The organism is Pseudoroseicyclus sp. CXY001 (assembly GCF_041714655.1).
Taxonomy (GTDB): domain Bacteria; phylum Pseudomonadota; class Alphaproteobacteria; order Rhodobacterales; family Rhodobacteraceae; genus Pseudoroseicyclus_A.
The window spans coordinates 2,364,670-2,418,643 of the sequence record NZ_CP168219.1; the positions used below are offsets into that span (position 1 = coordinate 2,364,670).

Sequence of the window (53,974 nt, forward strand, 5' to 3'; positions counted from 1 at the left end):
AGTGATGGTCCGTCGAGGGGAGCATGCCGATGAGCCCCGCGACCAGCACCCAGAGGCAGTCGGCGGCGAGGATCCAGCTCACCGCAGGAGCTCCGGCGGGATCTCCGGCCGCTCGCCCCGGGCCCGCGCCCAGAGGTAGCGCAAGGCGTTGCGCATCATCGAGGCGAAGGCGGCCAGGCCCGCCGCCAGCCAGATCCAGCCGTGGTCATGGGCGAGCCAGACGAGCAGAACGGGCGCGGAGAGGAGGAGGAGGCTCCCCGGCACCATCTGCCGGCGCATCGGCAGAAGCGCCGTGACGGTGCCGGCGAGGACCCAGAGTATGGCGGCGAGGATCGAGGACATGGGCGCTCCCTTCACCCCCGGGAGATAGCCCCCCGAGGCGGCAGCAATATGGCCCTAGGAGGACAGGTGCCCGGGCAGATTGTGCGCCCAGGTGCTGATCGTCCCCGCGCCGAGGCAGACGACGATGTCGCCGGGGCCCGCCTGCTCGCGCACCAGCCGCGTCAGATCCTCTTCCGAGGTCACGGCGCGGGCGTGGCGATGGCCGTGGCGGATGAGCCCCGCGACGAGGCTGTCGCGGTCGGCCCCCTCGATGGGCGCCTCGCCGGCCGCATAGACCTCGGCGATGCCCACCACATCCGCCTCGTTGAAGCAGGTGCAGAACTCCTCGAACAGGCTCGAGAGCCGTGAGTAGCGATGCGGCTGGTGGACGGCGATGACGCGGCCCTCGGAGGCCTGGCGGGCCGCCTTCAGGACCGCGGCGATCTCCACCGGGTGGTGGCCGTAATCGTCGATGATGGTGACGCCATTCACCTCGCCGACCTTGGTGAAGCGCCGGTTGACCCCACCGAACTTGGCGAGCGCGGCGCGGATCTCGTCGGGCTCCATGCCGAGGTGCCGGGCGACGGCCACGGCGGCGAGCGCGTTGGAGACGTTGTGATCCCCCGGCATCGGCAGGGTGCAGCCCTCGATCACCTCGCCCTCGGCCTGGAGCGCCACGTCGAAATGCGCGATGCCGCCCTTGTAGCGCAGGTTCACCGCGCGGACATCGGCCTGGGAGTTGAAGCCGAAGGTCACGACCTTGCGGTCGGTGATACGGCCGACGAGCGCCTGCACCTCGGGATGGTCGGTGCAGAGCACCGCCACGCCGTAGAAGGGGATGTTCGAGACGAAATCGTAGAAGCCCTGGCGGAGGTTCTCGATCGAGCCCCAGTGCTCCATATGCTCGGGGTCGATGTTGGTGACGATGGCGATCGTGGCGGGCAGCCGGTTGAAGGTGCCGTCGCTCTCGTCGGCCTCCACCACCATCCACTCGCCCTGCCCCATCCGGGCGTTGGAGCCATAGGCATGGATGATGCCGCCGTTGACCACGGTCGGGTCGATGTCGCCGGCATCGAGCAGCGTCGCCACCAGCGTCGTCGTCGTCGTCTTGCCGTGGGTCCCGGCAACGGCGACGTTGCTCTTCATGCGCATGAGCTCCGCCAGCATCTCGGCGCGGCGGACGACGGGCAGGCCCCGGCGGCGGGCACCGTCGAGCTCGGGATTGCCCGGCTTGATGGCGGAAGAGATGACGACGACCTCGGCGGCGGCGAGGTTTTCCTCCGCCTGGCCGATGAAGATGCGGGCGCCGAGCGTCTGAAGCCGCTCGGTGATCGGGCTCGCTTTCGCGTCGGAGCCCTGGACGGTGTAGCCGAGGGTCAGGAGCACCTCGGCGATGCCTGACATGCCGATGCCGCCGATGCCGACGAAGTGGATCGGCCCGATGTCGAGCGGCAGTTTGGTGGCAGCGGCCATGAGCGTTCCGTCCATCTTTCAGGTCCCTTCCATCTGGCCCGCGGCGAGCCGTTCCACAAGGTCGGCCAGCGCCTCGGTGGCATCCGGCTTGCCCAGAGTCAGCGCCGCCCGCGCCATGGTCGAGGCCGGCTCGGGCCCGGCCAGAAAGTCCGATACGCGGGAGGCGACCGCCTCGGGCGTGAAATCGGGCTCCGCCAGAAGATTGGCGGCGCCGGCGCGGACCAGCCCGCGGGCATTGGCCGTCTGCTCGTCGCGGATGGCGCTGGCGAGCGGCACAAGCAGCGAGGGGCGGCCGATAACGGTGAGGTCGGCGATTGTCGAGGCGCCGGAGCGGGCGATCACCCCCTGGGCGGCGGACATCCGCTCGGGCACGTCGTCGAAGAAGCTGCGGACGGTGGCGCGGATCCCGGCGGCCGCATAGGCCTCGGTCACGCGGTCGATATCCTCGGGCCGGGCCTGATGCGAGACCTCGAGCCGGGCGCGCAGCTCCGGCGAGAGGCTGGCGAGCGCGGGTGGCACGACATCGGAGAGGATGCGCGCCCCCTGGCTGCCGCCGAGGACGAGAAGCCGCGCCGCCTCCGGCGGCGGCGTGTAATCGGCCCCGGCCTTCTTGCGGATCGCGGCGCGGACGGGGTTGCCGATATGGATGGCGTGAACGCCCTCGGGCAGCTCCGTCGGCCAGGTGCCGCAGGCCACGGCGTTGGCGCGGCGCGCGAAGAGCTGGTTGACCCGGCCCAGGACGCCGTTCTGCTCGTGGATCAGCCGGGGGAGGCCGAGCATCACGGCGGCGGTCATGGCGGGGATCGCCGGATAGCCGCCGAAGCCCGCGACCAGCGCCGGCGGATCGGCCCGCATGGCGCGGATCGTGCTGATCGTGCCGCCGGCTATGCGGAAGGGCACGGCGAGTTTCGCGAGCGGCCCGCCCCGCGCGAAGGTGGCCGAGGCGGCGACCTGCCGCTCGACGGCCTCGGGGAAGCCGCCGGCATAGCGCGCGCCCCGCGCATCGGTGGACAGGCGCACCCGCCAGCCGCGTGCCAGCATCTCCTCCGCCAGGGCCTGGGCCGGGAACATGTGCCCGCCGGTGCCGCCGGCCGCGATGACGAGCAGCGGCCGGGCGCCCGGGGCGCGCAGGGGCTCGGTGACCGCGTCGCTCACCGGCCCCGCCCGAGGAAGATGTCGGCGATGCCGCCCTGCGGCCGCGTGCGGGTGAAGGCGAGGAGCATCCCCACCGCCAGCCCGGCCGCCAGCACGGAAGAGCCGCCGTTCGACACGAAGGGCAGCGTCATCCCCTTGGCGGGCAGAAGCCGCACGGCGACGCCCATGTTGATCATCGCCTGCACGCCGAAGGCACAGGCGAGGCCGGTGCCGGCGAGGCGGATGAAGGGGTCACGCTCCTTCGTCAGGCGGAAGAGTGAGCGCAGCGTGATGAAGAGAAAGAGCGCGATGACGAGAAGGACGAGCACCAGCCCGTATTCCTCCGCCGCGACGGCGATGATGAAATCGGTATGCGCATCGGGGAGCGACCATTTCACCTGACCCTCGCCGACGCCGACGCCGAAGAAGCCGCCCTCGCGGATGGCGTTGGTGGCGTAGCCGATCTGGGTGGTCGGATCGACCTCGGCGCTGAGGAAGCCGTCGATCCGCCGGGCGAAGTGCTCCGAGGAGTTATAGGCGATGAGCCCGGCGCCGCCGACGAGGGCGACGATCGAGAAGATCAGCAGCATCGGCGCGCCGGAGACGAAATACATCACGCCCCAGGAGAAGAGCACCAGGCAGGCCTGGCCGAAATCCGGCTGCATGACGAGAAGCCCGGCGACGGTCACGGCGACCCCGAAGGACCACAGGCGCCCCGGCGGGCCGCCGATCTCCTGCCCCGCCGCCATGAGCCAGGCGCAGAGGACGACGAAGACGGGCTTGAGGAATTCCGACGGCTGGAAGCTGGCGAAGCCGAGCGAATACCAGCGGACGGCGCCCTTGCCGAAATCGGTGCCGAAGAACGGCAGGAGCGCCAGCGCCACGAAGGAGGCGAGGAAGGCGAGAACGGCGAGGCGGCGGATGAGCAGCGGCGACATCATGGAGGTGACGAGCATCACCACCATGGCCATCCCGCCGAAGAAGGCCTGGCGGGTGACGTAGTAGAACGGGTCGAGCCCGTTACGCTCGGCGAGCGGCGGCGAGGCGGCCAGCCCGAGCAGCAGCCCCAGGCCGCACAGCCCGAAGATCGCCGCCATCGTGAACTTGTCGACCGTCCGCCACCAGCGCGGGAGAACGGGATCGCCGGCCCGCACGGGGGCCGCACCGTAGACCATCTCTGTCATGATGCACTGCTGCCTCGTACATCGCCCGGATTGGCCCGGGTCGTTGAGGAGAGTGTAGCGCCGATGATTCGCGCTGGCCAGCCCCTTGCGAATCGCAGCGGCCGGTGTGGCCGGGTGGAGAGGGGGTCCCGGGGGGCTGTCTGCCCCCCGTCGCCTTTGGAGACTCCCCCCGAGGATTTTTCGGGAGCAAAGACATGGGGGCGGCGGGGGAAGGTCGGAGCGGGGAGCAATGATTGGCGCGCCGACTTCGGGAGCGCCGGGGCGAGGGCCTCCGCCGTCCAGGCGCCCGGGCGGAGTGGAGCGGGGCGCCGCGTCTTGCGCTCCGCTCCCGGCGGCGGCCCTTCCACCCGACGAGCCCCGGGAGGTCGACGGAGCATGGCGCGAGGCGCCAGCCCCAAGCCCCCGGCGGGTGAGGTGCCGCGATTAACGGGCAGTTGCGGAGGCGCGCGAGGCCCGCTTATCTGCCGGTCATGTCCGACGATCCGCGCCTGGCCCCGCTTGCCGCCGCCCTGCCCTCCTCCGTGCCCTTCGTCGGGCCGGAGGCGCTCGAGAGGGCGCGCGGGCGGCCGTTCCGGGCGCGGCTCGGCGCAAACGAGAACGTCTTCGGGCCGTCTCCCCGGGCCGTGGAGGCCATGGCGGCCGAGGCGGCGGAGAGCTGGAAATACGGCGACAGCGCCGGGCACGAGCTCCGCCGGGCGCTCGCCGCCCATCACGGGGTGGCGATGGAGAACATCGTCCTCGGCGCGGGGATCGACGGGCTCCTCGGCTCTACCGTCCGGCTCTTCCTCGCGCCGGGCGAAGTGGCGGTGTCGTCGCTCGGCTCCTATCCGACCTTCGACTATCACGTCGCGGGCTACGGCGGGCGCGCCGAGAAGGTGCCCTTCCGGAGCGATCACGAGGACCCGGGCGCGCTGATCGGCCGGGCGCGGGAGGCGGGGGCAAAGCTCCTCTACCTCTCCAACCCCGACAACCCGATGGGCAGCTGGCACTCGGGCGCGGCCCTGGCGGAGATGGTGGCGGAGGTGCCGGAGGGGGCGCTTTTGATCCTCGACGAGGCCTATGTCGAATTCGCGCCGGAGGGCACGGCGGCCGAGGTGGATGTGGAGGACCCGCGAGTCCTGCGGTTCCGCACCTTTTCAAAGGCCTACGGGCTGGCGGGGGCGCGGGTGGGCTATGCGCTCGGGCCGGCCGAGGTGATCCGCGCCTTCGAGAAGGTGCGCAACCATTTCGGCATGTCGCGGATGAGCCAGGCCGGGGCGCTGGCGGCGCTGGGGGACCAGGGCTGGCTGGCGGAGGTGCGGGGGCGCGTCGCGGCGGCGCGGGAGCGGATCACCGGGATCGCGGCGGCCTCGGGGCTTGCTGCCCTGCCCTCGGCCACGAATTTCGTGGCGGTGGATTGCGGCGGCGACGGCGCGCTGGCGCGGGCGGTGCTGGAGGAGCTGGCGGCGCGGGACGTCTTCGTCCGCATGCCCTTCGCGGCGCCGGGCAACCGCTGCATCCGCATCTCCGCCGGGCTGCCGGAGGAGCTCGACCTGCTGGAGGAAGTGCTGCCGGAGGCCCTGGCGGCGGCGCTGGCGCGGGGGGTGGCGGGCTGAAGCCCGCCCTACAGGGGGAGCGGGGTGCGGTGGGCCAGCGGCCCTTTCAACCGGGCCCGACATTGCCGCATTGCCGCGCAGCGCTGGCGCCGGCCCGGGGGGTGGCGCACCTCCCGTTCATCGGCGCGCTTTATGGAGCAACCCCGCCCTCGCTCAGGGGCCGGGCCCGGACCCAACCAAAGCGCCAGCCCGCGGGACGGGCCGGCGCTCGCCCTGCGCCGTGCCGGCCCGTCCCGGGCGGGGCAATGTGCGAGCGTGGCGACAATGGTGGGTTGCAAACCCACCCTACGCCAGACCCAGGGCGCAGCGCGCGGAAGCAGGCGTAGGGTGGGTTTGTAACCCACCGGGTGCCGGGCGGTGTCACGCGGCCCCAAGCGTCCCGGGACCGGGGCAAACCTCAGGCGTACCGCAGGCGGTGGGCTACAAACCCACCCGAGGCGCCCCCTACTCCGCGATCACCGCCATGGCCGCGTCGAGCCCGCCGGACCCGTGCGGGATGTCCAGCGCCTTCAGGCCGGCGCCGATGCAGGCGAGCACCCCGAGCACCATATGGGCATTCACATGCCCCATGTGGCCGATGCGGAAGAAGGCCTCCGGCCGCTCGGCGCCGAGGCCGATGCCGAGCGTGACGCCCGTCTTCTCCTCGACGAAGCGGCGGAGCCGCGCGCCGTTGTCCGCACCGGCCTCCACCGTCGTCACCGACCAGGCGCGGCTCGCGCGTTCGGGCACCGTCGGGCGGAAGGCGCCGCCGATGTCCCAGGCCTCGAGCGCCGCCCAGACGGCGCGGGAGAGGCGGGCGTGGCGGGCCCAGACCTCCTCCAGCCCCTCCTCGAAGATCATGTCGAGCGCGGCGCGGAGGCCATAGAGGTGATGCGTCGGCGCCGTGCCGCCGAAGTTCTGGAAGAACACCTCCGGCCGGGCGCGGGGGCGCCAGTCCCAGTACTGGCTGACGGCATCGCCCCGCTCCGCCGCCGCCGCCCGGGGGCCAAAGAAGACGAAGGCGAGGCCCGGCGGCGTCATCAGCCCCTTCTGGCAGCCGGCGGTCACCACATCGGCGCCCACCCCGTCCATCTCGAAGCGGTCGCAGCCGAGCGAGGCCATGCAGTCGACCATGAGGAGCGCCTCCGACCCCGCCGCATCCATGGCGGCGCGGATCGGGGCGATCTCGGTCTTGACGGAGGTCGCCGTGTCCACCTGGCAGACGAGGATCGCCTTGTAGGCGGCGTTCGCCCGCAGATGTTCCTCCACCTGCCCCGGATCGACCGGCTGGCCCCAGGGGAAACGCATGTGCTCGACGACCGCGCCCACCCGCGCCGCCGCCTCGCCCCAGCCGATGCCGAAGCGGCCGGTCGCCAGCACCAGCACCCGGTCGCCGGGGGAGATGACATTGGCCAGCGACGCCTCCCAGGCGGCATGGCCGTTGCCGGTGTAGATGGCGACGTCATGGGCCGTGCCCGCGACCCTCGCGAGGTCGGGCTTCAGCCGCGCCACCATGTGGTGGAGCTCACCCTCGTAGATGTTGGGCGCGGCCATGTGCATGGCGCGGAGCACCCGGTCGGGCATCACGGAGGGGCCGGGGATGGCGAGGTAGCTGCGGCCGGTGTCGGGCATGGGAGGATTCCGGGGGATTGTCGCGTCCGGCCCCGCCTAGCCCCGCCTCGCGGGGCGGTCAATCGCCGGCGCCCCGCTTGCCCCGGCGGCGGGCAGCGGCTACGCCGCGAAAGCGATGGAAAAGCCGGCGATCTCCTTCACCGACGTGGCGCCAGAGGTGGCCGAGGCCTACCGCCCGACCCTCGGCGCGCGGTGGAGCTACGCCATGAAGGATCACGCCATCCTCCGACGGCACTGGCACAATTTCGCCGAGGTCGCGCCCGGCGTCTTCCGCTCGAACCACCCGACGGTCGGGAGGCTCAGGACCTACCGGCAGGAAGGGATGCGGGCGATCCTGTCGCTCCGGGGTGCGCCGCCCTCGGCCGCCTTCCGCATCGAGGCCGCCGCCTGCCGCGAACTGGGGCTGGCGCTCTGGGCGACGCCGCTGCAGGCGCGGGCCGCCGCGCCGCGGGAGGCGTATCTGCGGCTCTTCGAGATCTTCCGGCGGATCGAGCGGCCCTTCCTGATGCATTGCAAGAGCGGCGCCGACCGGACGGGCATCGCCGCCACGCTCTACCTTGCCTCCACAGGAGTGCCCCTCGCAGAGGCGCGCGCCCAGCTCGGCTGGCATCACCTGCACCGGCGGAAGGGCAAAACGGCGATCCTCGACGACATTCTCGACCTCTATGCCGAGGACGCGCCCCGGATGGGGCCGGAGGAATGGTTCGCCACCCGCTACGATCCCGCCGCCATCCAGGCCGCCTTCGACGCCGGCGAGCTGGGGCCGAAATGAGGGGCGGGCAAAAAGCCGAGGGCCATCTGCGCTGGCTCTGGCGCGGGTATCTCCGCGCCCATCGGGGCCGCATCGGCCTCGCCCTCGCCGCCATGGCGGTGGAGGGCGCGGCGGTCGGCGCGCTCGCCAAGCTCATCGAGCCGATGTTCGACCAGGTGCTGGTCGGCGGCAATGTCGCGGCGCTGAAGGTGGTGGCCCTCGCCGTCTTCGGCATCTTCCTCCTCCGCGCGCTCACCTCGATGACCCAGCGGATCCTCATGACCTCCGTCACCGAGCGGAGCTCCGCCGCGCTCCGCGAGGGGCTCTTCGCGCATCTGATGAGCCTCGGCATGGGCTTTCACCACACGCATCCGCCGGGCGAGCTGATCGAGCGCGTGCAGGGCGACGTGACGCAGCTCGGCAAGTCGCTGATCCAGCTCACGACCGGCGTCGGGCGCGATGCCGTCTCGGTCATCGTGCTCTTCGGGGTCGCGCTCTCGGTCGACTGGCGGTGGACGGCGGTGGCGCTGGCCGGGATCCCGCTTCTCGTCCTGCCCTCCCTCCTCGCGCAGCGCTACGTGCGCCGGCGGGCGAAGGCGGCGCGGGTGGCGGCCTCGGCCATGTCCACAAGGCTAGACGAGGTGCTGCACGGCATCGCGCAGGTGAAGCTCGCGGGGCTCGAGGCCTATCAGGCCGCCCGCTTCGGCCGCGCGACGCAGGAGAAGGTGCGGGCCGAGGTGCGCGCCGCCTCTGGTCAGGCGGCGATCCCGGGGCTCATCGACCTGATGAGCGGCATCGGCTTCTTCCTCGTCTTCTGGCTGGGGGGCCTGCAGATCATCAACGGCGAGCGGACGGTCGGCGAGTTCATGGCGTTCTTTGCGGCGATCAGCCTCGCTTTCGAGCCGCTCCGCCGGCTCGGCAATCTCTCGGGCCTCTGGCAGGCGGCCTCCGCCTCCGTCGAGCGGCTGCGGGAGCTCTTCGCGGCCCGCCCCGCCATCACCGCCCCCGCCCGCCCCGCCGAGGCCCCGCAGGGCGCGCCGGAGATACGCTTCGAGGCCCTCTCCCTCGCCTATGGCGACATGCCGGCGCTGACGGGGCTGAGCTTCACGGCGGAGGCGGGCAAGACGACGGCGCTCGTCGGCGCATCCGGGGCGGGCAAGAGCACCGTCTTCAACGTGCTGACCCGGCTCGCCGAGCCGCAGGGCGGGCGGGTGACCATCGGCGGCACCGACATCACCGCCCTGCCCCTCACGGCGCTTCGCCGGCTCTTCGCCGTCGTCACGCAGGAGGCGCTGCTCTTCGACGAGACCATCCGCGAGAACATCGTCCTCGGCCGCGACGTGCCGGAGGCCGAGCTCCGCGAGGTTCTGGAGGCGGCGCATGTCGCCGAGTTCCTGCCCCGCCTCGCCGCGGGGCTGGAGACGCCCGCCGGCCCCCGTGGCTCGGCGCTCTCCGGCGGGCAGCGGCAGCGCATCGCCATCGCCCGGGCGCTCCTCCGCGCCGCGCCGATCCTCCTCCTCGACGAGGCGACGAGCGCGCTCGACACCGGCACCGAGGCCGGCGTACAGGCGGCGGTGGAGCGGCTTTCGGAGGGGCGGACGGTGCTCGTCATCGCCCACCGGCTCTCCACCGTGCGCGGCGCCGACAAGATCGTCGTCCTCGATGGCGGCCGGGTCGTGGACGAGGGCTCCCATGCCGCGCTCCTTGAAAGAGGCGGCCTCTATGCCGACCTCCATGCCATGCAATTCGCGGACGAGACCTCATGAGAACCCTTCTCAGCCTCACAGGCGCCGACCCGGCGGACTTCCTGCAGGGGCTCGTCACCAACGACCTCGACAAGCTCGCGGGCGACGGCATCCTCTACGCCGCGCTCCTGACGCCGCAGGGCAAGCTGGTGGCCGATTTCTTCCTGGTGGCGCGGGGGGAGGAGCTGCTGATCGACGTGGACGAGAGCCTCGCCCCGGCGCTCTTCCAGCGGCTCACCATGTACAAGCTCCGCCGCAAGATCACGATCGCGGAAAGCCCGCTCAAGGTCTTTTGCGGCACCGGCACGCCGCCCGAGGGCGCCCTGCCCGACCCGCGGCATCCGGCGCTCGGCTGGCGGCTCTACGGCGACAAGGCGGGCGACGACGGCACCGACTGGGCCGCGCTCCGCGTCGCGCATCTGGTGCCGGAGACGGGGGTCGAGCTGACGCCCGAGACCTATATCCTCGAGGCCGGCTTCGAGCGGCTCCATGGCGTCGACTTCCGCAAAGGCTGCTATGTCGGCCAGGAGGTCACGGCGCGGATGAAGCACAAGACCGAGCTCAGGAAGGGCCTCGCCCGGGTGGCGGTCGAGGGCGACGCCGCGCCCGGCACCGAGATCACCTCGGACGGCCGCCCCGTCGGCCAGCTCCACACGGTCGCCGGGGGCGAGGGCATCGCCTATCTGCGCTTCGACCGGGCGGAGGGCGGGATGCAGGCCGGCGAGGCGCGCCTCCGGCTCATCCCAGGAAGCTGAACCGCTCCGCCACCTTCTGCCACGCCACCTCGTTGCCGGCGGAGAGGAGCACGCCCTTGCGCCGCCCCGTCTCGTAGGCGCCGCCGTCGAGGAACCGCACGACCCCGCCCGCCCCGGTGACCGCGAGCGCGCCGGCCGCATGGTCCCACGGATGGGGGACCGGGCCGGTGAGAACGAATTCCACATGCCCCTGCGCCAGCATCCGGTATTCATGCGCCGAGCATCTGAGCGACTGGATGCGGTTGAAGGTGGCGCTTTCCTGCGCGATCCGCGCGCGGAGCGGCCGGGGATAGAGCCCCATCGGCACATAGCCGGCCATCCGGCTCTTGCGCTCCTCCTGCGAGGTCGCGAGCCGCCGCCGCGTGCCGGCGGAAACGAATTCGGTGACCCCGCCCTCGGCCGCCTCGATCCAGTCGTCCATCACCGGGTCGTAGATCATCCCCCAGACGGGCTGGCCCCCGACCGCCACGGCGACGATGACGCCGAACATCGCCAGACCCTTGGCGAAGTTCCAGGTGCCGTCGACCGGGTCGACGATCACCACCGGCCCCGGCCCGGCCATCTCGTCGCGGAGCGCCTTGTCGGCCGCCACCGCCTCTTCGCCGATGACGCGCGCCTCGGGCCAGGCGGCGGTGATCGCGGCGCCGATCGCGGCCTCGGCCTCGGTATCGGCGAGCGTCACGAGGTCCGTCGGGCCGGATTTGGTGGACACGTCACCCGCGCCCAGCGCGCGAAACCGGGGCAGGATCTCGGCCCGCGCGGCATCGCGGACGGCGGCGATCACCAGCGCCTTTTGTGTTTCCGTTACCACGATCTTGCCAGTTCACGTCGCTTTGAGCAGAGTTTTTTAACCGAAAATTCAGACACGAGGCGCAAGTCTTCCCTCAGGACCAACAGCTTAGAAGCCGTCTACTAGGAGGCGCGGCTCTGTTGCGGCCATACCTTGTCGAAAGCTGGGCTGACCCTATATGTCGCGTTGGTCCCGGTGCAACCCTCACAGATGCGGGAGCCTGGCGGCCCAAGCCATGCGCTGAGCGCATAACTGACATTCCGAATTTGGCAAACCCGAATCGCCAAAACAATGCGCATAAACGCCGGCACGCCGACAGCAAGAGCAAAAAGACCAAAGGACGTAAGATGAGAGACTTCGTGGACGGCACCGCCTACAACAATGAGCAGGGCAACCGCGCGCGCAAGCTCTTTGCCGCCGTTGTCCTGGCCGCCTTGGACGATGCCATCGCCGATGACAAGAAATACGGCAATGGTCCGGAACAGATTGCCCGTTGGGCCCGCTCCCGCGATGGGCGCGAGGTTCTCACCTGCGCCGGCATCGACCCGAACGAGCGCGTCGTTGAAGGCCTGATGGAATTCGTCGGCAAGGGGGTTCGCACCTCCGTCGCCCTCTCCCGCGAGGAGAGCGAGCGTCGTCAGGCCGCCGAGCTCGAGGCCCAGCGCGCCGCCTGAGCCCTGCGCCCTTATTCGGGCCTCACCGGATCGGGGTTGTGAAGAAAAGACCTGCCGTGCTGCCACGGCAGGTCTTTTCTGTTGCCGGCGGGCGCAAGCGGCGCTCCCGCCGGAACCATAGGCCCGCGCCTGTCATTGGCCCCCAAAGGCCCGACGGGAGACGCAGGATGACGTACGGTAGGTTCTTCGCGATGATCGCCACCTCGACGGTGGTCATGTTCGCGCTCATGTACCTCAACACCTACGCCGCCGAGCATCTGTTCTTCTCCGAGACCCGCGCCTGGATGGCGCTGCTCATGGGCGCCGCAATGGCCATCGTCATGCTGGCCTTCATGGCCGCGATGTATCCCAGCCGCCTCGTCAATCTCGCCATCTTCGCCGGCGCCGCGCTGGTCTTTGCTCTGTCGCTCTGGCTGGTGCGCAGCCAGGTGACCGTCTCCGGCACCTCCTACATGCGCGCCATGATCCCGCATCACTCGATCGCCATCATGACCTCCGAGCGCGCCGGCATCGAGGATCCGCGGGTCCGCAAGCTGGCGGACGAGATCATCGCCGCCCAGCGCCGCGAGATCTCCGAGATGCGCTACCTGATCGCCCATGCCGGCGAGGCGGCGGAGGTGATGGAGCCGCCGATGCCGCTCCCCGGCAGCGTGGATGAGGCTTTGGCCGCGCCGCAGGTCGCCGCGCTCGACCCCGCCCCCCTCGCCCCCGGCGAGGCCGACACGGTGATCGGCGGGCCGGGGACTTGCGTCTTCCACCAGAGCCGCGAGACAGGCCCGGTGCTCGCCGTCTCCTCCACCGGCAGCGCCGCGATGAAGCTGAACGACACGCTCGTGACGCTCGAGGGCCCGGCCCCCGGCCCGGCGGGCGGCCTCTGGGAGGCGGCGGGCGCCTCGATGGAGGTCACGCCCCTCGGCGATGCGGCGGGCTGGCGCGGCGATGCCGATCTGGTCTTCCGCATGGATCAGGGGCTCACCGTCGGCTACCGCGGCTTCTGGGCCTGCGGCTGAGCCCTTCCCCCCGCCGCGCCCCGCCGCTAATCGGGGCGGCATGAAGGCCATCATGATCCAGGGTGCCGGCTCCAATGTCGGCAAGTCGCTGATCGTCGCGGGGCTCGCCCGGGCGGCGCTTCGGCGCGGCCTGAAGGTCGCGCCCTTCAAGCCGCAGAACATGAGCAACAACGCTGCCGTCACCGCCGACGGGGGAGAGATCGGCCGGGCGCAGGCCCTGCAGGCCCGCGCGGCGGGGCTCGAGCCGGTGACGGCGATGAACCCCGTCCTCCTCAAGCCCGAAAGCGAGACGGGCGCGCAGGTCGTCGTCCGCGGCCGCCGCCGCGCCACGCTGAAGGCGCGCGACTACGGGGCCATGAAGGGCGAGCTCCTGCCCGAGGTGCTCGCCGCCTTCCGCGAGATCGGCGCGGGCCGCGATCTTGTCATCGTCGAGGGCGCGGGCAGCCCGGCGGAGGTGAACCTCCGCGCCGGCGACATCGCCAACATGGGCTTCGCCGAGGCGGCGGGCGTGCCCGTGGTGCTGGTCGGCGACATCGAGCGCGGCGGCGTCATCGCCCAGCTCGTCGGCACCCATGCGGTTCTGCCCGAGGGCGACCGCGCGCTCATCAAGGGCTTTGCGATCAACAAGTTCCGGGGCGATCCGGGGCTTTTTGCCGAGGGCATGCGCATCATCGCCGCCCGCACCGGCTGGGCGCCCCTGGGCATCCTCCCCCATCTGCCGGAGGCCGCGCGCCTGCCGGCGGAGGATGTGATGGACCTCGCCCGCCCCCTCGCCCGCGGCGGCGCCCTGAAGATCGCCGTGCCCCGCCTGCCCCGCATCGCCAATTTCGACGATCTCGACCCCCTCGCCGCCGAGCCGGGCGTCGAGCTCACGCTCGTCCCCCCGGGCGAGCCCCTGCCGGGCGATGCCGCGCTCGTCCTCATCCCCGGGAGCAAGTCGACGCTCGCCGACCTCGCCGCCCTCCGCGCCGAGGGCTGGGACATCGACCTCGCGGCCCATGTCCGCCGGGGCGGCCATGTCCTCGGCCTCTGCGGCGGCTACCAGATGCTGGGGAAGGTGATCGCCGACCCGGAGGGCATCGAGGGCCCGCCAGGCAGCCAGCCCGGCCTCGGCCTCCTCGACGTGGCGACGAGGATGCAGCCCGAGAAGCGCCTGACCTCCGTCGCCGGCCGCGACCTTGCCTCGGGCGCGCCGCTTACCGGCTACGAGATCCACATCGGGGTAACCGAAGGGCCCGACGCCGCCCGGCCCTGGCTGGAGGTAGAGGGCGCCCCCGAGGGCGCGGCCTCCCCCGACGGGCGCATCCGCGGCTCTTATCTCCACGGGCTCTTCTCCTCCGACGCCTTCCGCGCCGCCTATCTCGCCGGGCTCGGCGCCCCCTCGCTGCCCGGCTACGAGGACGGCGTCGATTCCGCGCTCGACGCCCTCGCCGCCCATCTCGAGACCCATCTCGATCTCGACACGCTCTTCAGCCTCGCCGCCCCTCCTCGCTGAGGCCCCCCAGTCTTTGCTCCCGGAAAATCCTCCGGGGGTCCGGGGGTGGAAAACCCCCGGCCTCTCCACCCTTGCCCCCGCCCGCCACTCCGCCCAGTCTCCCCCCAAAGGAGACTCCCGACATGAGCGACGACGACAACGCCCGCCACGCCCAGAAGATGGCCAAGAAGAAGGCCGCCCGCGACAAGATCATGGCCACCAAGACCGGCGAGAAGGGGCTGATCGTCGTCCATACCGGCAAGGGCAAGGGCAAGAGCACCGCCGCCTTCGGCATGATCTTCCGATGCATCGCGCATGAGATGCCCTCCGCCGTCGTCCAGTTCATCAAGGGCGGGATGGAGACGGGCGAGCGCAGCCTGATCGAGGGGCGCTTCAGCGACCTCTGCCAGTTCCACACCATGGGCGAGGGTTTCACGTGGGAGACGCAGGACAAGGCCCGCGACATCGAGATGGCCCAGGCCGCCTGGGGCAAGGCGAAGGAGCTGATCGCCTCGGGCGACTTCGCCATGGTGCTTCTTGACGAGATCAACATCGCCATCCGCTACGGCTATGTCGATGCCGCCGAGGTGGTGGCCTTCCTGGCCGAGGAGAAGCCGCCCATGACGCATGTCGTCCTCACCGGCCGCAATGCGGCGGAAGAGCTGATCGAGGCCGCCGATCTGGTGACGGAGATGGAGCTGGTGAAGCACCCCTTCCGCTCCGGCGTGAAGGCGCAGCGGGGCGTCGAGTTCTGATGCGCATCGCCGAGGCGAGCTGGGGCGATGTCGAGGCGTATCTCGAGGGCGACGACCGCTGCATCCTGCCGCTCGGCTGCACCGAGCAGCATGCACATCTGAGCCTGGCCACGGATTCCCTCTTGGCGGAGCGGGTGGCGGCCGAGGCGGCCGAGCCGCTGGGTGTCCCGGTCTTCCCCGCCCTCACCTATGGCATCACGCCCTATTTCATGGCCTTTCCCGGCACGGTGACGCTCAGCCTCGCCACCTATGCGGCTGTGGTGCGCGAGATCCTCGACAGCCTCTACGCCACCGGCTTCCGCCGCGTGCTGATCGTCAACGGCCATGGCGGCAACACGCCCGTCCAGCCGGTCACCGCCGAATGGATGGCCGCGCATCCTGGCGCCCGCTGCCGCTTCCACGACTGGTGGCGCGCCCCGAAGGTCTGGGAGGCGGTGCAGGCGATCGACCCGGTGGCGAGCCATGCGAGCTGGATGGAGAACTTCCCCTTCACGCGCCTGCCCGGCCATCCCGAGCCGGAGGAGCAAAAGCCCTATGTCCCCTTCGACCGGCTGAAAGACAGGGATGCCGCCGGCGTCCGCGCCCTCATCGGCGACGGTAATTACGGCGGGCATTACCGCAAGCCCGATGCCGACATGGCCCGCCTCTGGGAGGTGGCCGTGGCCGAGACGCGGGCGCTTCTGGAGGGCGATTGGGAGTAGGCCCATGATCTTCTCGAGAAAGGGCGCCGACATCGCCCATTGGGAGAGGGCCGCGCCCGGGTGGATCCGCTGGGCCCGCGCCCCGGGCCACGATGCCTACTGGGCCTATGAGGCGACCTTGCGCAGCTTCATCGGCCCGGGTTCGGGCGCCGCGCTCGACATCGGCTGCGGCGAGGGGCGGGTCTCGGCGCTGCTCAAGACGCTCGGCTACCATGTGACCGCGGTGGACCCGGTGGAGGAGATGGTGAGTGCCGCCCGCGACAAGGGCTCGGCCGATGCCTATGCCGTGGCGCCGGCGGCGAAGATCCCCTACGCCAGTGCCGCCTTCGACCTCGCGCTCCTCTGCAACGTGCTGGCGGATATCGAGAAGGTGCCGCCGGCCCTCACCGAGATCCGCCGGCTCCTGCGCGAGGACGGGCGGCTGGTGATCTCGCTCCCCCATCCCTTCACGTGCCGGGCCGAGGTCGAAGGCGAGGCGGGCGCCAGCGTCCTCGCCTGGGAGGCGGGCTATTTCAGCACCGAGCGTTTCGAGACCCGCGAGGAGCGCGACGGGCTCGCCCTGGATGTCGCCGGCTGGTCGCGGCCGGCGACCTTCTACACCGAGGCGCTGTGGAAGGCCGGCTTCCTCCTCACCCGCATGATCGAGCCGCAGCCGGCGCCGAAGAGCGCCTGGACCGGCCGGGAGCGCTGGACGAAGTTCCCGCTGTTCCTCTGGATCGAGGCGCGGCCGGTGGTGGCGTAGGGCCCGGCGGGCAGGCGGCGCGCCCGGCTGCATGGGCAGACGGTTTTTGAAGAAATGCGAGCCCATGATGCGCCGCCGCGGGATCAGGCGTAGGGTGGGTGTCCAACCACCGAGGCAGCGATGATCTTCACCGAACCGCGCGACCCGCGTTTCATGCGCCGCCACCGGGGCGGCAGCCTCACCGAGGCAGACCACCGGCTCCTCGCGCTCTGGGCGGCGGCCTGCGCGGAGCATGTTCTGCCGCTCTATGAGGCGGAGCATCCGGGCGACCGCCGGCCGCGCGAAGCCGTCGCCCTCGCCCGCGCCTGGGCCCGGGGCGAGATCGGGGCGCGCGCCGCCATGGCGGCCGGCCAGGGCCGGGCGGCGGCGCGGGAGGTGGGCGGCGCGCCGAAGTTCGTGGCGCTGGCGGCGGCGCAGGCGGTGGCCGTCGCCCATGTCGCCCAGCACGAGCTCGGCGCCGCGGCCTATGCAATCCGGGCGCGGGAGGCGGCGGAGGGGGCGGCGGCGGCGCGCGCCGAGCGCGACTGGCAGCGGGCAGAGCTGCCCGAGCCGATCCGGGCGCTGGTGCTGGACGACCAGCGCCTGCGCAACCATGCCTGCTGGGGCGTCTTCGGCTGAGCCGCGCGGCGCTGGCCCGGAGTGATGCGTCAGCGCTCCACATGCGCCTTCAGGCGCCCCAGCGCCGCGTCCCATCGCTCGCCGACCGCCTGCAGGAAGGCCTCCGCCTCCGCCACGCGCGCGGGCTCCAGCCGGTAGAGCACCTGCCGCCCCTCGCGCGACGCCGAGACCACGCCGCCCTCGGCCAGCACCGCGAGATGCTTCGACACCGCCTGCCGGCTCATCGGCAGCCCTTCCGCGAGGCTGCCGACCGCCAGCGCCTCCGCCCCCCTCAGCCGCTCGACGAGGGCGAGCCGCGTCGGGTCGCCGAGGGCGGCGAAGGTCGCCGCCAGCTCAAGCGACATGGGGCTCGACATGCGCCTTGATGCGGGCGCACTGGATCTCCCAGCCCGTCGCATTGTCCTTGAGCCGCCGGGCGCGCTCGCCCTCTGGCACCGCGTCGAAGCCGCTTTCGGTGACGGTGAGCCGCGTGCCCGCCCCCTCCGGCGCCAGCGTGAAGGTGACGAGCGTGGTCTCCTCCAGCGCGCCCTCCGGCGCCGCCTCCGCCCAGGGCCAGCGGAAGGAGAAGCGCTCCGGCGCCACCATCTCTTCCACCTGCAGCCAGAACGGCGTGCCCTCGTGGCCGGGCTCGGTGATCTCGCCGCTCACCAGCGCGCCGGTGGCGAAGGCGCCTTTGAGGCGGCAGTTGAACCAACGCCCGTATTCTCCGGCATCGCTGATCGCCGCCCAGACGCGGGCGGGGGGCGCGTCGATGAAGATGTCCCGCGTGATGCTATCGCTCATGTTCCGCAACCTCCTGGTTGCGCAACCGCTGACAGATCATCGCCCATCATGCAACCCATTCGTTGCGGATCACGCCCCCTTTCGCCCGCCCGGCCCGAGGTCTAGGCTCGCGGGAGACCTGCCAGACCAGAGGATCCCATGCCCGATACCGCCCGCGCCCCGAATGATCTCGACAGCTTCTGGATGCCCTTCACGCCCAGCCGGACGTTCAAGGAGAACCCGCGGCTGATCACCGGGGCCAAGGGCATCCACTATACCGACGTCTCCGGCCATCAGATGATCGACGGCACCGGCGGCCTCTGGTGCTGCAACGCCGGCCATGGCCATCCGGGGATCACAAAGGCGATCCAGGAGCAGGCGGCGACGCTCGACTACGTCCACACCTTCAACCAGGGCCACCCGATCGCCTTCGAGGCGGCCAGCCGCGTCGTGGCGCTGGCGCCCGGGTTCGACCATATCTTCTTCACCAATTCCGGCTCCGAGGCCGTCGATACGGCGATGAAGATCGCGCTCGCCTATCACCGCGCCCGCGGCGAGGCAGGGCGGCGCATCCTGGTGGCGCGCGAGAAGGCCTATCACGGCATCAACATCGGCGGCACCTCGCTCGCCGGCCTGCCGCTCAACAAGGCGCAGTTCGGCCTCCTCTACCCGCATGTCGCGCATATGCGGAACACCGGCACGGAGGAGAACCGCTTCTCGCGCGGCCAGCCGGAGAGCGGCGCCGACCGGGCCGAGGACCTCCAGCGGCTCTGCGACCTCCATGGCGGGCAGAACATCGCCGCCGTCTTCGTCGAGCCGGTTGTCGGCGCCGGCGGCGTCTTCCCGCCGCCGAAGGGCTATCTGGAGCGGCTGCGCGAGATCTGCGACGCGCATGGCATCCTGCTGATCTTCGACGAGGTCATCACCGGCTTCGGGCGGACGGGCGAGGCCTTCGCCTATCAGAGCTTCGGCGTGACGCCGGATCTCATCACCTGCGCCAAGGGCATCACCAACGCGACCGTGCCCATGGGCGGCGTCCTGGTGCCGGCGCGGATCCGCGAGGCTTTCCTGCAGGGGCCGGCGGCCATGCCGGACCTCTTCCACGGCTACACCTATTCGGGCCACCCGCTCGCCTCCGCCGCCGCCATCGCCACGATGGACGCCTATCGCGACGGGCAGATCTTCGAGAATGCCAAGGCCATGGCGCCGGTCTGGGAGGACATGCTGCACGGACTGGCCGACCTGCCGGGCGTCAGGGACATCCGCAACTACGGCATCCTCGGCGCGGTGGAGCTGGAGCCGGAGGGCGACGTCGGCGCCGCCGGCAAGGCCGCCCATGCGGCGCTCTGGGAGGCGGGGCTGATCATCCGCCCCGTCGGCGACAGCTGCGCCATGTCGCCGCCGCTGATCGTGACGGAGGACGACATCGGCCGGATCGGCGAGCTCTGGCGGGCCTATCTGACGCGGTGAGGGGGGCTTCGCGGCCCTGGGGTGGGTTGTTGCCCACCATGAACCGGGCGCGACCCGCCCGTCAGACGTAGGGTGGGTTTGTAACCCACCTTCCCCCTCGCAACCGCGCGCAACCGTGCCGCGAAGGGCGAGCGCCGGCCCGGGGGTTGGCGCTCCGACGCTTCCGCATCGCACTTTATGGTGCCGCCACATCCTCGCTCGAAGCGATGCGCAACCCCTCGGGAGCGCCGGCCCGCGGGACGGGCCGGCGCTCGCCCTGCGCCTGCGGCGCGTACCGGGCAGGTACTCTGAACGACCGGCGGACCCAAGCGTAGGGTGGGTTTGTAACCCACCTTCCCCCTCGCAACCGTGCCGCGCAGGGCGAGCGCGGGCCCGGGGGGTGGCGCTCCGAGGCTTCCGCATCGCACTTTATGGTGCCGCCACATCCCCGCTCGAAGCGACGCGCTTCCCCCACCGGAGCGCCAGCCCGCGGGACGGGCCGGCGCTCGCCCTGCGCCGTGCCGGCGCGTGCCGGGCGGGGGAACAGCACACACGTTGGATTGTGGCCGAGTTCGGCGTTCCGCACGAACCCGACCGCCCCCTCCCCTCTGGACCCGCCCGCGCCGTTGCCCCATCACTGGCCCGATCCACAAGGAGCCGCCCGATGATCCCCAAGCGTGACGCCTTTCTCCTGCCCGAGGGCCAGGCCTATCTCGACGGCAATTCCCTCGGTCCCCTGCCCGCCCATGCCCCCGCCCGGATGGAGGAGGTCATGCGCCGCGAATGGGGCGAGATGGCGATCACCGGCTGGAACCGCGCCGGCTGGATCTCGCTCCCCGAGCGGCTGGGGGACCGGATCGCGCCGCTGATCGGCGCCGGGCCGGGCGAGGTGATTGTCGGCGAGACGCTCTCCATCCGGCTCTGGCAGGCGCTGGCGGCGGCGCTGAAGCTCACGGACCGCAAGGTGGTGCTGACCGACAGCGGCAACTTCCCCTCCGACCTCTACATGGCCGAGGGGCTGCTGGCCCAGCTCGGCCAGGGGCACGAGCTGCGCGTCGTGGCGCCGGAGGAGGTGGCAGGCGCGCTTACCCCCGAGGTCGGAATCCTCATGCTCACCGAGGTCGACTACCGCTCCGGCCGGCGGCACGACATGGCGGCGCTGACCGCCGCCGCCCATGAGGCCGGGGCGCTAGCGCTCTGGGACCTCGCCCATTCCGCCGGGGCGGTGGACGTGGACCTCAAGAGCGCCGACGCCGATTTCGCCGTCGGCTGCACCTACAAGTACCTGAACGGCGGCCCCGGGGCGCCGGCCTTCCTCTGGGCGGCGCCGCGCTTCGCCGGGCGGCTCCACAACGCCCTGCCCGGCTGGCTCGGCCATGCGAAACCCTTCGACTTCGACCTCGGCTACGCGCCTGCCGCCGGCATCCGCGGCATGAGGGTCGGCACGCCCTCGATCCTCGCCATGGCGGCGCTCGATGCCGCGCTCGATGTCTGGGAGGGGGTGGACATGGGGCAGATCCGCGCCGCCTCCATCGCCCTCTCCGAGCGCTTCATCGCGGGGGTGGAGGCCGCCTGCCCCGAGCTCGCCCTCGCCTCCCCCCGCGACCCGGCCCTTCGCGGCAGCCAGGTGAGCTTCCGCCACCCCGAGAGCTACGCCATCTGCCAGGCGCTGATCGCGCGGGGCGTCGTCGGCGATTTCCGCGCGCCCGATCTCGTGCGCTTCGGCATCACGCCGCTCTATATCGGCGAGGAAGAGATCGACCGCGCCACCGAGACCCTCCGCGAGGTAATGGCGGGGCGGCTCTGGGAGGACCCGGCCTATGCCGCCCGCCAGGCGGTAACCTGACCGGCCGGCCCTTCAGGCTTCCCTAACCCTTTTCCGTCATGACATCCGGTGGGTGTTGGAAAAGGGGGGCGGGCCATGACCGCCAGGGAACCGGGTCCCGGATCGGGGCCGAAGGGCTGGCCGGCGGCGCCGGAGCCGCCGGAGCTGCATGTCCTTAGGATGGAGCGTCTGACCTTCCGGCAGGCTCTGGCGGGGGACCTGCCGCTCCTCCAGGCGATCCGCGCCGCGGCCTTCGCGCCGGTCTTCGCCAGCTTCCGCGCCCTCACCGGAGAGACCGTCGCCGCCCTGGCGCTGGCCAGGGCCGAGACCGACCAGGCCGGCGAACTCGCCCGCCTCGCCAGCCCGGCGAGCCCCGAGCAGCTCTATGTGGCGCGGCTGGGCTCGGCCACCATCGGCTTCGTGACCTTGATCACCGACCCCGGGACGCGGATCGGCGAGATCGGCCTCAACGCCATCGACCCGGCACATGCCGGGCGCGGGCTCGGGACGATGATGTATCGCTGGGCGCTGGCGGAGCTGCGGGCGCGCGGCATGGCCGTCGCCACCGTCGGCACGGGCGGAGACCCGAGCCATGCCGCCGCCCGCCGCGCCTATGAGAAGGCCGGCTTCGGCCCGCAGCTTCCGGCGATCTGGTACTACGCGGCGCTCTAGCGCTCAGGCCAGCCAGCTCCGGTAGTCGGAGACGAGAAGATGCCGGGGCGGCTCGTCTTCCTCGATCTCGGCGAAGCGGCCGATGGGTTCGCGGAAGATGTTGTCGGTCTCGTCGTCATTGACAGTGGAGACCTCGCCGATCAGCACATCGCCCCCCTCGCCCCAGAAGGCATGCCAGTCGCCGGGCATGAGCGTGACGCTCTCGCCGGGGGCGAGGCGGAGCCGCTCGCCGGGCGCGAAGTCGCGGGCGATGCCGTCGCAGAGCACCCGGCCGCCGGCGCTCTCGTCGAAGGCGCCCGTGGCGTCGGAGCCGAAGAGCTCGACCACCAGCGTCGCGCCGCCGCGGTTTATGATATCCTCGGCCTTCAGCACATGGGTGTGCATGGGCGAAAGCTGGTTTTCCTTCGAGATCAGGAGCTTCTCGGCGTAGCACATGCCGGTGCCCTTCTGCAGGTCGGCCAGCCGCCCGTTGCGCAGCGTGAAGAGGAAGAGCCCCATCTCGTCATAGCGGCCGGCGCCGTAATCGGTGATGTCCCAGCCGCAGCGGGCGTCGATCACATGGGCGGCCTCGGCCTTGCGGGCGCGGAACTCCTCGGGGCTCCAGCCGGCGAAGGGCGGCAGGATGAAGCCATGGGCGCGGATCATCTCCGCCGCCTCGTCCATGATGCTGTTGATGCGGCTGCGTTTCATCTCGGCCTCCCTCTTTGCGCCAGCGATGCTACATCGGGCCGCGCGTGGCAAGGAGGGCATCCCGGCGGAGGGCCGGCGGGCGTGCCGTCGCAGCGGCGCTGGGGGAGGGGCAGGAGCTCGTAGAAGGAGCCCCGAGGGGTCGGGCGCCAGCGCCGCCCCCGCCTCAGGCGCTCATGCGCAGCGGCTGGCGGCCCCGGGCCCAGGCGCGGGCGGCCTCGCCGAAGGCCTCGAAGAGCGGACGGGAGACGGGGTCTTCCCCCGCGCGGTACTCTGGGTGCCATTGCACCGAGAGCGTGAAGCCGGGGGCGCCGTCGATGAAGATCGCCTCGGGCGTCTCGTCCGGGGCGCGCCCGTCGATCACCACCCGCGCCCCGGCCCGGGCGATGCCCTGGCCGTGCAGCGTGTTGGTCATCACCTCCGTCGCGCCGAAGAGCTTGTGGAAGGGCCCGCCCTCCGAGAGCGTCACCACATGGCGGAGCGCGAATTTCTCCTCGATCGTGCCATCGGGCGGCATCCGGTGGTTCTCGCGGCCGGGGAGGTCGCGGATCTCGGGGTGGAGCGTGCCGCCCATGGCGACATTCACCTCCTGAAAGCCGCGGCAAATGCCGAGAAAGGGCTGGCCGCGATCGACGAGCGCCCGGATCAAGGGCAGCGCCACCGCATCGCGGCGCCGGTCGAAGGCGCCATGGGCGGGGGTCTCGGCCTCGCCGTATTCCTCTGGATGCACGTTGGGGCGGCCGCCGGTGAAGAGAAAGCCGTCGCAGGTCTCGAGCAGGTCCGGCACGCTGACCCAGGCCGGGTCCGCCGGCACGACCAGGGGCATCCCGCCCGTGACCTGCGCCACCGCCTCGATGTTCATGTTGCCGGCGATCTGCGCCTGATAGCTGTCGTTGATCAGCGCCGCATTGCCGATGATTCCGATGACCGGCCGTGTCATGCCTCAGCCTGTTTGCCTGGATCGCATGGGCCGATCATAGGCCGCGGGCGGCCCCGGGAAAAGGCCCGGGGGCTCCCTGAGGGCCGGCGGCGCCGCGCGGCGGCGCCGATTTGGGCAGCGGGCGGCCCCCAGGCGGCCTCAGTTGAGGATCGCGACGCCGAGGTTCAGTGCCGAGGCGAAGGACACCCAGGCCAAATAGGGCAGGAACAGCCCGGCGTTCAGCCTGTCGCCCGCCCGCCAGCTCGCAGCGATGAACGCCAGGATGCAGAGCCACACTAGGGTGATGACCAGCATCGCCGGCCAGAGCAGATGCATCACGAAGAACACCGGCGACCAGAGCCAGTTGAGAAGGAGCTGCGCCCACCAGATCTTCATGCGCCGGCTCTGCGGCCGGGATCGCCAGACACGCCAGCCGGCAATCGCGATACAAATGTAGAGGAAGGTCCACGCCGGGCCGAAGAGCCAGTTGGGCGGCGTGAAGGCGGGCTTGTCGAGCGCGTCATACCAGCTGCCGGGGGCGGTGGCATAGCCGATCAGGCTGCCGGCCCCCAGAACGAGGACGAGGAAGGCCAGGAGGCTGGCCCAGGGCGGGATGCGGTGTGTGAGGGTCGGGGTCATGGGAGGATTACGCCTCAGGGGCGCCTTTGGATCACGCGGGCGGGCCGCAAAAGCGGAAAGGCCCCGGGCGGCGCGTGGCCGGCCCGAGGCTCTCCTGCCCTCGAGAAGGGCGAAGAGGCCCGCCGGATACCAGCCCGGCAAGCCCCTCCAGGGCGGCGCCTAACACACGCGCGCCGCCCGCCGGCCCGCTCACATGGCCGGCATCATGACGGCGTCGATCACGTGGATGACACCATTGGACTGGCGCACGTCCGCGATCTCGATATTCGCGACGGTGTTGTTCTGGTCCATCAGCTCGAACGCGCCATTCTCGTAGGTGGCGGTCAGGATGCAGGTGCCGAGGGTCTTGATCTCGTATTCGCCGTCGTCATCCTCGATCATCTCTTCGAGCATGTCGGACATCACCTCGCCGCTGACGACGTGGCAGAGCAGGATGTTGCTGAGCGTTTCCTGGTTCTCCGGCAGCAGGAGCTCGTCGACCGTGGCCTGGCCGATCGGCGCGAAGGCCTCGTCGGTCGGGGCGAATACGGTGTAGGGGCCCGGGCCCATCAGCGTCTCGGCGAGGCCGGCGGCCTGCACGAGCCCGACGAGCACGGTGTTGACCGGCGAGTTCATCGCGTTCTCGACGATGTTCATGTCGGCCATCATCGGCGCGCCGCCGACCATCGGGTTCTCCTGTGCGGAGACGCCGGTGGCTGCGGTGGCGAGGGCGAGGGCGGTGACTGTGGTGCGGATCATGTGAATTCCTCCGTTTGCATGTCGCTGCGCTTTGCTGCGACTTGCCGGAAGACACGAAGAGCGGCGGCGTGGAGTTTCAGTTTCCGGCAAGAAAATTCGGGCGCCGACCAAGAGGTTGATCTGCCTTTATAACTTCCCGTGAGTGGCCCGTGAGCTGACCTCGCGGATCGTCCAGGAAAATAGGTTGGTATCCGAGTAATTCGCCCTTAGGGTGGCCCGGCAAGGGAAAGGACATCTGATGACGGAGCTTTCGTGCCGGTGCGGCGAGGTGGTGATGGAGGTGACGGGGCAACCCATCGTCTCTGTCGAATGCTGCTGCACCTCCTGCCGGACCGCCGCCGGGCGGCTGGAGAGCCTGCCGGGCGCGCCACGGCTCTTCGCAGAGAGCGGCGCCGTGCCATATGTCCTTTTCCGAAAGGACAGGGTGCGGATGATCCGCGGCGAGGAGCATTTGCGTGACTTTCGCCTCGGCCCGGAGGCCGCGACCCGCCGGGTCGTCGCCGGTTGCTGCGGCTCGCCCGTCTATCTCGAATTCAAGGGCGGCCACTGGCTGAGCGTCTTCGGCACGCTCTGGCCGGAGGGCGCGCGCCCGGCGCTGGAGATGCGCACCATGGCGAAGGACCTCCCCCCGGGGGCCACCCTGCCCGAAGACGTCCCCAATGCGCGGACCCAGCCGCTCGGCTTCATGGGGCGGCTCCTCGCCGCCTGGGTGGCCATGGGCTTCCGCGCCCCGAAAATCCAGGAACACGAGGCCCTTCATGTCTGACGAGACGATCGAGATCGAGAATGTCGGCCAACCCGGCAAGACCTACCGGGCGAACCGGCAGAAGTTCGAGGCGATGCGCGCGGCGGTGATAAAGGTCGCCCCGTCCGATCCGCCGGGTATGACCATCGAGGAGCTCAAGCAGGCGCTCCTGCCGCATCTGGACGAGACGCTCTTCCCCGGCGGCGAGAAGGCCGGCTGGTGGATCAAGGCCGTGCATCTGGATCTGGAGGCGAAGGGCGTGCTCGCGCGCACGCCCAAGCCTGTCCGGCTCTACCGGACCTGAGCCGCCGCGCCCGGGCCGGGGCGCTCAGGCTCCTCCCCTCAGGCCCCTGCCCTCAGGCCGGGGCTGTCAGCACCCCGGTGGCATGGATCGCGCCGGTCGGCTGGCCGGAGGGAGAGCCGCCCGGCGGCTCGTCGGTGATGGCGAGCGTGACGCCGCTGCCGAGCGCCTCGGCCAGCTCGGGCGCAATGGCCACCTCGCGGGCCTCTGCCCCGATGACGCCGAGCGAGACGGGCGCCGCCTCGCCGACGATGGCCCAAAGCTCCAGATCCCGGCCTTCAGGCGCCGCGCCGGCCTCGACGCGCACGACAAGCGCGCCGGTCTCGGCCTGATAGGCCGCGCTGGCGACGAGGCTGCGATCCTCCGCCGCAACATCGGCCACATATTCAGGGTCGCCCACGCCGGGCGTCAGGATGCCGGCGTAAAGGACGGCGAGCACGACCAGCGCCGCCACAGCGAGCGCGCCGAGCCCGGCCCAGAGCCCGCGCCGTTGCGGGCGGCCGAAGACATGTGCCTCGACCTTGCGCTTCAGCCGCGCCGGCGGCGCCACATCCGTGACCTCGGCATCGGCCATCAGCGCCAGCCGCTCGCCCCAGGCCAGCGCCTCGCCGGCGAGCGCGGGGTCGGAGGCCATGAGCGCCTCGAACGCGCGCGCCTCCACTCCCGGCAGGAGGCCGAGCGCGTATTCCGCCGCCAGAAGGCGGGGATCCTCGCCGGATATGGCCCCTCGGTCGCTCATGTCGTCAGGCACTCTCTCAAGGCGATCAGCCCCCGGCGGAGCCAGGTGCGGATGGTGTTCAAGGGGACGGAGAGCCGCTCGGCCAGTTCGGCGTAGCTGTCTCCCTCCAGATAGGCCCGGCGGACCGCTTCGGCGCGGCCCTCCGGCAGGGTATCGAGGCAGGCCTGAAGCCGCGCGGTTTCACCGGCGGCGATGGTCTGGGCCTCGGGTCCGGGGGCGGCATCGGCGAGGTCTGCGACCTCGTCCATCTCGCCGCCGGCGGATTTGCGGGCCCGCAGCCGGTCGATGGCGCGGTTGCGGGCGATCGTGATCAGCCAGGACATCGGGCTGAGTCCGTTGGCCGAGTAGCGGCCGGCATTGCGCCAGATGCGCAGGTAGACCTCCTGCAACACTTCTTCCGCTTCTGCCCGGTCGTTCAAGACACGAAGGATGACACCGAAGAGTTTCGCACTCGTTGCGTCATAAAGTGCGGAAAAAGCATCACGATCGCCGAGCGAACAGCGCCCGATCCAGTGTTCGACCTCTTCCCGCGTTGCCATTCAGAGCGCCTTCAATTCCAGCCGCCGGCGGTGCAGCACCGGCTCTGTGTAGCCCGAGGGCTGCACGCGCCCCTGGAAGACGAGGTCGCAGGCCGCCTGGAAGGCCAGCCCGTCGAACCCCGGCGCCATGGGCCTGTAGGCCGGATCGCCGCCGTTCTGCCGGTCGACCACCTCGGCCATCTTCTCCATCGCGGCACGGACCTGTGCCTCGCTCACCACGCCGTGGTGCAGCCAGTTGGCCAGCGCCTGGGAGGAGATGCGGCAGGTCGCCCGATCCTCCATGAGCCCCACGTCGTGGATGTCGGGCACCTTGGAGCAGCCGACGCCCTGGTCGATCCAGCGGACGACATAGCCGAGGATGCCCTGGGCGTTGTTCTCGACCTCGCGGGTCACCTCCTCTTCCGAGAAGTTGCGCCCGGTGGCGAGGGGGATGGTCAAGAGGTTCTCAAGCGTCCCGCGTGGGCCGCCCTTGGCGATCTCGTCCTGACGGGCGAGCACGTCGACCTTATGGTAATGCGTGGCGTGAAGCGTGGCGGCGGTGGGGCTGGGCACCCAGGCGCAGGTGGCGCCGGCCTCGGGATGGGCGATCTTCGCTTCGAGCATCGCTTCCATCCGGTCGGGCATGGCCCACATGCCCTTGCCGATCTGGGCGCGGCCCTTGAGGCCGGCGGCGAGGCCGATATCGACGTTGCGATCCTCATAGGCCTTGATCCAGGGCTGATCCTTCATCTCGCCCTTGGGGACCATCGGGCCCGCCTCCATCGAAGTGTGGATCTCGTCGCCCGTCCGGTCGAGGAAGCCGGTGTTGATGAAGGCGACGCGGTGCTTCGCGGCGCGGATGCATTCCTTGAGGTTCGCCGAGGTCCGCCGCTCCTCATCCATGATGCCGAGCTTGACGGTGTTGGCGGGCAGGCCGAGCGCCGCCTCCACCCGGTCGAAGATCTCGACCGCGAAGGCGACCTCCTCCGGCCCATGCATCTTCGGCTTCACGACATAGACGGAGCCCTGCCGCGAGTTGCGGGGGCACTCGGTCTTTTGCAAGTCGTGCATGGCGATGAGCGTGGTGACCATGGCGTCCATGATCCCCTCCGGCACCTCCTCGCCGTCGGGCAGGAGGATCGCCGGGTTGGTCATCAGGTGCCCGACATTGCGGACGAGCATCAGCGCGCGGCACTTGACGGTGATCTTGTCGCCTGAAGGCGTCAGGTACTCCGCATCGGGGTTCAGCTTGCGGGTGACGCTCTCGCCGCCCTTCTGGAAGGTCTCCTCGAGGTCGCCCTTCATCAGCCCGAGCCAGTTGCCATAGGCCAGCACCTTGTCCTCGGCATCGACGGTGGCGACGGAATCCTCGCAATCCATGATCGAGGAGATGGCGGATTCGAGGTAGATGTCGGAGATGCCGGCCGGGTCGCTGCCGCCGATCTCGGTCGTCCGGTCGACGAGGATCTCGAGCCTGAGGCCGTTGACCTGCAGGAGCACCTGCAGCTCGCAGAGGTCATCCTTGAGGTAGCCGGCGAGCTGGGCGGGGCTTTTGAGGCCGGTCGTCCCGTGCGGGAGCGTCGCGACCAGGGCGCCGTCCGCGACGTCGATCCCGGTGATATTGGCCCAGGACCCCTCGGCCAGCGGCACGACCGCGTCGAGATGCGCCCGCGCCCAAGCGATCACCTGCGCGCCGCGGTCCTTGTCGTAGCCCTTGCCCTTCGGCAGCGAGCCGAGCGCATCGGTGCCGTAGAGCGCGTCATAGAGCGAGCCCCAGCGGGCATTGGCGGCGTTGAGCGCGAAGCGGGCGTTGGTGATGGGCACGACGAGCTGCGGGCCGGGCTGGCTGGCGATCTCGGGATCGACATTGGCAGTGTCCACCTCGAAGTCCGGCCCTTCGGGAACGAGATAGCCAATTTCCGTCAGGAAGGCGCGGTAGGCGGCCGGGTCGGGCTCCTGCCCTGCCCGCTCGCGGTGCCAGGCGTCGAGCGCCGACTGCAGCTCCTCGCGGCGGGCGAGGAGCGCGCGGTTCTTCGGGGCGAGGTCGGCCAGGATGGCGGCGAAGCCCTCCCAGAAGGCTGCGGATTCCACGCCCGTGCCCGGCAGGGCCCGCTCCTCGAGAAAGGCCGCGAGCTCCTCCGCGACCTTCAGCCCAGCCCGTTCCACGCGTCCGCTCATGCCATTCTCCCAGAAATCACCTGTCGAGGTGACATGAAACCGCGGCACCGAACAACCCCCGCACGCTCATGGGGCCGCGGGCCGCCCTGCGGGCCTGCCGCTCTGCCACCGGGCTCAATCCTGGTCCGTGACCGGCTCCTCGGCCGTCACACCGTCATCGGCCAGGACGGCATCGCCCGTTGCGTCGATCTGCGTGTCGGCGCCTTCGGGCTGGGTGCCGCGGTTGACGGCGGTCACGGTCATGAAGATGGCGAGGATGATGCCGATGATGACGGCAATGCTGATGCCGATGATCGGGCCGCGGTGGCGGCGGCTCTGCTTGTCGAGGTCGGTCTTGTCGGCGGACATCGGGCGATTTCCTCTCTTGCGGTCACGGTTGCGGGCCCTCGGGCGGGCCTTTACGCTTCACCTAGTTTTTGCTCCCTGAAAGGCAATGGGATGGCCGATACCACGCCCGAAACCGGCCCCGATGCGGCCGCCGGCACGATCTATCTCGCCGATTACACGCCGCCCGGCTGGCTGATCGACAAGGTGGAGCTGACGTTCCGGCTCGCGCCCATGGCGACGCGCGTCCTGTCGCGCATCGCCTTCCGCCCGAACCCGGTCGCGCCGGAGCAGCCGTTCTTCCTCCATGGCGAGGACCTCAAGCTGATTTCGGCGAAGATCGACGGGGCGGAGATCGCGCCGGACGTGACGGAGAAGGGCCTCACCTGCGTCGTGCCCGCCAGGGCCTTCATCTTCGAGGCGGAGGTCGAGATCGCACCCGAGGGCAATACGCTCCTCGAGGGGCTCTACATGTCAGGGGACATGTATTGCACGCAATGCGAGGCGGAAGGCTTCCGCCGCATCACCTATTACCCCGACCGGCCGGACGTGATGGCCCCTTTCCGCGTGCGCATCGAAGGCGATGCGCCGGTGCTCTTGTCGAACGGCAACCCCGCCGGCGAAGGCCCCGGCTGGGCGGAATGGGACGATCCCTGGCCGAAGCCCTCCTATCTCTTCGCGCTGGTCGCGGGCGATCTGAAGGCCCACTCCGCCAGCTTCACCACCGCCTCGGGGCGCGACGTGGCGCTCAACGTCTGGGTCCGCGAGGCGGATCTCGGCAAATGCGCCTTTGCCATGGACTCTCTCATCGCCTCGATGCGCTGGGACGAGGAGGTCTACGGGCGCGAATACGACTTGGACATTTTCAACATCGTCGCCGTCGGGGACTTCAATTCCGGGGCTATGGAGAACAAGGGGTTGAACATTTTCAACTCCAAGTTGGTTCTCGCCTCCCCCGAGACCGCGACGGACAGCGATTTCGAACAGGTGGAATCCGTCATCGCCCATGAGTATTTCCACAACTGGACGGGCAACCGCATCACCTGCCGCGACTGGTTCCAGCTTTCGCTAAAGGAGGGGCTGACGGTCTTCCGCGACCAGTGCTTCACCTCCGACCTCCGCTCCGCCGCGGTGAAGCGCATCGAGGATGCGCAGATCATGCGCTCCATGCAGTTCCGCGAGGATGCCGGGCCGCTCGCGCATCCCGTCCGGCCGGAGAGCTTCGTCGAGATCAACAACTTCTACACGCGGACCGTCTACGAGAAGGGCGCCGAGGTCATCCAGATGCTGCACCGGCTCGTCGGGCCGGAGGCCTATCGGAAGGCCCTCGATCTCTATTTCGAGCGTCACGACGGCGAGGCGGCGACGGTGGAGGACTGGCTGCGCGTCTTCGAGGACACGACGGGCCGCGACCTCGGCCAGTTCAAGCGCTGGTATCGCCAGGCGGGCACGCCCCGGCTCAAGGTCTCTGAACGTTACGAAAACGGCACCTACAGCCTGACGCTCCGCCAGGAGACGCCGCCGACCCTGGGCCAGCCCGACAAGCTGCCCCTGCACATGCCGGTCGCGGTGGGCCTGCTCAGTCCCAATGGCGACGAGGCGCTGCCGACGCAGGTGCTCGAGCTGACGGAGGCGGAGCAGACCTTCACCTTCGACGGGCTCGGCGCCCGGCCGATCCCCTCGATCCTGCGGGGGTTCTCCGCCCCCGTCATCGTCGAGCGCAAGTCGACGGCGGCGGAGGAGGCCTTCCTCCTCGCCCATGACACCGACCCGTTCAACCGCTGGGAGGCCGGCCAGGCACTCGCCCGGCGGCTTCTCACCGACATGATCCACGACGACGCGCCCTCGGCCCATGTCTATCTCGGCGCTCTTGGCCAGGTGCTGGCGGAGCCCGGGCTCGACCCGGCCTTCCGCGCGCTGCTGCTCGGCCTGCCGGGGGAGGACGACCTCGCCGCCGCCGAGGCCGCCGCCGGCCGCAAGGCCGACCCCGCGCGCATCCGCGCCGCCCGCGAGGCGCTGAAGGGCCAGATCGCCGCGATGCACGGGCGGGCACTCCAGCGGGTCTATGAGGAAAACCAGGTGGATGGCCCCTATGCGCCCGATGCCGGGCAAGCGGGTCGCCGCAAGCTCGCCAGTGCGGCGCTGGCGCTTCTCACCCGGCAGGACGGCGGCGCGGCGGCACGCGCGCAATTCGCCGCGGCGGACAACATGACGCTCTCCATCGGGGCGCTCTCTGCGCTCCTGTCCATCGGCGAAGGCGCGGCGGAGCTTGCGACCTTCGAGGAGCGCTGGTCGGACGATGCGCTGGTCATGGACATGTGGTTCTCCATGCAGGTCACCCATTCGGCGCCGGAGAAGGCCGCCGAAACGGTCGAGCGGCTGACGGAGCACCCGGCCTTCACCCCGAAGAACCCCAACCGGCTGCGCTCGGTCGTCGGCGCGCTGGCGGGCAATCCTGCGGGCTTCCATGCGGCGGATGGCTCGGGCTACCGGCTCCTCGCCGACTGGATCATCCGCATGGACAAGACAAACCCGCAGATCTCCGCCCGGCTCTCCACCGCCTTCCAGACCTGGCGCCGCTATGGCGAGGCCCGGCAGAAGCTGATCCAGGCGGAGCTCGCGCGGGTGGCGGAGGCGGAGGGCCTCAGCCGCGACCTCGGCGAGATGGTGGGGCGGATGCGCGGGGCGGCCTGAGGGGCCTCCCCCTTCAGTCCAGCGCCACGACCAGCCGCTCCAGCGCCACGGGCCGGATCATCGGCCGCGCCGGCCCCTCGGTCGGCGGCACTGCGAGGTTGACCGGGGTGCCGGCCGCGGGCCGCGCCGGCGGGCGGGGCGCCTCCGTCGGCGCCAGATGCACCTCGCAATAGCTCTGCCGGCTGGTCCAGGAGGCCATGGCGGCGCGCTTGCCGCTGTCGGTCATCGGCCCCCAATCGGCCGCCACGCCCCGCCAGCGCCCGTCATGCAGCGCCACGGCGCCGTCGCGCGGCACGGTGGTGGCGAGGATGCGGATCGCGCAGGAGAGATTGTCCTCGGCATCCTGCAATGCGCTGCCCGACGCCGCCCGGCAGCCGTAGTGCCGCGCCGTCGGCGGGTAGATCTGCGTCAGCCCGAACCATTGCCCGCCGCCGCCGACCGCGGCGGGGCGGTGGGTGCTCTCGTACCAGGCGAGCGCCGAGAGGAGCCCGACCCAGAAGGCGCGCCGGTCCCGGTCGGAGGCCGTCGCATAGCCCGGGCACCAGGTGGCGATGTCGCGCGGCAGCGTCTCGATCAGCGGCTCGCCGTGATCCTCCATCGCCGAAAGCGCGGCGCGGGTCCACATGGCGTGGCGGGCGGTGGACGACCAGCGCGCCGCGGGCAGGAAGGGGTCGCGCGCCACGGGGCGGAGGCTGGCGCCCGTCTGCACCGGCGGGATGCGCTCGATCCAGAGCGGCCGGGGCGCCGGACGCGCGGCGGGCGCTTCCAGCAACGGCGCCGGGGGCCAGGCCGGGGTGACCAGCTCGGCGCGGGCAGACGTGGCGAGAAGCGCGGCGATCAGCAGAAGGGCGCAGCGCAGGGCAGACATGGCGCGGACCATGGCGCGCAATCGCCCGTCTGGCAATCGAAAACCCGGGGATATTAACCTCTTAGGCGCCCCGGCGCCGAGGCCCCTGCCGCGCCTCGGGATTCTCGCCCCCGCCCGCGCCCGCCTTGCGGCGCCGCCGCGCTTTGCCTATGCATCCGCATCCCCTGAAGGAGCGAGGCCGCCATGCTCGATCTGACATACGAATCCCCCAAGGCGAAGACCATCTCGGGCGCCACCGGCGACTGGGAGCTGGTGATCGGCATGGAGGTCCATGCCCAGGTGGCGACGGCGGCGAAGCTCTTCTCAGGCGCGTCGACGACCTTCGGGGCGGAGCCGAATTCCAACGTCTCCTTCATCGACGCCGGCATGCCGGGGATGCTGCCGGTCATCAACGAGGGCTGCGTGGCGCAGGCGGTGCGCACCGGGCTGGGCCTCAAGGCGGCGATCAACCTGACCTCGGCCTTCGACCGGAAGAACTATTTCTACCCGGACCTGCCGCAGGGCTACCAGATCAGCCAGCTCTACCACCCGATCGTCGGCGAGGGGGAGGTGCTGGTCGAAATGGGCGACGGGCTCGCCCGGCTGGTGCGCATCGAGCGCATCCACCTTGAGCAGGACGCCGGCAAGCTGATCCACGACATGGATCCGAACCTCTCCTTCGTCGACTACAACCGCACCGGCGTCGCGCTGATGGAGATCGTCTCGCGCCCCGACATCCGGGGGCCGGAGGAGGCGGCGGCCTATGTGCTGAAGCTGCGGCAGATCATGCGCTACCTCGGCACCTGCGACGGCAACATGCAGAACGGCAACCTGCGCGCGGACGTCAACGTCTCCGTCTGCCGGCCGGGCGATTACGAGCGCTACATGGAGAGCCAGGATTTCAGCCATCTCGGCACGCGCTGCGAGATCAAGAACATGAACTCCATGCGCTTCATCCAGGCCGCCATCGACTACGAGGCCCGCCGCCAGATCGCCCTTCTGGAGGACGGCAAGACCGTCGTGCAGGAGACGCGGCTCTACGACGCCGACAAGAACGAGACGCGCTCGATGCGCTCCAAGGAAGAGGCGCATGATTACCGCTACTTCCCCGACCCCGACCTCCTGCCGCTCGAGATCGAGCAGGCCTGGGTCGACGAGATCGAGGCCTCGCTGCCCGAGCTGCCCGACGCCAAGAAGGCGCGGCTGATGGGTGACTACGGCCTCTCCGACTACGACGCTTCGGTGCTCACCGCCGAGGCCGAGAGCGCCGCCTATTTCGAGGAGGTCGCCGCCGCCTCCGACGGCAAGCTGGCGGCCAACTGGGTGCTGAACGAGCTCTTCGGCCGGCTGAAGCGCGACGGCGACAAGGGGCTCTCCGAGAGCCCGGTGAGCCCGGCGCAGCTCGGCGGGATCATCTCGCTCATCCAGAAGGGCGATATCTCGGGCAAGATCGCCAAGGACCTCTTCGAGATCGTCTATACCGAGGGCGGCGACCCCTCGCAGATCGTCGAGGCGCGCGGCATGCGCCAGGTCACCGACACCGGCGCCATCGAGGCGGCGGTGGACGAGGTGATCGCCGCCAACCCCGATCAGGTGGAAAAGGCCAAGGCCAATCCCAAGCTCGCCGGCTGGTTCGTCGGCCAGGTGATGAAGGCCACGGGCGGCAAGGCCAATCCCAAGGCGGTGAACGAGCTGGTGGCGGCGAAACTCGGGCTCTGACGCCTCACGGCTTGATCCCCGGCCCCGTCCATCGCACCCTCGCGGCGAGGGGGCAGGCGGCATGAATTTCTTCATCGGCATCGTCATGGGCACGGGCGCGATGCTGCTCGGCTGGATCTTCACCAGCGGGGCGAGCGGCGCCGTCAAGGTCGGCGCCTTCCTCGCTTGGCTGGTCTGGGCCGTCCTCGCCTCTGCCTACGAGAACGAGGCGCAGAAGGCGCGGCTGCAGCGCTTCGCCCATTTCGCGCCCCTGCCCTACCGCCGCGCCTTCGCCGCCGCCCGCCGCGCCCTGCCGCGACTCTTGCTGCCGAAGACCATTGCCGAGGTGCCGCCGCCGCCGAGTTGGTGGCGGTACTTGACAGTTTGGGTGACGATCCCGCTGGCGCGGGACCGGGCGGACCAGGCCCGGCTTATCGCCAATCCCTGGAGCTGGCCCGTCCTCGAATTCGCGGTCCGTGTCGCGGTCATGTACCCGATCCTATTCGTTCTCGCGCAGCATGCCGCCACGGGTGCGGTGCCGCAGATCCCGGCGCTCGCGAACATCTTCGACGTGCTGTCCCGGGCATTTTCCGCCATTGTCCTCGCCCTCTTCGTTGTTCTCGGTGCCCTCCGACTGGCCGGGGTATTTTGGCCCCGGCCTTCGCTCACCAAGCTGAACGACGCGCTGATGACGCTCCTTCTGATCGCCTTCGTCCTCATCCTGCCGGTCGGCATCATGCGCGACGAGGCGCCCCCCTATTTCTTCGCGATGATCACGCTCATCATCATACATACAATTCTCGAGGGCGAGCGCAGCACACTGATGTTCGTGCTTGTCGCGGTACTGCCGATCGGCCAGGTCGCCATCGGCTTCACAGGCGTCGACGGATGGTCCTTCGGCTCCGTCAACCTGATCTCTATTGTCCCAACCCTCCTCGGCAGCTCCCTGCTGATGGCGCTGATCGGCTGGGGCTCGCGCCATCGGATGGGCGTTGCGATGTTCCTCTTCGTCCTGCTCATCGGCTGCGGCAGCGCGATCTGGGTGCTCGCCCTGATGGGGCCCTCGCAGTACAACGTCCTCATCATCGTCTTCGCGCTCTTCCCGCTGGTGAACGGGTTCTTCGACTGGCTCTCCTACGGGATCACTATCTGGCTCCTTTCCCGCGGGCACCGGCAGGGCGGCATCTGGCCGCTCCTGTCCGGGCTCGCCGATCTCGTCGCCGCGCTCCTTTGCCTGCTTCTGCTCGGCGGGGCGCTGATCACCACGATGAAGCTGATGATGCTCGCGGGCGGCAAGCCGATCTTCGACGTGATCGGGCTTCTGGAGGGCATCCGCGCGGCGCCGGGCGAGCATCTGTGGATCATCGCCATGGCCGGCTCAACCTTCGTGCCGACGGCGCTGCACCTGCTCCTGGCGCTCCTCAGCGCCGTCACGTGGCTCCGCGCCGGGCTCTGGAACTGGCTGGTGGGGCGGCTCGACGTGGCCGAGGGCACGGAGGTGGCGCTCGGCGCCTCGCTGGGGCTCGCCAGCCTTCTGTTGACCTATGTCGCACTGCCGGCCTTCCTCATCTACGCCATCGGCTGGCTGGTGGTCACCCATGGAGACATCGTCGGCCATGCGCTCCTCGATCTCCTCCGCCTCTATTCCGAATGGCTGGGCGTCTCCGGGGCGGGGATCCTCCCGTTCTGACGGCAACCGCCGCATCACCTTGGCGCCGCGCCCCGCGCTTGCTAAGGGCGGGTGTGGGATATTGGATGTGGCCAGATGCAGACGTATGAATACCGGGTGGTGCCGGCCCCCAAGAAGGGGCTGAAGGCCAAGGGCGTGAAAACGGCGGAGGCGCGCTTCGCCCATGCGCTGCAGGCGCTGATGAACGAACTCGGCGCCGAGGGCTGGGACTATATCCGCACCGACACGCTCCCCTCCGAGGAGCGCACCGGCCTCACCGGGCGGACCACCACAAGCTACCAGAACATGCTGGTCTTCCGCCGCCCGCTCCTGACGGCGACCATTGCCGAGGCCGCGCCGGCCGCCGAGCCGCAGGCCCCCGCCCTGCCCGCCCCCGAGCCGGCCCCCGCACCTGCCGCCGAGGCCGCCCCCGAGGCGAAGGAAGAACCGACGGAGCCCTCGCCCCTCGCCCCCTCCGGCCCCGCCCGCATCGAGCCGCCGGCGCCCGAGCGCATCGGCGCCTCGCTGACGCGGCCGGTCCTCGCCGCACGGCGGGAGGACGAGAAGCCGAAGCCGGCGGCCGAATAGCGGATTGGGGGGCCGGCCCGTGCCGGGCCGGGTGGAGGCTCTGCCTCCACACCTCAGAGGTATTTTCGGCCAGATGAAGGGATAGAGGCACTCTTGCCCCTGCCCCTTTTCAAATAGCCTTCGGGGGTCGCCATTGGTGGCGCCATTGGTTCGAGCCCCAATGGCGACGAGGGGCAGACAGCCCCTCGCTTCTGACCTCCCTTCGAGGTCAGAAGTCGGTCGGCGCCCCGCCCTCTTCCTTCCGCCGGGCCACGAATTCCTCCAGCGCGCCGCGCTCGGCATCGCCCATGGGCGGCGGCTCGAAGGTCGCGAGGATCTCCTTGTAGACCCGATGCGCGCGCTCCGGCGTCCAGACGGCGCCGGCGAGCTCCCAGCTCTCGAAATTGCGCCAGTCGCTGACGAAGGGCGAGTAGAACGCCGTCTCGTAGCGCTCCTGCGTGTGCTGGATGCCGAAGTAATGCCCGTGGCTGCCGACCTCGCGGATGGCGTCGAAGGCGATGTCGTCCGGCCCCGTCGCCACCAGCTCCGGCTCGAAATAGCGCTGGATCATCTGCAGGACCTCGCAGTCCATGATGAACTTCTCAGGCGAGGCGATGAGGCCCCCCTCGAGCCAGCCCGCCGCGTGGTAGACCACGTTGGCCCCCGATTGCACGGCCGACCAGAGCGCGTTCGACGTCTCCCACATTGCCTGCCCGTCGGGCACGTTGGCGGCGCAGGAGCCGGAGGCCCGGAGCGGCAGGCCGTAGTACCGCGCCATCTGGCCGGTCATCTGCGTCGCGCGCATGTATTCGGGCGTGCCGAAGGCCGGGGCGCCGGACTTCATGTCGACGTTGGAGGTGAAGGTGCCGATCACGCAGGGGCATCCCGGGCGGACGTATTGAAAGAGCGCAATGGCCGAGAGCGCCTCGGCGATCGACAGAGTCACCGCCCCCGCCATGGTCACCGGCGCCATGGCCCCGGCCAGCGTGAAGGGCGTCACCATCACCGCCTGCCCGGCCCGGATCAGGCGCAGGCAGCCGTCGATCATCGGGTAGTCGTGCTTGAGCGGCGAGGTGGAGTTGATGTTGGTATACATATGCGGGCGGGCGCGGAACTCGTCTTCCGAGAGGCCGCCCGCGAGGCGCACCATCTCCATCACGTCTTCCACCCGCGCCGGCCCCAGCGAATAGGCATGGGCGACCTTGTCGGTCAGCGTCAGCTTGTCGAAGAGCACGTCGAGATGGCGGACGGAGGCATGGACGTCCACCGGCTCCACTGGGTAGCCGCCGGCGAAATGGATGCAGTTGAAGGCCTGCGTGAGGCGGAGGAGGTCGGCGCATTGCTGGCGCGTGCCCGGCACCTTCCGGCCGATGGAAAGGTCGTAATAGTTGGGCGGCGAGGAGACATTCCCGAAGAGGATATGCTTGCCGCCGATGGTGATCTGCTTCTCGGGGTTCCGGGGCGTGATGGTGAACTGCGCAGGCGCCTTCCCCACCATCTCCATCACGAAATCCCGGCCGAGGCGGACGTTCTGGCCAGAGACGATGGCGCCGGCCTTGCGGAAGATCTCCAGCGCTTCGTCGTTGAGGAAGTCGATGCCGATTTCCTCGAGGATGCGCATGGCGCCGTCGTGGATCGCCTGCACCCCCTCGGGGCCGAGCGGCTCGGTCGGCGCATCGGTGTTCACCGGCAGGCGCCAGGCGCTCTGGTGAAGGTTGGCGCCGCCCCGGCGGGCCGTATTGGCGGCGCGGCCGCCGGCACGGCGACGGGCTGGGATGGTCATGAGCCGGGCGCTCCTCTGGCATTTCCTGCCCGGAGTCTCCCGCAGGCGGGGCGGCAGGGGTTTGCCCGGAGCGACAGGAAAGGTCGCTAAAGGCCCGAGAGCCAGCCCGGCAGCGCGGCGATGGAGGGCAGGACGGCCTCGGCCAGCGGCGCCAGCTCCTCCGGGCCCGCCGGGCCGGTCAGAACGCCGATGCCGCGCATCCCGGCGGCCTCCGCAGCCAGCAGATCATGGCGCGAATCGCCGATCATCAGCACCTCCTCCGGGGCGAGGCCATGGGCCGCGCAGAAGGCGAGGAGCTGGCCGGGCGCAGGCTTGCCGCCATGGCCCGAGTCGAAGCCGGAGAGGAAGGCGAAGGCCTCCGTGACGCCGACCTGGGCCAGATGCGCGCGCGCCGCCGCCTCGGTGTCGTTGGTGACGAGCGCGAGGATGCGCCCCTGCGCCAGCTCCGCCAGCAGGGGGCCGAGCGGCGCCACCGGCACCTGGCGGACGGCCGAGGCCGCAGCGTCGAGCCGGGCGAGGAGCGCCTCATGCGTGGTCTCGCCGGGCAGATGCGGCAGGAGGAGGTCGACGATCTCGCCGGTCGTCGCGGCAACGCCTAGAGCGCCGGGTTTGTAGAGGCCGCTGGCGAGGTCGAAGCCCAGAACCTCCGCCATCGCACTGGCCCGGTCGGCATCGCCGGCGGAGAGGCCGGCGATGGTCTTGGCCATCCAGCCGCCCCAGGTGGCGTTGAAGTCGAAGAGCGTGCCGTCCTTGTCGAAGATCAGGCCGCGCACGGGCGGCATCGGGGCAGAGGTCACGTCCAGTTCATCTCCTCGGCGCCGGGGAGCACGGCCCGGGCGAGGCGCAGCTCCTCCGGCCGGCAGCCGGCCTCGGCGGCGAAGGACTGCACCCAGCTATCATCCATGAGCAGGAAATCGAGCACCGAGGCGAGAACCGCCGGATCGCCGGCGGAGGCCCTCAGTTGCGCCAGATCCGCCCCCGAGGCGCCGAGGAACACCGGCAGAAGCTCCTCCTCCGCCACCAGCCAGGCGAGCGCCTGCAATCCCACGATCTCCGCCCGCTCCGGCGTCATCCTACCAACCCTCCATCATCGGAAACGATTTCTTAACCCTTGCAAGTTTTAACGAAATGCGACCCGCAATTGAACAGGATCCTCCGGTGCCCGCCCGCGTGCTGATCTTCGACCCAACGGTGTCGAGCCGCATTCTCACCCGCGCCGCGCTGGCCGAGGCGCAGTATGACGTCGTGGTGGCGGAAAGCTCGGCGGATGCCCAGCTCGAATCGATGCGGCGCAAGCCCGACATCATCCTCCTCGGCGTCGTGGCGCCGGCGGCGGGCGCCTTCGCCTTCCTGGCCGGGCTGCGCGCCGATCCCGTGGGGCGGACCATCCCCGTCATCGCCATCGGCCGGCTCGCCGACCCCTCGCTCCGCCTCGCCGTGCTGCGTGCCGGGGCGGATGACCTTTGCGACCGGCCCATCGATTCGGTGCTCCTGCAAGCGCAGGTCCGGCGGCTCCTCCGCCGTTCCGATTCGCTCGAGGAGCTCTGCCTGAAGGAAGAAACCCACCGTGCGCTCGGCTTCGCCGAGGATGGCGAGCCCTTCGTGCAGCCGGGGCGCGTCTCGGTCATCGTGCCCGAGGGGCAGGCGATGCTGCCCGCCGTGGTGGCGGTGCTCGACCGGCTGCCGAACGGCGGCGAGGTGGTCGACCCGCGCACGCTCCTGTCCCACATCGGCTCCGGCGAGGCGGCGGATCTCTTCGTGATCGACGCGGCGGCTGAGGGGATCCGGCCGGGCGAGCTCTTCCGGCTGATCGCCGAGCTGCGCAGCCGCGCCGCCACGCGCCATTCGGTGCAGATTGCCATCGTGCCGCCCGAGCTGGCCGACATGGCGGCCATGGCGCTCGATCTCGGCGTCGACGACGTGGTGACGGCGCAGGTACGCCCGGCGGAACTCATGCACCGGCTGAAAGCGCTTCTGGTGCAGAAGTTCCGCGCCGACCGGGCGCGCGACCGGCTCCGCAAGGGCGTCGAGAGCTCGGTGACGGACCCGCTCACGGGGCTGCATAACCGCCGCTATGCGCTTCCCGCGCTCAAGCGCGTGACCGAGCAATCGGAGCGGACGGGGCAGATGGCGGCGGTGATGGTGCTCGACATCGACCACTTCAAGACGATCAACGACCGCTTCGGCCATGCGACCGGCGACAAGGTGCTCGCCGAGGTGGCACGCCGCCTCGCCGCAAGGGTGCGGGTCGGCGACATGGTGGCGCGGATCGGCGGCGAGGAATTCCTCATCGTCATGCCGGAGACGGATGCCGAAGCCGCCGCCGAGGCCGCCGAGCGCCTGCGCTCGGGCATCGAAGACAGGCCCTTCGACGCGGTGCGCGAAGCGGGGGAAGACAGGCCCGCCGGCGCCGGCCGGGCAAGCACGGCGGTGCGCGTCACCGTCTCCATCGGCGTGGCGCTCGGCGCGGGCGAATCGCCGGGCGGGCCGACGCTCTTCGAGCGGGCGGATGCGGCGCTCTATTCGGCCAAGCTCGCGGGGCGCAACATGGTGAGCCTGAGCCGGCCGGCCGCCTGAGCGGGGCGGCCCTGTCCAAGGTAAGAAGGATCCGGCGACCACGCTTTCCCCTACGGTATTCCTGCGCCGCAAGGCCGCTCCGCGCCCCAGGCCCTTTAACCGGGCGGCATTCTGCGCCATCTAGGGAGGGCACGTCCCTGCCCGGCCATAGGCCGCGCCTGCTCCCCCTGCCCCCGGAGGTCACCTCATGACCCAGCCCGCCACCACGACCCGCAGCCTGCCCGTCGACGACCGGCCCCTCGGCCCGGCGCTCCGCCGCGGCTTTCGTGGCCGCTGTCCGCATTGCGGCGAGGGGCGGATCCTCCGCGGCTATCTGAAGGTCGTGCCCGCCTGCGAGGTCTGCGGCGAGGATTACACGGCGCAGCGGGCCGATGACGGGCCGGCCTATCTGACGATCCTGATCGTCGGCCATGTCATCGCTTTCCTCATCCACCTCATGTGGTCGCTCTGGCAACCGGCGCCGATGGTCATGGCGCTGACGCTGACAGTGACAGCCGTCGGCCTGTCGCTGCTCTTGCTGCCGCGGGTGAAGGGCGCCTTCGTGGCCCTGCAATGGTCGCGGCGGATGCACGGCTTCAGCAAGGCCTGAGCGCGGAAGGCGCCGGCGCAAGGTCAGGCGGGCGCGCCGCCGCGCTGCCCTTTACGCCCGCGCCGTAAATCCTTATCTTTCACTCAGGTATTCCTCGGAGGGACACATGCCCGACGACCAGCTCGAAGGCACGCCGCTGATCAAGCCGTCCTCGACCGACCATCCGCTCTATGAGCAGATCGTCGAGGCCTGCCGCACGGTCTATGATCCGGAGATCCCGGTGAACATCTACGACCTCGGCCTCGTCTATACGGTCGAGATCGACGACGAGAACGCCGTGACGATCCACATGACCCTGACCGCCCCCGGCTGCCCCGTGGCTGGCGAGATGCCCGGCTGGGTGGCCGATGCCGTCGAGCCGATCCCGGGCGTGAAGCAGGTGGAGGTCGAGATGGTCTGGACCCCGCAATGGGGGATGGACATGATGAGCGACGAGGCCCGGCTGGAGCTCGGCTTCATGTAAGCAAGGGATTTCCCTTGCTTTGCGCAGAGCAACGACATACCCTTGCTTTAAACCAAAGCAGGGGTTTTTCTTTGCTCAGACCCAAGAGCGCCATCGCTGCCGTGCTGACCGGCGACATCGTCGGCTCGACGAAGCTCTCCTTCGCAGCGCTGGGCGCGGCGCTCGAGGCGCTTGCCGCCGTGGCCCTGCGCGAGGGCGCCCCTTTCGACCGGCACCGGGGCGATGGCTGGCAGATCCACCTGGCCCGCCCGCGCCGGGCGCTCCGTCTCGCCCTTCGCCTCAGCGCCATCTCCGCCCTGCCCTCCCGGCCCGCCACCAGGATCGCCATCGGCATCGGCCAGGCAAGCCTGCCCGCGGAGGGCGATATCGCCGCCGGCAGCGGCCCGGCCTTCGAAACCTCCGGCCGGCTCCTCGACAGGATGCCCGCGGGCGACCGGCTGGCCATCGCCGGCCCGGGGGTGAACGCCCTTCACGAGGCCCTCCTCGCCACCTGCGGCGAGATCGCCGGCCGCTGGACCGTCGGCCAGGCGGAGGCCATCGCCACCGCGCTCGACCTTCTCGGCAGCCCCGACGATCCGCCCCGCCACGAGGATATCGCCGAGCGCCTCGGTATCACCCGGCAGGCGACGCAGGCGCGGCTTGCCGGGGCGGGGTGGAATGTGCTCCTCAGGGCCATCGCCGCTTGGGAGGAGGAGGCCCCGTGATCGAGACCTTCGCCATCGCCATCGCCGCCCATGCCGCGGGGGATTTCCTCTTCCAGAGCGGCGCCATGGCGCGGGGCAAGGCGGCTGGCCGGCTCGGCGTGCTTGCCGCGCATACGACCGTCCACCTCGCCCTTCTGCTCCTGCTCTTCGCGCCGACCACGCCCGAGGCCGCCGCCGCTCTCCTCGCCCTGGCCCTCGCGCATCTGGTTATCGACGCCGCCAAGGCGCTCTCGGGTCGCGACGGCCTTGCCGCCTTCGCCGCCGACCAGGCGCTGCACCTCGCCAGCCTCGCCGCGCTCGCGGCGCTGATGCCGGGGCTCTGGGACGCCAGCCTCTGGGCGCCCCTCGCGCCGGAGGCGCCCCGGCTCCTCCTCCTCGGCGCCGCGCTCATCCTCGCGACCCGCGCCGGCAGCTTTGCCATCGCCCGGCTCATGCAGGCGCTGGCGCCGGAGGGGCTGCCGGGCGAGACCGGCCTGGCGCGCGGCGGCGCCGCCATCGGCTATCTCGAGCGGGGGCTGATCGTCGTGCTGATGCTCGCCGGCCAGCCCGGCTCCATCGGCTTCCTCATCGCCGCCAAGTCGATCCTGCGCTTCGGCACGGTGGCGGAGAACCGGGCGGCGTCGGAATATGTGATCATCGGCACGCTCGCCTCCTTCGGCTGGGCCATCGCCGTGACCGCCGCAGCACAGGCGCTCGCCGCGCGCCTCTGAGGCTGGCCGGCGGCCGTGACCCGTTGCGCCCGTTGCAGGGGCCTCGGGGCCACCCGCGCCGGAGAACTCCCGGTGGGTCCCTTGAGAGAGGGCGGCGCCTGCCTTATCTTGGGGGTGTCAGGAGGCCCCGATGTTCTCGATCCCCGGAAAGCAGGCCGTCACACTCACGCCGGCCGCCGCCAAGCAGATCTCTTCGCTCATGGAGCGCAAGGGCCATGAGGGCCTGCGCCTCGGCGTCAAGAAGGGCGGCTGTGCGGGGATGGAATATACGCTCGACTATACCGATCAGATCGATCCCAACGACGAGGTGGTCGAGCAGGACGGGGCCCGGGTGATGATCGCGCCGATGGCGCAGATGTTCCTCTTCGGCACCGAGATCGACTACGAGGTGTCGCTGCTGGAATCCGGCTTCCGCTTCCGCAACCCCAACGTGGTGGATGCCTGCGGCTGCGGCGAATCGATCAAGTTCGACGAGAGCCTCGGCGCCTCCTGAGGCGGCCGCGCGCCCGTTGGCGCAAACAGCTCCCCCCGCCGATTGATCCGCCCCGCCCCGGCTGCTAGCCGTCGGGGGAAGGGGAGGATCCGTCATGCCGCAGAAGCTTGCCGCCGGAAACTGGAAGATGAACGGGCTGAGGAGCGCGCTGGACGAGCTCGGCGCCCTCGCCGCCGCCCATCCCGCGCCCGGGGTGGGTGTGCTGATCTGCCCGCCCGCGACGCTGCTGGCAGAGGTCGCCCGGGCGCTCGATGGCACGGCGCTGACCGCCGGCGGGCAGGATTGCCATGCGGAGCCGAAGGGCGCCCATACCGGCGACATCTCGGCAGAGATGCTGGCCGATCTCGGCGCCACCCATGTGATAACGGGCCATTCCGAGCGCCGGGCGGATCACGGAGAGAGCGACGCTGTGGTCGCCGCCAAGGCCGGGGCCGCCCACCGCGCCGGGCTCACCGCCATCATCTGCCTCGGCGAAAGCCGCGCGCAGCGCGAGGCGAGGGAGCACCTCTCCGTCATCACCGCCCAGCTCGCCGGCTCGCTGCCCGAGGGCGCGAGCGCCGCCAACACCATCATCGCCTACGAGCCCATCTGGGCCATCGGCACCGGCCTGACCGCCGGCCCGGCAGAGATCGCCGAGGCCCATGCGGCGCTCCGGGCGGCGCTGGAGGCGCGGCTGGAGGACGGGGCGGAGGTCTCGATCCTCTACGGCGGCTCGGTGAAGGGGGACAATGCGGCGGAGATCTTCGGCGTGGCCAATGTCGACGGCGCGCTCGTGGGTGGCGCCAGCCTGACGGAGGCGGATTTCTCGCCCATCATCCGGGCGCTGGCCGAAGCCTGAGGGAGGTACGGGGGCTGCCGCCCCCGGCCCCCCGCTTCCTGGGGGCCTTTGGGCCCCCAGACCCCCGGGCCGGTGGGGGCCAGCCCCCACACCCCCGAGGTATTTTTGGCCAGATGAAAGGGGAAGGCGCTCTCTTGCCTCTGCCCCTTTCCAAATACCGCGGGGGGGTCCGGGGGGCAGACAGCCCCCCGGCCTCTCAACACGCGCCGTCAGTTGACGATGATCTCCGGCCCCATCACCGCATTCGGCAGCACCGTCGAGATCCAGGGCACATAGGTGATCAGGATCAGGAAGACGAAGAGCACCGCGAGGAAGGGCAGCGCCGCGCGGACGACCCGCATCACCGGCATGCCGGCGACGCCGGAGGTGACGAAGAGGTTGAGGCCGACGGGCGGCGTGATCATCCCGATCTCCATGTTCACCACCATGATGATGCCGAGATGGATCGGGTCGATCCCGAGCTCGATGGCGATGGGAAAGACCAGCGGCGCCACGATGACGATGAGGCCCGAGGGCTCCATGAACTGGCCGCCGATGAGCAGGATCACGTTGACGACGATCAGGAACACCACCGGCCCGAAGCCCGCCGCCAGCATCGCATTGGCGATATGCTGGGGGATCTGCTCGTCGGTCAGCACATGCTTGAGGATCAGCGCATTGGCGATGATGAACATCAGCGTGATCGTCAGCCGGCCGGCATCCACCAGCGTCGCCACCGTGTCGCGGTGCCAGAGGGCGGTGACCAGACCCCAGGGCTTGCGATGCAGATGCGTGAGCTGCCCGCCGTTCGAGGCGGCCGAGAGCGGCCCCATGTCACGGTAGATGAAGGTCGCCACCAGGAAGGCATAGACCGCCGCGACCGCCGCCGCCTCCGTCGGCGTGAAGATGCCGGGCTTCCAGTGGAGGCCCCGGACGAGGCCGCGGGTGCCGTCGGCCAGTGTCTCGGTATGCAGCCCCCAGGCGGGGAAGCCGTAGATGCCGCCCATGATGATGACGATGAGCAGAAGCCCCCAGAGCGCGCCGCGGAACGACCGCCAGATCTCGCCCCAGCCCAGCCAGTCGCCCTTCGGCATGTTCTTGATCTTCGCCATGACGAAGATCGTCACCATCAGCATGACGCCGGCGAGGATGCCGGGGATCACCCCGGCGAGGAACATCCGCCCGACGGAGACGTCGGTCGCCGAGGCATAGACCACCATGACGATGGAGGGCGGGATGAGGATGCCGAGCGTGCCGGCATTGCAGATGACGCCCGCCGCGAAGTCGCGCGTATAGCCGACCTGCCGCATGGCCGCGATGACGATGGAGCCGATGGCCACCACGGTCGCCGGCGACGAACCGGAGAGCGCGGCGAACATCATGCAGGCCAGGACGCCGGCGATGGCGAGCCCGCCCTGCAGGTGCCCGACGCAAGCGACGGCGAAGCGGATGATCCGCTTGGCGACGCCGCCGGTGGACATGAAGCTCGACGCCAGCACGAAGAACGGGATGGCCAGGAGCGTGTAATGCCCCTCCATCGCCTGGTAGAGCGTCTGCGCGATCGAGGCGAGCGACGTCTCGGAGAAGACGAGGAGGAAGATGATCGAGGACAGGCCGAGGCTGACGGCGATCGGCACGCCGATCATCAGAAGGCCGACGATCAGCACGAAAAGGAGCAGCACATCCATCAGTCGACCCTCACCGCGGCAACGTCGTCTTCCGCCTCGTGTGAGACGATCAGGCTGTCCCGCCGCCCCCTGAGCACGCCGATGCTCGCCTCGATGATCCGCAGAAGCATCAGGAGCACGCCGACAGGCAGGATGACGTAGGGAATGAAGCGGGGCAGCTTGTCATAGGCCTCGCCGTAGTTGAACCGCTCGGCGAGGAACTCCTCGCAGCAGAAGAGCGGCACCTGCTCGGTCATGTAGAAGGCCTGGTCACGGGTGCGCTCATCGAAGCCGGTGGGGAACCAGCGGCCCTCGGTGCGCTCGTAGCCGGCGAACGGCGCCCAGTAATCCCAGGCCCCCTTCATCATCAGCCCGCCATAGGCGAGGCAGGCGAGGCACGACAGGAGCACCAGCCCCCGGCGGAGCGGGGCGCCGACGACGTTGAGTAGGGCATCCACCCCCAGATGCGCCGTCTTCTTGAACCCGTAGGAGATGCCGAAGAGCACCAGCCAGGCAAAGAGGATCAGCGTCACCTCCAGCCCCCACAGGAGGCTCTCGTTGAAGACATAGCGCAGGACGACGTTGACGAACGTCACGAGCGTCATGGCGCCGAGGAGGAGCGCGATCACGATCTCCTCCAGATACTCGATGATGCGGCCGGCGCGGCCCATGGCCCTTGGCTCGGTCATTTCCCCCTCCCCTCATGAAGGCGGCCCGGGGGAAACCCCAGGCCGCAAGGTGGCGCCCCGCCTCCCCCAAGGGGGGCGCCCAAATCGACGCTCACATGGCGAATTCTTCGTTGAACGCTTGCGCGGCGTCGATGTTCTCCTGGCCGACATCGCCGACGAACTGCTCCCAGACGGGCAGCATTGCGTCGACCCAGGCCTGACGCTGCTCGGGCGTCAGCTCGCGGATCTCGGTCCCGGCGTCGAGGATCGCCTGACGGGCCTCGGCATCCACCTGGTTGACGGCGGCGTTCCGCTCGGCGGTCACCTCGTCGAGGATGGTGAGGAGCTGGTCACGCACCTCGGGCTCGAGGCTGTCGAGGAAGTCCACCGAGGTCACGACGAGGTAGTCGAGCACGCCGTGGTTGGTCTCGGTGATGCCGTCCTGCACCTCGAAGAACTTCTGGCCGTAGATGTTTGACCAGGTGTTCTCCTGCCCGTCGACGACGCCGGTCTGCAGGGCGCCGTAGACTTCGGAGAAGGCCATCGGCTGGGGGCTCGCGTCGAGCGCTTCCATCTGCGCGACGAGCACGTCGGAAGGCTGCACGCGGAACTTGAGGCCCGCGGCGTCGCCCGGCTCGAGAAGCGGCACGTTGGCCGAGAACTGCTTGAGGCCGTTGTGCCAGAAGCCGAGCCCCTGCAGGCCGCGGCGCTGCATCGAATCGAGCATCGCGGCGCCGGCGTCGGAGAGCTGGAAGGCCTCGACCGCTTCGATGTTCGCGAACATGAAGGGCAGGTCGAAGATGCGGAAGACCTTGGTGAAGGTCTCGAACTTGCTGAGCGACGGCGCGGCGAACTGCACGTCGCCCTGCAGCATGGCCTCGAGCACCTGGTCGTCGTCATAGAGCGTGGAGTTCGGGTAGACCTCCATGCACATCGTGCCTTCCATCTCGGCATTGACGCGCTCGGCGAAGAGCGCGGCGGCGATGCCCTTGGGATGGTTGTCGGTGTTGGTCACATGGGCGAACTTGACGACGATCTCGCCGTCGTCGCAGCCCATGGGGTCGGCGCTGGCAGCACCCGCAACAAGCGCGGCGGCGGCGGCAACAGTGAACAGATTTCTCATGGCGATCCTCCCTCTCGGTCCGGGCGTCGGACCAGATCGGCGCCAAGATGCGCTCACTCGGCAATCACGCAAGCGTCATGAGGGCCGAGACAAGGCGCCGGCGATTTTCCATTGTTAAACAATTGGTTGCGCCGTCACCGCGGCGCGGCCGGCCGGAAATGCTGCGCTGCGGATGCGGATCACCGCACAGCGGCGGGCGGCTCTTGTGCGGAAATCCGCACAATCTTGCCGGAGGCCCGCGCCAGGCGCGGCCGGGCCTCCGGGGCGTTCGGAGTCTCAGAGCGCCGCCACCGCCTCTTCCAGAAGGCCCCGCACCCCGCCGGCGATCTCGCCGAGCGAGGGGTTCTCGACGGCGGACATCGAGGCGATCGGGTCGACGGCGCTGACCTCCACCCCGCCCTCGACTTCGCGCAGAATGACGTTGCAGGGCAGCATGGCGCCGATGCGCGGCTCGGCCCCGATGGCCTGGAAGGCAAGCTTTGGGTTGCAGGCGCCGAGGATCTTGTAGCACGGCAAATCCTCGCCGATCTTCGCCTTCATTGTGGCCTGGACGTCGATCTCGGTCAGCACGCCGAAGCCGCGCTCGCCGAGCGCCGCGCGGGTGCGCGCCTCGGCCTCTTCCATGGTGCAGCCGGTCAGAATTCGGTCGATGGTATAGGCCATGATGCCCTCCTCTAGCGCCCCGCTCCCGCCCCGATCCTCGCGTGCCGGGACGGGCGGTGCAATGCCGCTGACGTTGTGTCCATGAGGGCCCGGCGCAAGGCCGGAGCCGCGCGGGGGGTCACTCGCGCGGGCGTCGGAAATCCTCGGGCTTCAACCCGTGGCGGGCGAGCTTGTCGTAGAAGGTCTTGCGCGGCAGTTGCAGCGCCTCGGCGGCGGCGGAGGCATTGCCGTTCTGCCGCCCGAGCGCCGCGGCGAGGAGAGAGCGCTCGACGATGGCCATCTGCTCGGCGAGCCCGAGCCCCGCCGCCTTCTGCGCCTCCTCCGGCATGCCGAGCACGAAGCGCATGGCGGCGCTCATCAGCGAGCGGGCATTGCCCGGCCAGTCCTGCGCCATCAGCGTGGAGAGGTGCTCGGGCGTGATCTCCGGCTCCGGGAGGCCGGCCTGCTCAGCGGCCTGGGCTACGTAGTGGCGGAAGAGCACGGGGATGTCCTCCGTCCGCTCGCGGATCGCCGGGATGCGCACCCGCATGAGGTCGAGCCGGTAGAAGAGGTCGGCGACGAAGCGCCCGGCGGCCACCTCCTCCTCCAGCGAGCGCGTGGTGGCGGCGAAGAGCCGCGCGGCCGGCCCCGCCTCCAGCGCCTCGAGCAGCGCATATTGCACGCCGACCGGCGCCATGGCGATCTCGTCGAGATAGAGCGTGCCGGCGCCGGCGGCATCGAAGGCGGCGGCGAGGCTCTCGGGCGTCAGCGCCGCGGCGGCGCGCTTGACGAAGGGCAAGGCGGCACTGGCGGAGAGGAGGTGCAGCACCTCGCCGACCTTTGACGTCCCCGTGCCCGGCTCGCCGGTGATGAGCGCCCCCGCCCCGGCCCGCGCCACGGCCCGCACCCGGGCGCGCAGTTCCTCCACCAGCGCCGACTGGCCGAAGATCATCCGCGCGGCGGCGTCGCCCTTTTCGAGCTCGCGCTTGAGGCGCCGGTTCTCCAGCACCATCGCCCGCACCTTCAGGGCCTTCTCGACGCAGGCGAGGAAATCCGCCGGCGCGCAGGGCTTCTCGAGAAAGGCATGCGCCCCCTCCTCGATGGCCTTCAGCGCCATCGGCACGTCGCCCTCGCCGGTCAGCAGCACCACCGGCAGCTCGGGGTCGAGGGCGCGCGCATGGGCGAGGAGGTGAAAGCCGTCGCGCCCCGGCATGCGGATGTCGGTGACGACGATGCCGTCAAACCGGGCGCTGAGGAGGTCCTTCGCCTCGATGAAGCTGCCCGCGAGGAGCGGGTCGAGATCGGCGAGCTCCAGCGTCTGCCCGAGCGCCGCCCGGACATCCGGCTCGTCATCGACCAGAAGCACCTGCCGCGTCATGTCCCCTCCCCGGGGGCCCGCCGGCCCCTCACGCCATCGCACCGATGCATAGGGGCCCCGACCCTCCTGCGCCACCGATCTGCGCCATGGGCCAGCGCCGCGCCGGTGCCGCCGCCCCCCTGTCTCTCGCTTTCTTCCAAATACTCCGGGGGGAGTCGCCGGTCAGGCGACGGGGGGCAGAGCCCCCCACACAAGCACCCCACAAAGCCCCCGTCACGCCGCCACCTCCGCCTCGCTGAGCGCCAGCTCTACCGTGAAGATGGCCCCCGCGCCCGGCGCGTTCCGCCCCCGGATCACCCCGCCGAAGCTCTGCACGAGCCCGTAGGAGATCGAAAGGCCCAGCCCCATGCCGCCCCCCGCCCCCGAGGCCTTGGTGGAATAGAACGGGTCGAAGATCTTCTCCGGCTCGGCGATCCCCGGCCCGGTGTCGCGCACCTCAAGGACGGCCCGCCCCGGCTCGCGCCGCACGGCGACCTCGACCCGCTTCGGCTCGCAATCCGCCATCGCATCGATGGCGTTCGAGATGAGGTTGAGCGCCACCTGCGCCAGCCGCACCTCGCCGCCCCGCACGATCACCGGCTGGTCGGGCCGGCTCCAAGCAAGGGCGACACCTTCCTCCCGCACCCGGGCGGCGATCATCTCGACCGCACTGTCGACGGCGGCGACGAGATCGACATCGCCGATGGTCTCCTTCTCCTGCCGGGCGAAGGCGCGCAGGTTGCGGATAATCTTGCCCATGCGCTGCGCCAGCGAGGCGATGCGCTCGAGGTTTGCCGCCGCCACATCGGGCTTGCCGCGGGCGAGAAAGCCGGTGGCATTCTCGGCATAGGAGCGGATGGCCATCAGCGGCTGGTTCAGCTCGTGGCTGATCCCGGCGGACATCTGCCCGAGGGCAGAGAGCTTGCCGGCCTGCACGAGATCGTCCTGCGCCCGCTTCAGCCGCGCCTCGGCGGCGGCGCGCTCGGCCACCTCGCGGCGGAGCTCGGCATTGAGCGCCGTCAGTTCCGCGGTGCGCTGCACGACCCGCCCCTCGAGCGTGCGGTTCGCCTCCTTCAGCGTCCGCCGCCGGACTGTGGCGACGAGGAGGAGCGCGCCGAGGCCCAGGAACAGCGCCGCGACGGCGCCGGATTGCAGCAGCGCGATCTGCCGGGCGAGGGCCGTGTCGCTCAGCGCCTCGGCGGTCAGGCCGATGACCGGCATGTCGCGCGACAGATGCAGCCCGTCCCGCGGCAGGTAGCGCCCGCCCTCGACGCGCCAGAGCTCGTGGCCATCCCAGATCCGGCCCTGATAGGGCACGAAGCCGGCGCCCCGGCCCCGCAGCACCAGCTCGGAGCGGTTGGAGATGAAGACGAGCCCCGCCTCGTCGGTGAACCAGACGGCGGGCGTGTCGCCGCGCCAGATCGCCTCGACCCGCTCGGCATCGGCGACGACGGCGAGCGCGCCGATGGCCGGCCCGTCGGCGCCGAAGATCGGCGCCGCGAAGGTGAAGATCCGCCGTTCGTAGCGCGCGCTGTGCTCGTGGGAAAAGCCCAGCGCGCCGTCGAGCGCGCGGAGATAGGCGGCATCGTCGACGCCCGTCTCGGCGGGCAGACCGGCACGGGCCGAGGCGGTGGCGATCTCGCGCCCCTCGGTATCGAGGAGGATGAGGTCGAGCGCCCCGGTCTTGTCCGCCGTCTCGCGCAGGAGCCGCGCTGCGGTGGCCTCGCCGAGGTCGATCTCGACCGGCATGCGGATCGTCGGGTGGTCGGCCATCAGGACGGCGAGCTGGCGGAACTCCCCGAGCTCGCCGGCGAGCCGATTGGAGGCGAGCGCCAGATCCGCCTCCGCCCGCCGCGCCACCCCGTCGAGCGCCGAAGACCAGGCCACGAGCCAGACCGCCACCGCCGCGAGCGCGGTGAGCGCGAGATAGCCGGCCACGAGGGCGGCGCTGGTGCGGCGAAGGCGGCGCATGGGGCGGCAGGGTAGCAGGGCGCGGGGCATGGGGCGAGAGGATTGGGTGGGGGCGGGGGGGGGGCGGGGGGGACCGGGCGGCGCGACACGTCGCGAGACAGACCGTTCTGTCCTCGGGAGGTAACGGTCGCTCCGCCGTCGTCCTCCGACTTGCGGCGCGCAACCCGTGCCGCCCCCCTCAGGAGGCCAGCCGGAAGCTTCTTCTCCCGCCTGCTCAAAGCCGGGCGCAACGTTGCCGCGCAGGGCGAGCGCCGGCCCGGGGGGTGGCGCTCCTGACGGTGACGCGGCGCACTTTATGGCGCAGCCGCATCCCCGCTCGAAGCGGCGCGCTGCCCAACGAGAGCGCCAGCCCGCGGGACGGGCCGGCGCTCGCCCTGCGCCGTGCCGGCGCGTACCGGGCGGGGGGTCTGCATCAGCGTTGCGCCAAAGGTGGGTTGAAAACCCACCCTACGCCTGCCTCTCAGGTCGGAACCTGCCCCCCTCGCCCTCAGGGCACCCCACCCGCCCCCTTGCGCTCCCCGCCGCGCCGGGCGAGCTTTCGGGCATGCGCCGCCTCTCCCAATCGCCCACCGATCCCGCCTTCGTCCAGGACCCCTATCCCTTCTACGAGACCGCCCGCGCCGCCGGCGATCTCTTCCACTGGGAGGAGTACGGGCTCGCCTGCGCCGTCTCGCATCGGGCCGTCACCACGCTGCTGCGCGACCGCCGCCTCGGGCGCGAGGCGCCGCCCGAGGTCGCGCCCGACATCCCCGACCGGCTCCGCCCCTTCTACGACATCGAGGCGCATTCGATGCTGGAACTCGAGCCGCCGCGCCATACGCGCCTGCGCAGCCTCGTCCTTCGGGCCTTCACCTCGCGCCGTATCGCGGCCCTCCTCCCGGGGCTCGAGGCGCTCTGCGCCGAGCTCACCGCCGCCTTCCCCGAGGGCCCGTTCGACCTCCTCGATTTTTACTGCAAGCCGATCCCCGCCATCACCATCTGCCGCCTGCTCGGCACCCCGGCGGAGGACTGGCGGCTGCTGGTGGACTGGTCGAACGCCATGGTCGCCATGTACCAGGCCCGGCGGACGCCCGAGATCGAGGTCGCGGCCATGGCGGCCTCCACCG

55 protein-coding genes (2 of these 55 running past the window's edge) are annotated in these 53,974 nt (G+C 70.5%); 28 read left to right on the forward strand and 27 right to left on the reverse strand.

Annotation, left to right across the window (positions count from 1 at the left end):
• The 5 genes from ACAZ03_RS11505 to ACAZ03_RS11525 form a co-directional block, all read right to left on the reverse strand.
• A protein-coding gene (locus ACAZ03_RS11505) for a DUF2484 family protein (RefSeq protein WP_373353710.1) crosses the window boundary here: on the reverse strand, window positions 1-82 show its beginning. It extends 170 nt beyond the left edge of the window; the window shows 82 of its 252 coding nt (coding positions 1-82); the start codon lies at window positions 80-82; the stop codon falls past the left edge of the window.
• Window positions 79-342, reverse strand: a complete 264-nt coding sequence (locus ACAZ03_RS11510; RefSeq protein ID WP_373353712.1) for a DUF2484 family protein — start codon at window positions 340-342, stop codon at window positions 79-81. The genes ACAZ03_RS11505 and ACAZ03_RS11510 overlap by 4 nt, the downstream gene beginning before the upstream one ends.
• A gap of 54 nt (window positions 343-396) precedes the next feature.
• Complete coding sequence (gene murC, locus ACAZ03_RS11515; RefSeq protein WP_373353713.1) at window positions 397-1,809, reverse strand: UDP-N-acetylmuramate--L-alanine ligase; 1,413 nt, start codon at window positions 1,807-1,809, stop codon at window positions 397-399.
• A 3-nt stretch (window positions 1,810-1,812) separates the two neighbouring features.
• The gene (locus tag ACAZ03_RS11520; protein WP_373357075.1) at window positions 1,813-2,865 is read right to left on the reverse strand and encodes a glycosyltransferase; all 1,053 of its coding nucleotides are present in this window, start codon (window positions 2,863-2,865) and stop codon (window positions 1,813-1,815) included.
• Between the two features lie 80 nt (window positions 2,866-2,945).
• Entirely contained in the window at window positions 2,946-4,112 is a 1,167-nt protein-coding gene (locus tag ACAZ03_RS11525) for a putative peptidoglycan glycosyltransferase FtsW (protein ID WP_373353715.1), read from the reverse strand.
• A 470-nt stretch (window positions 4,113-4,582) separates the two neighbouring features.
• Between ACAZ03_RS11525 and ACAZ03_RS11530 the strand changes: the two genes are divergently transcribed.
• Window positions 4,583-5,707, forward strand: a complete 1,125-nt coding sequence (locus ACAZ03_RS11530) for a pyridoxal phosphate-dependent aminotransferase (protein ID WP_373353717.1) — start codon at window positions 4,583-4,585, stop codon at window positions 5,705-5,707.
• Between the two features lie 444 nt (window positions 5,708-6,151).
• Here the strand turns inward: ACAZ03_RS11530 and ACAZ03_RS11535 are convergent, their stop codons facing one another.
• Window positions 6,152-7,318: an alanine--glyoxylate aminotransferase family protein gene (locus tag ACAZ03_RS11535; RefSeq protein WP_373353719.1), complete on the reverse strand. Its 1,167-nt coding sequence runs from the start codon at window positions 7,316-7,318 to the stop codon at window positions 6,152-6,154.
• Window positions 7,319-7,433: 115 nt separating this feature from the next.
• On the opposite strand from ACAZ03_RS11535, the gene ACAZ03_RS11540 reads away from it, so the two are divergent.
• The 3 genes from ACAZ03_RS11540 to ACAZ03_RS11550 are packed head-to-tail and all read left to right on the forward strand — an operon-like array spanning window position 7,434 to window position 10,569.
• Window positions 7,434-8,090, forward strand: coding sequence for a tyrosine-protein phosphatase (locus ACAZ03_RS11540; protein ID WP_373353721.1), 657 nt, complete (start codon window positions 7,434-7,436; stop codon window positions 8,088-8,090).
• On the forward strand, window positions 8,087-9,835 hold the full coding sequence (locus ACAZ03_RS11545) for an ABC transporter ATP-binding protein (RefSeq protein WP_373353723.1): 1,749 nt from the start codon (window positions 8,087-8,089) through the stop codon (window positions 9,833-9,835). The genes ACAZ03_RS11540 and ACAZ03_RS11545 overlap by 4 nt, the downstream gene beginning before the upstream one ends.
• Entirely contained in the window at window positions 9,832-10,569 is a 738-nt protein-coding gene (locus ACAZ03_RS11550) for a folate-binding protein YgfZ (RefSeq protein ID WP_373353725.1), read from the forward strand. The genes ACAZ03_RS11545 and ACAZ03_RS11550 overlap by 4 nt, the downstream gene beginning before the upstream one ends.
• On the opposite strand, the gene ACAZ03_RS11555 is transcribed toward ACAZ03_RS11550, so the two are convergent.
• On the reverse strand, window positions 10,553-11,380 hold the full coding sequence (locus ACAZ03_RS11555) for an inositol monophosphatase (protein ID WP_373353727.1): 828 nt from the start codon (window positions 11,378-11,380) through the stop codon (window positions 10,553-10,555). The two genes, ACAZ03_RS11550 and ACAZ03_RS11555, sit on opposite strands and share 17 nt — an antisense overlap.
• A gap of 326 nt (window positions 11,381-11,706) precedes the next feature.
• On the opposite strand from ACAZ03_RS11555, the gene ACAZ03_RS11560 reads away from it, so the two are divergent.
• The 7 genes from ACAZ03_RS11560 (at window position 11,707) to ACAZ03_RS11590 (ending at window position 17,333) form a co-directional block, all read left to right on the forward strand.
• The gene (locus ACAZ03_RS11560) at window positions 11,707-12,033 is read left to right on the forward strand and encodes a DUF6280 family protein (protein ID WP_373353729.1); all 327 of its coding nucleotides are present in this window, start codon (window positions 11,707-11,709) and stop codon (window positions 12,031-12,033) included.
• Window positions 12,034-12,200: 167 nt separating this feature from the next.
• Window positions 12,201-13,043, forward strand: coding sequence for a DUF305 domain-containing protein (locus tag ACAZ03_RS11565; RefSeq protein ID WP_373353731.1), 843 nt, complete (start codon window positions 12,201-12,203; stop codon window positions 13,041-13,043).
• 40 nt (window positions 13,044-13,083) lie between these two features.
• Window positions 13,084-14,538, forward strand: coding sequence for a cobyric acid synthase (locus ACAZ03_RS11570; protein ID WP_373353733.1), 1,455 nt, complete (start codon window positions 13,084-13,086; stop codon window positions 14,536-14,538).
• 122 nt (window positions 14,539-14,660) lie between these two features.
• On the forward strand, window positions 14,661-15,272 hold the full coding sequence (gene cobO / locus ACAZ03_RS11575) for a cob(I)yrinic acid a,c-diamide adenosyltransferase (RefSeq protein ID WP_373353735.1): 612 nt from the start codon (window positions 14,661-14,663) through the stop codon (window positions 15,270-15,272).
• The gene (locus ACAZ03_RS11580) at window positions 15,272-15,973 is read left to right on the forward strand and encodes a creatininase family protein (protein ID WP_373353736.1); all 702 of its coding nucleotides are present in this window, start codon (window positions 15,272-15,274) and stop codon (window positions 15,971-15,973) included. The genes cobO and ACAZ03_RS11580 overlap by 1 nt, the downstream gene beginning before the upstream one ends.
• A gap of 4 nt (window positions 15,974-15,977) precedes the next feature.
• Window positions 15,978-16,715, forward strand: coding sequence for a class I SAM-dependent methyltransferase (locus ACAZ03_RS11585; protein WP_373353738.1), 738 nt, complete (start codon window positions 15,978-15,980; stop codon window positions 16,713-16,715).
• 120 nt (window positions 16,716-16,835) lie between these two features.
• Window positions 16,836-17,333: a putative immunity protein gene (locus tag ACAZ03_RS11590; RefSeq protein ID WP_373353740.1), complete on the forward strand. Its 498-nt coding sequence runs from the start codon at window positions 16,836-16,838 to the stop codon at window positions 17,331-17,333.
• A gap of 29 nt (window positions 17,334-17,362) precedes the next feature.
• Here ACAZ03_RS11590 and ACAZ03_RS11595 read toward each other — a convergent pair whose 3' ends face one another.
• The gene (locus tag ACAZ03_RS11595) at window positions 17,363-17,677 is read right to left on the reverse strand and encodes an ArsR/SmtB family transcription factor (RefSeq protein WP_373353741.1); all 315 of its coding nucleotides are present in this window, start codon (window positions 17,675-17,677) and stop codon (window positions 17,363-17,365) included.
• The gene (locus ACAZ03_RS11600; RefSeq protein ID WP_373353743.1) at window positions 17,667-18,116 is read right to left on the reverse strand and encodes an SRPBCC family protein; all 450 of its coding nucleotides are present in this window, start codon (window positions 18,114-18,116) and stop codon (window positions 17,667-17,669) included. The genes ACAZ03_RS11595 and ACAZ03_RS11600 overlap by 11 nt, the downstream gene beginning before the upstream one ends.
• Window positions 18,117-18,254: 138 nt before the next feature.
• On the opposite strand from ACAZ03_RS11600, the gene ACAZ03_RS11605 reads away from it, so the two are divergent.
• The 3 genes from ACAZ03_RS11605 (at window position 18,255) to ACAZ03_RS11615 (ending at window position 22,041) form a co-directional block, all read left to right on the forward strand.
• Window positions 18,255-19,565 carry an aminotransferase class III-fold pyridoxal phosphate-dependent enzyme gene (locus ACAZ03_RS11605; protein ID WP_373353744.1) on the forward strand — a complete coding sequence of 437 codons (1,311 nt, stop codon included), beginning with the start codon at window positions 18,255-18,257 and terminating at the stop codon, window positions 19,563-19,565.
• Between the two features lie 643 nt (window positions 19,566-20,208).
• On the forward strand, window positions 20,209-21,390 hold the full coding sequence (kynU, locus tag ACAZ03_RS11610; protein WP_373353746.1) for a kynureninase: 1,182 nt from the start codon (window positions 20,209-20,211) through the stop codon (window positions 21,388-21,390).
• A 75-nt stretch (window positions 21,391-21,465) separates the two neighbouring features.
• The gene (locus tag ACAZ03_RS11615; protein WP_373353748.1) at window positions 21,466-22,041 is read left to right on the forward strand and encodes a GNAT family N-acetyltransferase; all 576 of its coding nucleotides are present in this window, start codon (window positions 21,466-21,468) and stop codon (window positions 22,039-22,041) included.
• Between the two features lie 3 nt (window positions 22,042-22,044).
• Here the strand turns inward: ACAZ03_RS11615 and ACAZ03_RS11620 are convergent, their stop codons facing one another.
• From ACAZ03_RS11620 to ACAZ03_RS11635, 4 genes are all read right to left on the reverse strand, one after another.
• A complete protein-coding gene (locus tag ACAZ03_RS11620; RefSeq protein ID WP_373353750.1) occupies window positions 22,045-22,731 on the reverse strand; it encodes a D-lyxose/D-mannose family sugar isomerase in 687 nt (228 codons plus the stop codon).
• A gap of 163 nt (window positions 22,732-22,894) precedes the next feature.
• Complete coding sequence (locus tag ACAZ03_RS11625) at window positions 22,895-23,668, reverse strand: gamma-glutamyl-gamma-aminobutyrate hydrolase family protein (RefSeq protein ID WP_373353751.1); 774 nt, start codon at window positions 23,666-23,668, stop codon at window positions 22,895-22,897.
• A 138-nt stretch (window positions 23,669-23,806) separates the two neighbouring features.
• Window positions 23,807-24,286 carry a TspO/MBR family protein gene (locus tag ACAZ03_RS11630; RefSeq protein WP_373353752.1) on the reverse strand — a complete coding sequence of 160 codons (480 nt, stop codon included), beginning with the start codon at window positions 24,284-24,286 and terminating at the stop codon, window positions 23,807-23,809.
• 189 nt (window positions 24,287-24,475) lie between these two features.
• Window positions 24,476-25,024 carry a fasciclin domain-containing protein gene (locus tag ACAZ03_RS11635; RefSeq protein ID WP_373353753.1) on the reverse strand — a complete coding sequence of 183 codons (549 nt, stop codon included), beginning with the start codon at window positions 25,022-25,024 and terminating at the stop codon, window positions 24,476-24,478.
• A 238-nt stretch (window positions 25,025-25,262) separates the two neighbouring features.
• On the opposite strand from ACAZ03_RS11635, the gene ACAZ03_RS11640 reads away from it, so the two are divergent.
• Together ACAZ03_RS11640 and ACAZ03_RS11645 are read left to right on the forward strand one after the other, a co-directional pair.
• Window positions 25,263-25,790, forward strand: a complete 528-nt coding sequence (locus ACAZ03_RS11640) for a GFA family protein (RefSeq protein ID WP_373353755.1) — start codon at window positions 25,263-25,265, stop codon at window positions 25,788-25,790.
• The gene (locus ACAZ03_RS11645) at window positions 25,783-26,073 is read left to right on the forward strand and encodes a DUF6958 family protein (protein WP_373353757.1); all 291 of its coding nucleotides are present in this window, start codon (window positions 25,783-25,785) and stop codon (window positions 26,071-26,073) included. Before ACAZ03_RS11640 ends, ACAZ03_RS11645 begins: the two co-directional genes overlap by 8 nt.
• Window positions 26,074-26,125: 52 nt before the next feature.
• Here ACAZ03_RS11645 and ACAZ03_RS11650 read toward each other — a convergent pair whose 3' ends face one another.
• The 4 genes from ACAZ03_RS11650 to ACAZ03_RS11665 all read right to left on the reverse strand — a co-directional run bounded on the left by ACAZ03_RS11650 (window position 26,126) and on the right by ACAZ03_RS11665 (window position 29,853).
• A complete protein-coding gene (locus tag ACAZ03_RS11650; RefSeq protein ID WP_373353758.1) occupies window positions 26,126-26,809 on the reverse strand; it encodes an anti-sigma factor domain-containing protein in 684 nt (227 codons plus the stop codon).
• Window positions 26,806-27,348: a sigma-70 family RNA polymerase sigma factor gene (locus tag ACAZ03_RS11655; protein ID WP_373353760.1), complete on the reverse strand. Its 543-nt coding sequence runs from the start codon at window positions 27,346-27,348 to the stop codon at window positions 26,806-26,808. Before ACAZ03_RS11655 ends, ACAZ03_RS11650 begins: the two co-directional genes overlap by 4 nt.
• Entirely contained in the window at window positions 27,349-29,505 is a 2,157-nt protein-coding gene (locus ACAZ03_RS11660; RefSeq protein WP_373353761.1) for a malate synthase G, read from the reverse strand.
• A gap of 114 nt (window positions 29,506-29,619) precedes the next feature.
• Window positions 29,620-29,853, reverse strand: coding sequence for a hypothetical protein (locus ACAZ03_RS11665; protein ID WP_373353762.1), 234 nt, complete (start codon window positions 29,851-29,853; stop codon window positions 29,620-29,622).
• Between the two features lie 90 nt (window positions 29,854-29,943).
• On the opposite strand from ACAZ03_RS11665, the gene pepN reads away from it, so the two are divergent.
• Complete coding sequence (gene pepN, locus ACAZ03_RS11670; protein ID WP_373353764.1) at window positions 29,944-32,523, forward strand: aminopeptidase N; 2,580 nt, start codon at window positions 29,944-29,946, stop codon at window positions 32,521-32,523.
• 13 nt (window positions 32,524-32,536) lie between these two features.
• Here the strand turns inward: pepN and ACAZ03_RS11675 are convergent, their stop codons facing one another.
• Window positions 32,537-33,391 carry a transglycosylase SLT domain-containing protein gene (locus ACAZ03_RS11675; RefSeq protein WP_373353766.1) on the reverse strand — a complete coding sequence of 285 codons (855 nt, stop codon included), beginning with the start codon at window positions 33,389-33,391 and terminating at the stop codon, window positions 32,537-32,539.
• A gap of 183 nt (window positions 33,392-33,574) precedes the next feature.
• Here ACAZ03_RS11675 and gatB point away from each other — a divergent pair, with 183 nt between their 5' ends.
• From gatB to ACAZ03_RS11690, 3 genes are all read left to right on the forward strand, one after another.
• Window positions 33,575-35,089, forward strand: a complete 1,515-nt coding sequence (gene gatB / locus ACAZ03_RS11680; protein WP_373353768.1) for an Asp-tRNA(Asn)/Glu-tRNA(Gln) amidotransferase subunit GatB — start codon at window positions 33,575-33,577, stop codon at window positions 35,087-35,089.
• A 61-nt stretch (window positions 35,090-35,150) separates the two neighbouring features.
• Complete coding sequence (locus tag ACAZ03_RS11685; RefSeq protein ID WP_373353769.1) at window positions 35,151-36,758, forward strand: hypothetical protein; 1,608 nt, start codon at window positions 35,151-35,153, stop codon at window positions 36,756-36,758.
• A 75-nt stretch (window positions 36,759-36,833) separates the two neighbouring features.
• The gene (locus ACAZ03_RS11690) at window positions 36,834-37,325 is read left to right on the forward strand and encodes a DUF4177 domain-containing protein (RefSeq protein WP_373353771.1); all 492 of its coding nucleotides are present in this window, start codon (window positions 36,834-36,836) and stop codon (window positions 37,323-37,325) included.
• 208 nt (window positions 37,326-37,533) lie between these two features.
• Here ACAZ03_RS11690 and ACAZ03_RS11695 read toward each other — a convergent pair whose 3' ends face one another.
• The 3 genes from ACAZ03_RS11695 to ACAZ03_RS11705 form a co-directional block, all read right to left on the reverse strand.
• The gene (locus tag ACAZ03_RS11695) at window positions 37,534-39,087 is read right to left on the reverse strand and encodes a trimethylamine methyltransferase family protein (protein WP_373353773.1); all 1,554 of its coding nucleotides are present in this window, start codon (window positions 39,085-39,087) and stop codon (window positions 37,534-37,536) included.
• 86 nt (window positions 39,088-39,173) lie between these two features.
• The gene (locus ACAZ03_RS11700; RefSeq protein ID WP_373353775.1) at window positions 39,174-39,884 is read right to left on the reverse strand and encodes an HAD family hydrolase; all 711 of its coding nucleotides are present in this window, start codon (window positions 39,882-39,884) and stop codon (window positions 39,174-39,176) included.
• Complete coding sequence (locus ACAZ03_RS11705; protein WP_373353777.1) at window positions 39,881-40,159, reverse strand: DUF3572 domain-containing protein; 279 nt, start codon at window positions 40,157-40,159, stop codon at window positions 39,881-39,883. The genes ACAZ03_RS11700 and ACAZ03_RS11705 overlap by 4 nt, the downstream gene beginning before the upstream one ends.
• 86 nt (window positions 40,160-40,245) lie before the next feature.
• Between ACAZ03_RS11705 and ACAZ03_RS11710 the strand changes: the two genes are divergently transcribed.
• The 7 genes from ACAZ03_RS11710 to tpiA all read left to right on the forward strand — a co-directional run bounded on the left by ACAZ03_RS11710 (window position 40,246) and on the right by tpiA (window position 45,461).
• Window positions 40,246-41,664 carry a diguanylate cyclase gene (locus ACAZ03_RS11710; protein ID WP_373353779.1) on the forward strand — a complete coding sequence of 473 codons (1,419 nt, stop codon included), beginning with the start codon at window positions 40,246-40,248 and terminating at the stop codon, window positions 41,662-41,664.
• A 187-nt stretch (window positions 41,665-41,851) separates the two neighbouring features.
• Window positions 41,852-42,253 (forward strand): DUF983 domain-containing protein, encoded by a 402-nt coding sequence (locus ACAZ03_RS11715; RefSeq protein WP_373353781.1) that lies wholly within the window; start codon window positions 41,852-41,854, stop codon window positions 42,251-42,253.
• Window positions 42,254-42,359: 106 nt separating this feature from the next.
• Window positions 42,360-42,716, forward strand: coding sequence for an SUF system Fe-S cluster assembly protein (locus ACAZ03_RS11720; RefSeq protein ID WP_373353782.1), 357 nt, complete (start codon window positions 42,360-42,362; stop codon window positions 42,714-42,716).
• A gap of 71 nt (window positions 42,717-42,787) precedes the next feature.
• Window positions 42,788-43,420 (forward strand): MarR family transcriptional regulator, encoded by a 633-nt coding sequence (locus tag ACAZ03_RS11725; protein ID WP_373353783.1) that lies wholly within the window; start codon window positions 42,788-42,790, stop codon window positions 43,418-43,420.
• A complete protein-coding gene (locus tag ACAZ03_RS11730; RefSeq protein ID WP_373353785.1) occupies window positions 43,417-44,130 on the forward strand; it encodes a DUF3307 domain-containing protein in 714 nt (237 codons plus the stop codon). Before ACAZ03_RS11725 ends, ACAZ03_RS11730 begins: the two co-directional genes overlap by 4 nt.
• A 130-nt stretch (window positions 44,131-44,260) precedes the next feature.
• Window positions 44,261-44,623, forward strand: a complete 363-nt coding sequence (locus ACAZ03_RS11735) for a HesB/IscA family protein (protein WP_373353787.1) — start codon at window positions 44,261-44,263, stop codon at window positions 44,621-44,623.
• 94 nt (window positions 44,624-44,717) lie between these two features.
• Complete coding sequence (gene tpiA, locus ACAZ03_RS11740; RefSeq protein ID WP_373353789.1) at window positions 44,718-45,461, forward strand: triose-phosphate isomerase; 744 nt, start codon at window positions 44,718-44,720, stop codon at window positions 45,459-45,461.
• A gap of 209 nt (window positions 45,462-45,670) precedes the next feature.
• Here tpiA and ACAZ03_RS11745 read toward each other — a convergent pair whose 3' ends face one another.
• The 6 genes from ACAZ03_RS11745 to ACAZ03_RS11770 all read right to left on the reverse strand — a co-directional run bounded on the left by ACAZ03_RS11745 (window position 45,671) and on the right by ACAZ03_RS11770 (window position 52,868).
• Entirely contained in the window at window positions 45,671-47,128 is a 1,458-nt protein-coding gene (locus tag ACAZ03_RS11745; protein ID WP_373353791.1) for a TRAP transporter large permease, read from the reverse strand.
• The gene (locus ACAZ03_RS11750; protein WP_373353793.1) at window positions 47,128-47,796 is read right to left on the reverse strand and encodes a TRAP transporter small permease; all 669 of its coding nucleotides are present in this window, start codon (window positions 47,794-47,796) and stop codon (window positions 47,128-47,130) included. Before ACAZ03_RS11750 ends, ACAZ03_RS11745 begins: the two co-directional genes overlap by 1 nt.
• Before the next feature lie 91 nt (window positions 47,797-47,887).
• Entirely contained in the window at window positions 47,888-48,898 is a 1,011-nt protein-coding gene (locus ACAZ03_RS11755) for a DctP family TRAP transporter solute-binding subunit (RefSeq protein WP_373353794.1), read from the reverse strand.
• Window positions 48,899-49,174: 276 nt separating this feature from the next.
• Window positions 49,175-49,561, reverse strand: coding sequence for a DUF302 domain-containing protein (locus tag ACAZ03_RS11760; protein ID WP_373353796.1), 387 nt, complete (start codon window positions 49,559-49,561; stop codon window positions 49,175-49,177).
• A gap of 118 nt (window positions 49,562-49,679) precedes the next feature.
• On the reverse strand, window positions 49,680-50,918 hold the full coding sequence (locus ACAZ03_RS11765; protein WP_373353798.1) for a sigma-54-dependent transcriptional regulator: 1,239 nt from the start codon (window positions 50,916-50,918) through the stop codon (window positions 49,680-49,682).
• 213 nt (window positions 50,919-51,131) lie between these two features.
• Window positions 51,132-52,868 (reverse strand): ATP-binding protein, encoded by a 1,737-nt coding sequence (locus tag ACAZ03_RS11770; RefSeq protein ID WP_373353799.1) that lies wholly within the window; start codon window positions 52,866-52,868, stop codon window positions 51,132-51,134.
• Window positions 52,869-53,412: 544 nt separating this feature from the next.
• Here ACAZ03_RS11770 and ACAZ03_RS11775 point away from each other — a divergent pair.
• Window positions 53,413-53,974: the start of a cytochrome P450 gene (locus ACAZ03_RS11775; RefSeq protein ID WP_373353801.1), read on the forward strand. It continues 611 nt past the right edge of the window; only the first 562 of its 1,173 coding nucleotides appear in the window; it begins with the start codon at window positions 53,413-53,415; the stop codon falls past the right edge of the window.

What these genes read in the sequence shown, in the direction of transcription:
- ACAZ03_RS11760 (WP_373353796.1), bottom strand. Translation starts at nt 49,561, where the DNA reads ATGGCCTATACCATCGACCGAATTCTGACCGGCTGCACCATGGAAGAG.
- ACAZ03_RS11750 (WP_373353793.1), bottom strand. Translation starts at nt 47,796, where the DNA reads ATGACCGAGCCAAGGGCCATGGGCCGCGCCGGCCGCATCATCGAGTAT.
- ACAZ03_RS11745 (WP_373353791.1), bottom strand. Translation starts at nt 47,128, where the DNA reads ATGGATGTGCTGCTCCTTTTCGTGCTGATCGTCGGCCTTCTGATGATC.
- ACAZ03_RS11770 (WP_373353799.1), bottom strand. Translation starts at nt 52,868, where the DNA reads ATGCGCCGCCTTCGCCGCACCAGCGCCGCCCTCGTGGCCGGCTATCTC.
- murC (WP_373353713.1), bottom strand. Translation starts at nt 1,809, where the DNA reads ATGGACGGAACGCTCATGGCCGCTGCCACCAAACTGCCGCTCGACATC.
- ACAZ03_RS11525 (WP_373353715.1), bottom strand. Translation starts at nt 4,112, where the DNA reads ATGACAGAGATGGTCTACGGTGCGGCCCCCGTGCGGGCCGGCGATCCC.
- ACAZ03_RS11640 (WP_373353755.1), top strand. Translation starts at nt 25,263, where the DNA reads ATGACGGAGCTTTCGTGCCGGTGCGGCGAGGTGGTGATGGAGGTGACG.
- ACAZ03_RS11705 (WP_373353777.1), bottom strand. Translation starts at nt 40,159, where the DNA reads ATGACGCCGGAGCGGGCGGAGATCGTGGGATTGCAGGCGCTCGCCTGG.
- ACAZ03_RS11560 (WP_373353729.1), top strand. Translation starts at nt 11,707, where the DNA reads ATGAGAGACTTCGTGGACGGCACCGCCTACAACAATGAGCAGGGCAAC.
- ACAZ03_RS11665 (WP_373353762.1), bottom strand. Translation starts at nt 29,853, where the DNA reads ATGTCCGCCGACAAGACCGACCTCGACAAGCAGAGCCGCCGCCACCGC.
- ACAZ03_RS11565 (WP_373353731.1), top strand. Translation starts at nt 12,201, where the DNA reads ATGACGTACGGTAGGTTCTTCGCGATGATCGCCACCTCGACGGTGGTC.
- ACAZ03_RS11535 (WP_373353719.1), bottom strand. Translation starts at nt 7,318, where the DNA reads ATGCCCGACACCGGCCGCAGCTACCTCGCCATCCCCGGCCCCTCCGTG.
- gatB (WP_373353768.1), top strand. Translation starts at nt 33,575, where the DNA reads ATGCTCGATCTGACATACGAATCCCCCAAGGCGAAGACCATCTCGGGC.
- ACAZ03_RS11530 (WP_373353717.1), top strand. Translation starts at nt 4,583, where the DNA reads ATGTCCGACGATCCGCGCCTGGCCCCGCTTGCCGCCGCCCTGCCCTCC.
- ACAZ03_RS11645 (WP_373353757.1), top strand. Translation starts at nt 25,783, where the DNA reads ATGTCTGACGAGACGATCGAGATCGAGAATGTCGGCCAACCCGGCAAG.
- ACAZ03_RS11615 (WP_373353748.1), top strand. Translation starts at nt 21,466, where the DNA reads ATGACCGCCAGGGAACCGGGTCCCGGATCGGGGCCGAAGGGCTGGCCG.
- ACAZ03_RS11595 (WP_373353741.1), bottom strand. Translation starts at nt 17,677, where the DNA reads ATGTCGCTTGAGCTGGCGGCGACCTTCGCCGCCCTCGGCGACCCGACG.
- ACAZ03_RS11695 (WP_373353773.1), bottom strand. Translation starts at nt 39,087, where the DNA reads ATGACCATCCCAGCCCGTCGCCGTGCCGGCGGCCGCGCCGCCAATACG.
- kynU (WP_373353746.1), top strand. Translation starts at nt 20,209, where the DNA reads ATGATCCCCAAGCGTGACGCCTTTCTCCTGCCCGAGGGCCAGGCCTAT.
- pepN (WP_373353764.1), top strand. Translation starts at nt 29,944, where the DNA reads ATGGCCGATACCACGCCCGAAACCGGCCCCGATGCGGCCGCCGGCACG.
- ACAZ03_RS11580 (WP_373353736.1), top strand. Translation starts at nt 15,272, where the DNA reads ATGCGCATCGCCGAGGCGAGCTGGGGCGATGTCGAGGCGTATCTCGAG.
- ACAZ03_RS11685 (WP_373353769.1), top strand. Translation starts at nt 35,151, where the DNA reads ATGAATTTCTTCATCGGCATCGTCATGGGCACGGGCGCGATGCTGCTC.
- ACAZ03_RS11545 (WP_373353723.1), top strand. Translation starts at nt 8,087, where the DNA reads ATGAGGGGCGGGCAAAAAGCCGAGGGCCATCTGCGCTGGCTCTGGCGC.
- ACAZ03_RS11510 (WP_373353712.1), bottom strand. Translation starts at nt 342, where the DNA reads ATGTCCTCGATCCTCGCCGCCATACTCTGGGTCCTCGCCGGCACCGTC.
- ACAZ03_RS11540 (WP_373353721.1), top strand. Translation starts at nt 7,434, where the DNA reads ATGGAAAAGCCGGCGATCTCCTTCACCGACGTGGCGCCAGAGGTGGCC.
- ACAZ03_RS11630 (WP_373353752.1), bottom strand. Translation starts at nt 24,286, where the DNA reads ATGACCCCGACCCTCACACACCGCATCCCGCCCTGGGCCAGCCTCCTG.
- ACAZ03_RS11625 (WP_373353751.1), bottom strand. Translation starts at nt 23,668, where the DNA reads ATGACACGGCCGGTCATCGGAATCATCGGCAATGCGGCGCTGATCAAC.
- ACAZ03_RS11550 (WP_373353725.1), top strand. Translation starts at nt 9,832, where the DNA reads ATGAGAACCCTTCTCAGCCTCACAGGCGCCGACCCGGCGGACTTCCTG.
- ACAZ03_RS11585 (WP_373353738.1), top strand. Translation starts at nt 15,978, where the DNA reads ATGATCTTCTCGAGAAAGGGCGCCGACATCGCCCATTGGGAGAGGGCC.
- ACAZ03_RS11720 (WP_373353782.1), top strand. Translation starts at nt 42,360, where the DNA reads ATGCCCGACGACCAGCTCGAAGGCACGCCGCTGATCAAGCCGTCCTCG.
- ACAZ03_RS11675 (WP_373353766.1), bottom strand. Translation starts at nt 33,391, where the DNA reads ATGTCTGCCCTGCGCTGCGCCCTTCTGCTGATCGCCGCGCTTCTCGCC.
- ACAZ03_RS11570 (WP_373353733.1), top strand. Translation starts at nt 13,084, where the DNA reads ATGAAGGCCATCATGATCCAGGGTGCCGGCTCCAATGTCGGCAAGTCG.
- ACAZ03_RS11735 (WP_373353787.1), top strand. Translation starts at nt 44,261, where the DNA reads ATGTTCTCGATCCCCGGAAAGCAGGCCGTCACACTCACGCCGGCCGCC.
- ACAZ03_RS11590 (WP_373353740.1), top strand. Translation starts at nt 16,836, where the DNA reads ATGATCTTCACCGAACCGCGCGACCCGCGTTTCATGCGCCGCCACCGG.
- ACAZ03_RS11520 (WP_373357075.1), bottom strand. Translation starts at nt 2,865, where the DNA reads ATGTTCCCGGCCCAGGCCCTGGCGGAGGAGATGCTGGCACGCGGCTGG.
- ACAZ03_RS11600 (WP_373353743.1), bottom strand. Translation starts at nt 18,116, where the DNA reads ATGAGCGATAGCATCACGCGGGACATCTTCATCGACGCGCCCCCCGCC.
- ACAZ03_RS11660 (WP_373353761.1), bottom strand. Translation starts at nt 29,505, where the DNA reads ATGAGCGGACGCGTGGAACGGGCTGGGCTGAAGGTCGCGGAGGAGCTC.
- ACAZ03_RS11690 (WP_373353771.1), top strand. Translation starts at nt 36,834, where the DNA reads ATGCAGACGTATGAATACCGGGTGGTGCCGGCCCCCAAGAAGGGGCTG.
- ACAZ03_RS11650 (WP_373353758.1), bottom strand. Translation starts at nt 26,809, where the DNA reads ATGAGCGACCGAGGGGCCATATCCGGCGAGGATCCCCGCCTTCTGGCG.
- ACAZ03_RS11765 (WP_373353798.1), bottom strand. Translation starts at nt 50,918, where the DNA reads ATGACGCGGCAGGTGCTTCTGGTCGATGACGAGCCGGATGTCCGGGCG.
- ACAZ03_RS11605 (WP_373353744.1), top strand. Translation starts at nt 18,255, where the DNA reads ATGCCCGATACCGCCCGCGCCCCGAATGATCTCGACAGCTTCTGGATG.
- ACAZ03_RS11620 (WP_373353750.1), bottom strand. Translation starts at nt 22,731, where the DNA reads ATGAAACGCAGCCGCATCAACAGCATCATGGACGAGGCGGCGGAGATG.
- ACAZ03_RS11715 (WP_373353781.1), top strand. Translation starts at nt 41,852, where the DNA reads ATGACCCAGCCCGCCACCACGACCCGCAGCCTGCCCGTCGACGACCGG.
- ACAZ03_RS11655 (WP_373353760.1), bottom strand. Translation starts at nt 27,348, where the DNA reads ATGGCAACGCGGGAAGAGGTCGAACACTGGATCGGGCGCTGTTCGCTC.
- tpiA (WP_373353789.1), top strand. Translation starts at nt 44,718, where the DNA reads ATGCCGCAGAAGCTTGCCGCCGGAAACTGGAAGATGAACGGGCTGAGG.
- cobO (WP_373353735.1), top strand. Translation starts at nt 14,661, where the DNA reads ATGAGCGACGACGACAACGCCCGCCACGCCCAGAAGATGGCCAAGAAG.
- ACAZ03_RS11755 (WP_373353794.1), bottom strand. Translation starts at nt 48,898, where the DNA reads ATGAGAAATCTGTTCACTGTTGCCGCCGCCGCCGCGCTTGTTGCGGGT.
- ACAZ03_RS11635 (WP_373353753.1), bottom strand. Translation starts at nt 25,024, where the DNA reads ATGATCCGCACCACAGTCACCGCCCTCGCCCTCGCCACCGCAGCCACC.